This is a genomic window from Sphingomonas sp. 8AM (assembly GCF_902506455.1).
Classification (GTDB): domain Bacteria; phylum Pseudomonadota; class Alphaproteobacteria; order Sphingomonadales; family Sphingomonadaceae; genus Sphingomonas.
The window spans coordinates 3,272,310-3,328,022 of record NZ_LR733844.1; the positions used below are offsets into that span (position 1 = coordinate 3,272,310).

Genomic DNA, 55,713 nt, shown 5'->3' on the forward strand with positions numbered 1-55,713 from the left:
CGGTGCGCGGCGGCCGGCGCGGTGGGGTGCGCCGTCTGGCTATGCGGTGACGGGCGCGATGGTCGCCGGCGTGACGGCGGCGGGGAGTGCGCTGGTCCATGTCATCGACCTCGGCAACGTCGCCTTGCTGTATCTGTTGCCGGTGATGGCAGCGGCGAGCCTCTATGGCCTACGCACCGGGTTGTTCGCGGGGCTCGCCTCGACGCTGGCCTACAACTTCTTCTTCCTGCCGCCGGTGGGCACGCTGAGCATCAACAATCCCGAGAATGTCATTTCGGTGGTGGTGCTGCTCGGCATCGCGTTCGCGACGAGCCAGTTGACCGCGCGGGTGCGCGCGCAGGCCGATCTCGCCGCGGCCAGCGCGCGTACCAACGCCACGCTCGCCGGGTTCCTGCGGCAGATCGCGGCGATCAACGACGCCGATCAGGCGGCGCGGATGATCTGCGACGACGTGCGGCGGCTGCTCGACGTGCATGTCGTGTTGCTCGGGGCGGCGGCGGGCGGGGCGCTGGAGGTGTTGGCGGCGAGCGACCCAGGCTATCGACTGGACGCGATGGACAATGCCGCCGCCAATTGGGCGTTCGACACCGGCAATGCGGCGGGCAAGGGATCGGGGACGCTCGCCGCGTCCGAATGGTTGTTCCAGCCGCTGAGGGCGGGCGCGCGGACCCTGGGGGTGTTGGGGGTGGCGAACGACGGGGGCACCAATCCGGTGCGTGCCGATCAATTGCCGCTGCTCAGCAGTTTGCTCGACCAGTCGGCGCTGGTGCTGGAGCGGCTGCGCCTGCAGGCGGAGATGCGCGATCTCGACGTGGTGCGGACGCGCGACCGGCTGCGCGCGGCGTTGCTGTCGTCGGTGAGCCACGATCTGCGCACACCGCTGACCGCGGTGATCGCCGCCGCCGACCAGCTCGATCACGGCGCAACGCCGGAGCTGATCGGGACGATCAAGGGCGAATCGGCGCGGCTCAACCGGTTCGTCGCCAATCTGCTCGACATGGCGCGGGTCGAGGCCGGCGCGATCCGGCTCAACGTCGAGGCGATCGACCTGAGCGATGCGGTGACCGGCGCGGCGCATGATGCGCGGCGCGCGCTGGAGGGACATGGCGTGCGGCTCGACGTGCCGCCCGACCTGCCGCTGGTGCGCGCCGACCCGCAATTGCTCCACCATTGCCTGCTCAACCTGCTCGACAATGCCGGGCGGTACGGCGATCCGGGCAGCGAGATCGTGATCGAGGGGCGGCACCGGTTCGGCGAGTTGCGACTGGCGGTGCTCGATCATGGGCCGGGGCTGCCGCCGGGGCGCGAGGCGGAGGTGTTCGAGACCTTTACGCGGCTGGAGGGGTCGGACCGCGCGATCGGCGGGACCGGGCTGGGACTGGCGATCGTCAAGGCGTTTGCGGAGGCGATGGGGATGATGGTCGAGGCGAGCAATCGTGGCGACGGGGGCGGCGCGTCGTTCGCCCTGGTGTTTCCGGCGGCGCTGATCGTCCGCGACGCCGCGATCGAGGGTCTGTCCTGATGCCTGCCAAGGTCCTTGTCGTCGACGACGAACCCGCGATCCGGCGGCTCCTGCGCAACACGCTGGAGCGCGCCGGCTACGAGGTGGTCGAGGCGGGGAACGCCAGGGACGCGTTGCAGCAGGCGGCGGCCGAGCATCCGGCGGCGATCCTGCTCGATCTCGGGCTGCCCGATCGCGACGGGCTGAGCCTGATCCCGCTGCTCCATGCCGGTGGCGAGGTGGTGATCCTCGTGGTTTCGGCGCGCGACGCGGTCGACGAGAAAGTCGCCGCACTCGACCTCGGCGCGGATGACTTCGTCGGCAAGCCGTTCGATACCGAGGAATTGCTGGCGCGGCTGCGCGTGGCGTTGCGGCATCGCGGGCCGGCGGTCGCGGCGCAGAAGGTGGTGACGCGCGGCGACCTCGACATCGATCTCGATCGCAGGATCGTGCGGCGCGGCGGCGAGGACGTGCATCTGACCCGCAAGGAGCATGACGTGCTCGCGGTGCTCGTCCGCCATATCGGGCGGATCGTGACGCACGACCGGCTGCTCGCGGCGTGCTGGGGCGGGGACGAGGATGCGCGAATCGAATATCTGCGGATCGTGATCCGCAACCTGCGCCAGAAGCTGGAAACGCCGGCGCCGGTCGGCAGCGTGATCGCCAACGAACTCGGGGTCGGCTATCGGCTGCGCGGTGACGGCGCGATTTGACCCGCACGCGCCAAGCGCCGATGGACGGTCGCGGCGCGGTCGGCGTCCTTGCCACGGGGATTGATGGTGTCGCGACGCGGCGAGACGAAGATCGGCTATATCAGCGGCCCCGTCGATGCGCGGGTGGTGCACGACAGCTGGCGCACCGGCACGCCGCTCGGCTATTTCGGCACCAGCTACCTCCTGCAATTCTACGAGATCGCCGCCGAGCTGGGCGTCGAGCTGATCGTGACCACCAGCGCCGCGCAGCCGCGCTACGACGACGTGCGTCCGGGCGTGCACATCATGAACCGTCCGCGGCGCGCCGCGGCCGGGCTACGCTACCATCTGCATGAGATCGCGTGGTTGTGGGGGCGGGTGCGCGAGACGGCTGCGAGCGGGGCGCGGATCATCGTGCTCACCGATGCGATGTTCCATTGGTGGGCGCTGCTGCCGTGGCGGTGGCGCGGTGTCCGCTTCGTCAACGCGCTGCACTGCGCGATCCTGCGCCCCGCTGCACGCGAGCCGCTGATCCGGCGGGTGATCGCGCGATTGCTGGCGTGGTGCCATTACCGCTTCGCCGACCCGACGCTCGCCGCCTCGCCGCTGATCGTCGCGCAGGTGAAGGCGCTGTCGGGCGGACGGATCGACGCGACGCTGTTCCTGCCGACCTATGCGCCGGCGCAATTCGCCGCGATCGCACCGCCCGCCGCGATGCCGCAGGGCGACTTCCATGTCGTGTTCGCGGGCCGTGTCGAACACAACAAGGGCGTGTTCGACATGCTTGAGGCTTGCCGCCGTCTGCACGCGGAAGGCGGGCGGCGGATCGTCTTCCATATCTGTGGCGAGGGTACCGCCAGCCCGGCGTTACAGGATGCGGTGCGCGCGGCGGACATGGAGGAGCTGTTCCTGCTGCACGGCTTTTGCGACCGCGCCGCGCTGACGCAGCGTTTGTCTGAAAGCGACGCGGTGGTGGTGCCAACGCGCAGCGACTTCGAGGAGGGGTTCGCGATGATCGTCGCGGAGGGCGTGATCGCGCGGCGGCCGGTGGTGACGTCACGGGTCTGTCCCGCGCTCGAACTCGTGCACGATGCGGCGGTCGAGGTCGCGCCCGACGATGTCGCGGGCTATGCGGCGGCGTTGCGCGCGCTGGCGAGCGACGCGACGTTGTACGCGCGAAAGGTGGCGGCGACCGCCGGGTTGCGCGCGGCGTTTTTCGACGAGACCAATGGCTATGGTGCCAAGCTGCGGGTGGTGTTGCGGCGACTGATCGGTTGAGCGGAACGCCGGGAGCGGTGACCGGTTGGTTCGGAATGGACGACGGTGAACCACAGGCGAGCGTGATCCGCGCGTTGCGGGCGCGGATGGAGGCGGCGGCTGGCGCGCTCGACTTTGAGGAAGCACGGCGGCTGCGTGACCGGATCAGCCTGTTGCAGGGCGGCGCTTCGGTGGCGGAAGCGGCGGCGGCGGAAGGTCTCAAGCGGCAGCAGCCGGGCGCGATGGGGCTGGGTACCAGCCGGCAGCAGGTGGTCCCGCCGGTAGGATGGAAACCCCCGCCCAAGCCGGATCTGATGACGCGGGGGAAGCGATAGATCGTAGGGGTATGACGTCAAGATTATCCTCGTCATTGCGAGCGAAGCGAAGCAATCCAGGGCCGGACCAGGACGCCCTGGATTGCTTCGCTATGCTCGCAATGACGGATTGGTCGGGTCGGGCTTGATGCAGCCGGGCGATGACCGCCTTTCTTTGTCGTCGGCCAGAAGAGAGAAGCGGGATCCCGGATTCAGTCCGGGATGACGGCTTGCTCAGGTCAGCGCCTCTCGCAAGCTGGCGATCAGCGCGGCGTCGGTCCGGGCGTGCGCGGCGAACACCAGCCCAACATCGCGGGTCGCATCGAAATCCTCCAGTTGGACGCGCGCGACGCCATCGGCGTGGAAGCTGTCCGGCATTACCGTGATCCCCAGCCGCGCGCGGACGTGCGACAGTGCGCGGTCGTCGCTGGTCGTGCGCGCCGGGAAGAACGGGCGGACGCCGCGTGCGGTGAAGAAGCGGCTGGTCTCCGACAGCATCTCGCAATGGCGGCGGACGATCATCGGTTCGTGCGCGATCTCCTCGGCGCGCAGGGAGGCGCGCGCGGCGAGCGGGTGCGTCGCGCCGATCGCCAGCGCATAGCCCTCGGTAAGCAGATGCCGCCCCTCGCTGCGTTCGTCGCCGTCGCGCAGGATCGTCAGCGCGGCGTCAATCCGACCGCGCGCGAGCCGCGCGCGCAGATCGCGCTCGTTGCCTTCGACCAGCTCGACGCGATCGCCGCTACGCGCCGCCAGCCAGCGCTCGATCCAGTGGCGCGGGATCGTGGTCAGCACGCCCAGCCGCAGCAGCGGAGCAGAGGCGGCGCCGGTCACCGCACGCTCGGCGGCGGCGAACCCGCTTTCGATCGCGCGCGCGTGGGCGAGCAGCCCGGCGCCGGCCTCGGTAAGGGCGACCCGGCGATTGGTACGGTTGAAGAGCGTGCGGCCGAGCGACGCCTCCAGCCGCGCGATCCCGACGGACAAGGTCGGTTGCGCGACGTTGCAGGCGGCGGCGGCGCGCGAGAAGTTGCCGGCGTCGACCACGGCGAGGAAATAGCGCAAGTGATAGCGGTCGATCATAGACGGCATCTATATCCAGCTTCGGCGCATTTCAATTTTGCGGGGTGGTGGCGACGCTCTAGGATGCCGCGCAACGACGCATAGGAGAGAGCGATGGACCTCGATTTCGGTCTGGGCGAGATGGCGGACACGATCCGCGAGACGGTGCAGCGCTTTGCGGCCGACCGGATCGCGCCGATCGCCGCACAGGTCGATGCCGAGGATCGCTTCGCGCGCGAGCTGTGGCCGGAGATGGGCGCGCTCGGGCTGCACGGGATTACCGTCGAGGAAGCCGATGGCGGGCTGGGGCTCGGCTATCTGGAGCATGTGATCGCGTGCGAGGAGGTCAGCCGCGCCTCGGCGGCGATCGGGCTCAGCTATGGCGCGCATTCCAACCTGTGTGTCAACCAGATCCGGCGCTGGGGCTCGGCCGGGCAGAAGGCGAAATATCTGCCGCAGCTGATCTCGGGCGAGCATGTCGGCAGCCTCGCGATGTCGGAGGCGGGCGCGGGATCGGACGTCGTCTCGATGAAGCTGCGCGCGACGAAGGTCGACGGCGGATGGCGGCTGAACGGGACCAAGTTCTGGATCACCAACGCAGCCTATGCCGATACGCTGGTCGTCTATGCCAAGACCGATGTTGAGGCCGGGTCGAAGGGGATCACCGCCTTCCTGATCGAGAAGGGCTTCGCGGGCTTCTCGATCGGGCAGAAGATCGACAAACTGGGGATGCGCGGCTCGCCGACCGCCGAATTGGTGTTCGACGATTGCTTCGTTGCCGACGAACAGGTGATGGGGCCGCTGAACGGTGGCGTGAAGGTGCTGATGTCGGGGCTCGATTACGAGCGGGTCGTGCTGTCGGGCATCCAGCTTGGCATCATGCAGGCGTGTATCGATACGGTGCTGCCCTATGTCCGCGAGCGCAAGCAGTTCGGGCGCGCGATCGGCGAGTTCCAGCTGATGCAGGCGAAGGTCGCCGACATGTATGTCGCGCTCAATTCGGCGCGTGCCTATGTCTATGCGGTGGCGAAGGCGTGTGACGCGGGGCGGACGACGCGCTTCGATGCGGCGGGGTGCATCCTGCTCGCCTCGGAGAGCGCGGTGAAGGTCGCGGGCGAGGCGATCCAGGCGCTGGGCGGCGCGGGCTATACGAAGGACTGGCCGGTCGAGCGCTATTGGCGCGACGCCAAGTTGCTCGACATCGGCGCGGGGACCAACGAGGTGCGGCGGATGCTGATCGGGCGCGAGTTGATCGGGCACGACGCACCGAGGGCGCAATGATCGCGATCCGTTCGCTGGTCGACGCGGGGTCGGAGACGTTCGCGGCAAATGACGCGCACAACCGCGCGCTGGTGGCGGGGTTGCGGGAGAAAGCGGCGGCGAGCGCGCTGGGCGGGTCGGAGCAGCACCGCGCGCGGCATGTCGCGCGCGGCAAGCTGCTGCCGCGCGAGCGCGTCGACCGGTTGCTCGATCCCGGCGCGCCGTTTCTGGAGATCGGCGCGCTGGCGGCGAACGGTATGTATGACGATGCCGCGCCGGGGGCGGGGATGATCGCGGGCGTCGGGCGGGTGTCTGGGCGCGAGTGTATGATCGTCGCCAATGACCCGACCGTAAAGGGTGGCGCGTACTTCCCGATGACGGTGAAGAAGCACCTGCGCGCGCAGGAGATCGCGCGCGAGAACCGGCTGCCGTGCCTGTATCTGGTCGACAGCGGCGGCGCGAACCTGCCGCATCAGGCCGAGGTGTTCCCCGACCGCGAGCATTTCGGGCGGATCTTCTTCAATCAGGCGCAGATGTCGGCCGAGGGGATCGCGCAGATCGCGTGCGTGATGGGGAGCTGCACCGCGGGTGGCGCTTACGTCCCGGCGATGTCCGACGAGAGCGTGATCGTGCGCGATCAGGGGACGATCTTCCTCGCCGGGCCGCCGCTGGTGAAGGCGGCGACCGGCGAGGTGATCTCCGCCGAGGAGCTGGGCGGGGCGGAGACGCATGCGCGCCGCTCGGGGGTGGTGGATCATGTCGCGGAGAATGACGAACATGCGCTGCTGATCGTGCGCGATATCGTCGCGACCTTGGGGAAGGCGCGGACTCCGGATGTGGCGCTGGCCGAGCCGCGCGCGCCGTTGCTCGATGCGGAGGAGCTGTACGGGATCGTGCCGCAGGACGTGCGCGCGCCCTATGACGTGCGCGAGGTGATCGGGCGCGTCGTCGACGGCTCCGAGTTTCACGAGTTCAAGGCGCTGTACGGTACGACGCTGGTGTGCGGCTTCGCGCATATCTGGGGGATGCCGGTCGCGATCCTCGCCAATAACGGCGTGTTGTTTAGCGAGTCGGCGCTGAAGGGCGCGCATTTCATCGAGCTGGCGTGCCAGCGGCGTATCCCCTTGCTGTTCCTCCAGAATATCTCCGGCTTCATGGTCGGCGGGAAATATGAGGCGGAGGGGATCGCCAAGAACGGGGCGAAGCTGGTGACGGCGGTTGCGACGGCCTCGGTGCCGAAGATCACCGTCCTGATCGGTGGCAGCTTCGGCGCGGGCAATTACGGGATGTGCGGGCGCGCTTACTCGCCGCGGTTCCTGTTCAGCTGGCCGAATGCGCGCATCTCGGTGATGGGCGGCGAGCAGGCGGCGAGCGTGCTGGCGACCGTCCACCGCGACGCGGAGACGTGGAGCGCGGAAGATGCGGAGCGCTTCAAGGCGCCGATCCGGCAAAAGTATGAGGACGAGGGCAATCCTTATTATGCGACCGCGCGGCTGTGGGACGACGGGATCATCGATCCGGTGCAGACCCGCGATGTGCTGGGGTTGGCCTTTGCCGCGACGCTGAACGCGCCGGTGCCCGAGCGGGCGCAGTTCGGCCTGTTCCGGATGTGATCGAAGGGAGACAATGATGATCCTGCTGATGCTGTTGGCGCAGACCACGCCCGTCGCCCCGATCGTGAAGGGCACCGCCCTGCCGCCGTCGGGGACCGAGGAGGCGCAGGTGATGGTGCCGGTCGACGCGCTGCTGCGCGCGATCGAGACGAACGACCGCGCCGCCGCGCTCGCCGCGACGCTGCCGGAGGGCACGATCACCGCGACGCGTACCGCGCCGGACGGCGCGCCGCAGCGGCGGACGCTGCGCTGGGCCGAGTGGGCGGCGCAACTCACCCCCGAGCAAGGTCTCGTCGAGAAGCAGGGCGTTCCGGCGATCGAGATCGACGACAATGCGGCGATGGTGTGGGCGCCCTATACGGTCACCGTCTCCGGCAAGCCGGTGCAATGCGGCTATAACCTGTTCGACGTGGTGCGCGGGGCGACGGGATGGAAGATCCTGAACGTCACCTATTCGGCGCGTACCGAGGGCTGTACATCATGATCGGATCGCTGCTGATCGCCAATCGCGGCGAGATCGCGCGGCGGATCATTCGCACGGCGCGCACGCTGGGAATTCGCACGATCGCGGTCCACTCCGATGTCGATGCCGAGATGCCGTTCGTGCGCGAGGCCGATGCGGCGGTGTGTATCGGCAGCGCGGCGGCGGCGGACAGCTATCTGCGGCAGGACCGCCTGCTCGATGCGGCGCGCGCTACGGGCGCGGAGGCGATCCACTCCGGCTATGGCTTCCTGTCCGAGAATGCCGAGTTCGCGGAGGCGGTGGTCGCGGCCGGGCTGGTGTGGGTCGGCGCGCCGCCCGCGGCGATCCGCGCGATGGGGCTGAAGGACGCCGCCAAGGCGCGGATGATCGCGGCGGGGGTGCCGGTGACGCCGGGCTATCTGGGCGCGGATCAGGCGCCCGACCGGCTGCAGGCCGAGGCGGATGCGATCGGCTATCCGGTGCTCATCAAGGCGGTCGCGGGCGGCGGCGGCAAGGGGATGCGGCAGGTCGACGCGCCGGGCGACTTCGCCGAGGCGCTGGCGAGTTGCCAACGCGAGGCGGCGGCGTCGTTTGGCGATGCGCGCGTGCTGATCGAGAAATACATCCTGTCGCCGCGTCATATCGAGGTGCAGGTGTTCGGCGACATGCACGGGCAGGTGGTGCATCTGTTCGAGCGCGACTGCTCGCTCCAGCGGCGGCACCAGAAGGTGATCGAGGAAGCGCCTGCGCCGGGGATGGATGCGGCGACGCGCGCGTCGGTGTGCGAGGCGGCGGTGCGCGCGGCCAGGGCGGTCGATTATGTCGGGGCGGGGACGATCGAGTTCATCGCCGATGCGTCGGAGGGGCTCCGCGCCGATCGCATCTGGTTCATGGAAATGAACACGCGGTTGCAGGTCGAGCATCCCGTCACCGAGGCGATCACCGGGCAGGATCTGGTCGAGTGGCAGTTGCGCGTCGCCAGCGGTGAGCCGTTGCCGAAGGCGCAGGACGAATTGGCGATCAATGGCTGGGCGATGGAGGCGCGGCTCTATGCCGAGAACCCCTCGACCGGCTTCCTGCCGTCGACGGGGCCATTGGAGCGGCTGCGCTTCCCGACGGGGGTGCGCGTCGACAGCGGGGTCGAGGAGGGTGGGGCGGTGACGCCGTTCTATGACCCGATGATCGCCAAGCTGATCGTGCATGGCGCGACGCGCGCGCAGGCGGCGCAGCGGCTGGCGACGGCGGCGGCGGGCACGCAGGTTTGGCCGGTGCGGACCAACGCCGCATTTCTGGCGCGGGCGGCGGCGCACCCCGACTTCGTGGCGGGGCGCGTCGATACCGGGTTTATCGCGCGCCACGCCGAGACGTTGATCCCGTCGGCAGAGCCGTCGCAGGCGGTGGTCGCGGCGGCGGCGGGGGCGTTGTTGCCTGCGGCGGGTGATACGCCATGGACTGCGTTGCGTGGGTTCCGCACCAATGCCGCGCCGGCGATGCAGGTGGCCGTCGAGGTGGCCGGGCAGCCCTATGTGGCGGAGCCCGCGCCGTTGCCGGGCGCCGAGGTCGCGGACGGCGTGCTGTTCGCGGGCGGCGAGGCGTGGCCGTTCGGGGCTCGGCGCGCGGATCAGCTCGGCGGCGCGAGCGAGGGCGATGGTGCGCTGCTCGCGCCCATGCCGGGGCGTGTGATCGCGGTGCCGGTCGCGCAGGGCCAGCGGGTGTCGCGCGGCGAGCGGTTACTGGTGCTGGAAGCGATGAAGATGGAGCAGGCGTTGCTCGCGCCGTTCGACGGCGTCGTCGCCGAGCTGAAGGTCGGCGAGGGCGCGCAGGTAACCGAGGGCATGTTGCTGGCGCGGATCAGCGCGGGAGACGAATGATGGCCGGCCGTCATTATGACGAGTGGCAGGTCGGCGACCGGATCGTTCACGAGATCCGCCGCACCGTGACCGAGACCGACAATCTGCTGTTCACGACGATGACGCACAATCCGCAGCCGCTCCACCTCGATGCCGAGGCCGCGAAGGCGAGCGAGTTCGGGCAGATCCTCGTCAACGGCACCTTCACCTTCGCGTTGATGGTCGGGCTGTCGGTCGGCGATACGACGCTCGGGACGCTGGTCGCCAACCTCGGCTATGACAAACTGGTGATGCCGAAGCCGGTGTTCCTCGGCGACACGCTGCGTGCCGAGACCGAAGTGCATGAGTTGAAGGACAGCCGCTCGCGCCCGGAGGCGGGGATCGTCACCTTCATGCACCGTCTGCGCAACCAGCGTGATGAAGTGGTGTGCCAGTGCCTGCGCACCGCGTTGCTCAAGCGACGCGCGGCATGAGGTTGCGCTCGCTGCTGTTCGTGCCGGGCGACCGGCCCGAGCGGTTCGACAAGGCCGCGGCGAGCGGAGCGGATGCGCTGATCCTCGATCTGGAGGATGCGGTCGCGCCTGCGGCCAAGGCGACAGCGCGCGCGGCGGTGGCGGCGCGGCTGCGGGCGGCGCGCGGTGACGTGGCGGAGTTCGTGCGGGTCAATCCGCTCGGGACGGCGCTGTTGGAGGAGGATCTGGCGGCGCTTGCCGGGGTGTCGCCGGATGCGATCGTGCTGCCGAAGGCTGAGGGGGGGGCGAGCGTTCTCGATCTCTCTGCGCGGCTGGCAGCGGCGGGGATCGTCGCGCCGGTGCTGCCGATCGCGACCGAGACACCGGCGGCGATCTTTCAGCTTGGCAGCTATGCGGGCTGTAGCGTGCCGCTCGCCGGGCTGACGTGGGGGGCGGAGGATTTGCCCGCGGCGATCGGGGCGGCGACCAGCCGTGAGGAAGATGGCCGGTTTACGGCGCCTTATGAGATGGCGCGGTCGCTGGCCTTGTTCGCTGCCCATGCCGCGGGGGTGGCGGCGATCGAGACGGTTTATCCGGCGTTTCGCGATGAGGCGGGGCTGGCGCGCTATGCGGCGCGAGCGGCGCGTGACGGGTTCACGGGGATGATGGCGATCCACCCGGCGCAGGTCGCGACGATCAACGCTGCCTTTACGCCGACCGCGGAGCAGGTCGCGCACGCGCGGGCAGTGGTCGCGGCGTTCGAGGCGGCACCGGGAGCGGGGGTGTTGCAGCTCGATGGCAGGATGATCGACGCGCCGCATCTGGTGCAGGCGCGGCGGGTGTTGGAGCGGGTGTAAGTTCACGCTTCCGTCGTCGCCCCGGACCTGATCCGGGGCCCCGCTTCTTTCTCGCGGGAAGGGAAGAAGAAGCGGGATCCCGGATCAAGTCCGGGATGACGGGATAGGCACGGAACCGCGCGCTATTCTCCCGCGCTCTGCCGCCATGCAGGATGATGATCTTTCCAGGGCCCGCCATCGCGCGGTGCCGAGCGGGCGGCTGGCGCGGCTCGGCGGGTTCGGGCGGCTGGCGGGCGGTGTCGCGGGCGGGATGCTCGCCGAGGGCGCGCGGCGGCTGGCGGCGGGCGAGCGGCCCAAGGTCGGCGACCTGATCCTCACCCCCGGCAATGCCGCGCGCGTCGCGGATCGGCTGTCGCACCTGCGCGGCGCGGCGATGAAGCTGGGGCAGATGATCTCGATGGACGCGGGCGACGTGCTGCCACCCGAGTTGCAGACGATCCTCGCGCAGCTTCGCAATCAGGCCTACCGGATGCCCCCGCAACAGCTCGACCGCGTGCTGCGCGAGGAATGGGGCGCGGACTGGCGGCGGCGGTTCCGGCATTTCGAGGCGTCACCGGTCGCCGCCGCGTCGATCGGGCAGGTGCATCGCGCGACCTTGCCCGACGGGCGGGTGCTGGCGATCAAGGTGCAATATCCGGGTGTCGCCGACAGTATCGGCGCGGATGTCGACAATGTTGCGACGCTGCTGCGTGTTTCGGGGCTGTTGCCGGCGACGCTCGATCTCAAGCCGCTGCTGGCGGAGGCCAAGCGGCAGCTGGCCGAGGAAGCCGATTACGTCCGCGAGGGCGCGGAGCTGCGCGCCTATCGCGAGCGGCTGGCGGGGGATGCGCGCTATGTCGTGCCGGCGCTGGAGGAAGCGCTGACCACCAGGCGGGTGCTGGCGATGGAGTTCGTCGCCGGGCGGCCGATCGAGGCGCTCGCCGAGGCGTCGCAGGACGAGCGCGACGTGGCGATGACGTCGCTGATCACGTTGGTGCTGCGCGAATTGTTCGAATTCGGCGTGATGCAGACCGATCCGAACTTCGCGAATTACCGCTGGCAGCCGGAAACGGGCGCGCTGGTGCTGCTCGACTTCGGCGCGGCACGGCGCGTGCCCGAGGAGACCGCGGCGGGGTATCGGCGGCTGATCGAAGCGGGGCTGGCGCGCGACCGCGACGCGATCCGCGAGACAGCGGTTGCGGTCGGGTTCCTCGGTTCGGCGGCGGCGGCGGCGCATCGCCCGGCGATCGACCGGATCATCGCGGCGATCGACGACGCGCTCAACCGGCCGGGCGCGTTCGACTTCGGCGACCGCGCGTTCGTCCCAGTGGTGCGCGAGGAGGCCAAGGCGATGATCGCTGACCGGACGACGTGGCACGTTCCGCATGTCGAGACGCTGTTCGTCCAGCGCAAGGTGAGCGGCACGGCGTTGCTCGCGGCGCGGCTGAAGGCGCGGGTCGATGTGCGCGGGCTGGCGGCGGCGGCGGTCGCGTAGATCCGACGTTTAACTCGTCACCCCGGACTTGATCCGGGGTCCCGCTTTACGTCGCGACCGTCGGGAAGAAGCGGGGCCCCGGATCAGGTCCGGGGCGACGGTGACAGGGTGGGTCCGGGACGACAACGGTTCAGACCGTCGCCTTCGTCCGTCCCGCCTCGACCGCCGCGTCGCTTGCCAGACGGTCGGCACGTTCGTTTTCGGGGTGGCCGGCGTGGCCCTTGACCCATTTCCAGTCGACCCGGTGTGGCCGTGCCGCCTCGAGCAGCGCCTGCCAGAGGTCGGCGTTCTTGACCGGCTTCTTGTCGGCGGTCTTCCAGCCGTTCTTCTGCCAGCCGTGGATCCACTTGGTCAGCCCGTCCATGACGTAGCGGCTGTCGGTCGACAAAGTCACGCGGCACGGGCGGGTCAGCGCGTTCAGCCCCTGAATCGCGGCGGTCAGCTCCATGCGGTTGTTGGTGGTGAGCGGCTCGCCGCCGGCCAGCTCCTTCTCGTGCTTGCCGGCGCGGATCACCGCGCCCCAGCCGCCGGGGCCGGGATTCCCCTTGCACGCGCCGTCGGTGAACAGCTCGACCTGCGTCAGCTCGGTCATGCGAACGCCGCCGGATGGGCTTCGTACCAGTCGAGCCGGCGGAGATAGGCGAGCGGGTCCTTGCGCATCACCAACGCGTCGGCGGGCGTATGCAGCCAGTCCCACGCGCGGCTGAGCAAGAAGCGGATGCACGCGCCGCGCGCCAGCAGCGGCAGCGCGGTGCGCTCGGCATCGCTGAGCCCGAACGCGGCGGTATAGCCGGTCAGCAACGCGGCGCCGACCGCGGCATCGGGGTTCTCGCCGCGGGCGTCGAAGGTCCATGCCGAATGCATTACCGCGACGTCATAGGCGCGGACGTCGGTGCAGGCGAAGTAGAAGTCGATCAGCCCGGTGACGGCGTCACCGTGCATCAGCACGTTGTCCGGGAACAGGTCGGCGTGGATCGCGCTGACCGGCAGGTCGAGCGGCCATGCCTGCTCGACGCCGCGCAGTGCGGTGTCGATGCGGTCGAACAGGCCGGGCTGGATCGTGTCGAGGTCGCGCCCGCATTTCTCCAGCAGCGGTCGCCATGTCGCGATGCCCATCGAGTTGACGCGCGTCTGGCGGAAGTCGGCGAGCGCGGCGTGCATGTCGCCCATCGCGGTCGCCGCCGAATGCGCCTGTGCCGGGGTCGGGTGCGACACCGACACGCCGGTCAGGAAGCGGATCAGGCAGGCCGGGCGTCCCTCCAGCGTCTGGATCACCGCGCCGTCGCGGTCGGGGATCGCCGGCGGCACCGCCACTGCGCGCGCGGCGAGATGATCGAGCAGCGCCATGAAAAACGGCAGATCGTCCGCCGCGACGCGCTTTTCATAGAGCGTCAGGATGAAGCGCGCCGTCGTGGTGTCGACGAGGTAGTTGGAATTCTCCACCCCCTCGGCGATGCCCTTGACGGAGACCAGTTCGCCGACGTCGTAGCGGCGAAGGAAGGCAGCGAGCGCCTCGGCGGAGACGTGCGTGTAGACAGCCATCATGCGTGCGTCAGGCGGCGGCGTCGAGCCCGCGCGGCAGCTTGAACGCGATCGTCTCGCGCGTCGTCTCCTCCTCGCGCTCGGTCACGTCGAAGCGGGCCGCCAGCCGGTCGACCAGCTCGCGCACCAGCAATTCGGGAGCAGAGGCACCGGCGGTGATCCCCAGCGTGCCGACGCCGTCGAGGAACGCCCAGTCGAGGTCGCTGGCGCGCTGGATCAGCGCGGCGCGGATTCCCTGCCGCTCGGCGACCTCGACCAGCCGCACCGAATTCGACGAATTGGGCGCGCCGATCACCAGCACCGCGTCGCATGCGTCGGCGATCGCCTTGACTGCTGCCTGCCGGTTCGAGGTGGCGTAGCAGATGTCCTCGCCGCGCGGCGCCTGGATCGCGGGGAAGCGGCGGTGGATCGCGGCGACGATCGCCGCGGTATCGTCGACCGACAACGTCGTCTGCGTCAGGAACGACAGGTTTTGCGGATCGGGGACAACCAAGGTGTCGACGTCCTCAACCGTCTCGATCAGCGACATGGCGCCCTCGGGCACCTGCCCGAACGTGCCGATCACTTCCGGGTGGCCGGCGTGACCGATGAAGAGGATGTGGCGGCCGGAGTCGACCAGCCGTTCGGCCTGACGATGCACCTTCGAGACGAGCGGGCAGGTCGCGTCGAGATAGTCGAGCCCGCGGTTCTGCGCCTCGGCGGGCACGGACTTGGGCACGCCGTGCGCGGAGAACACCACCGGCGCGCCATCGGGCACCTCCGTCAGTTCCTCGACGAACACCGCGCCCTTCGCCTTCAGCGAGTCGACCACGAACTTGTTGTGGACGATCTCGTGCCGGACATAGACCGGCGCGCCATGCTTCTCGATCGCCAGCTCGACGATGCGGATCGCGCGGTCCACGCCGGCGCAGAAGCCGCGCGGCGCGGCGATCAGCAATTCCAGCGGGCGGCGGGTGGCGGCGGCGGGGTCGGTGACGGGATCGGCCATGCCGGCGGCTCTACGCGAATGCTTGCTCCGGCGATAGACGCTTCCTATGCTGGCGACGACCCGGGGCCGTTTCGCGGCGCCGTTTCACTTGTGCCCATTGCCCGGGATTGTGTTTGTGAACGCTCGCCAAATCGCCGCTCCGCTGATCCTCCTGCTCGTGGGTGGATGCGCGAAGAGCGGGGAGATCGATGTTTCCGGCGGGGGTGCCGGCATCACCGCGGTGCGCAGCGCCTGCCCGACGGTCGGCGTGCCCGCGGGCACCGGCGACGTGACGTTGTTCGATCCGTCGAACAGCCGGGCCGCCAGCGCGATCGACGTGGTCGCGACGATCAGCAACGTGCGGTCGACCTGCGACGATCAGGGCGCCGACGTCACGACGCGCGTCACCTTCGACGTCCGTGCGCGTCGCACCCGTACCGATGGCGCGCGTGACGTGACCTTGCCCTATTTCATCGTCGTCACCCGCGGTGGCAGCCAGGTGGTCGCCAAGCGAGTGTCGCAGGTCGGGCTTCATTTCGATGCGGGGCAAGGCGTCAGCAGCACCAGCGCCGAGGCGAACAGCGCGGTGGCGCGCAGCGCCGCGACGTTGCCGCAGGACGTCCGCGACCGGCTGACGCGGCGTCGCAAGGCGGGTGACGATGATGCAGCGGTGGATCCGCTCGCCGATCCGAAGGTGCGTTCGGCGGTGGCCTCGGCATCGTTCGAGGCGTTGGTCGGCTTCCAGCTCACGCAGGACCAGCTCCGCTACAATGCGACGCGCTGACCCGAAACGGTGAATATTTCAGCAACCGTCTTCGAATGTTTCGGGCGCTCAATCTTTAGGCAAGATTCGGCTGCGTAAGAGCGTCCGGCCGATGTCGCGGTGACTCGGTCAGAGGAATTTGGACGTGACCAGCGTGTCTCCCATTGCCGGCACATCGTCGATCCTGCGATCGATGCAGGCTGCGCGCGCGGCGGCAGCGCCCGAGTCGCCGGTCGCTGCCACGCCGGTCGCGCCGATCAAGCGCGAGGAGCCGGTCGCCGCCTCGACCGGCAGCCTGATCCGCACTGCCGGCGAGCATCTCGATCAATTCGATCGTGTCATGGAGAAGCTGCGCGCCAATATGGCACCGGGCGCGGTCACCTATGGCCGTACCTCGTCGGTCGGGCAGACCGGGCAGATCGTCGACCGGCTCGGTTGACGCGCCGCCGGGACTTGCCCCGGCGCTGCGCTTCGCTACGGAACGAAGCGTGACCGAGGACGACCGCCTGATCTCGCCCGCGCGCCGTGTCGAGGATGTCGACGCCGCGCTGCGCCCCAAGACGCTCGGCGATTTCGTCGGGCAAAAGGCCGCCCGCGAAAACCTGCGCGTATTCATCGAGGCGGCGAAGGGGCGGGGCGACGCGCTCGACCACGTGCTGTTCTTCGGACCGCCGGGTCTCGGCAAGACGACGCTGGCGCAGATCGTCGCGCGCGAAATGGGGGTCGGCTTTCGCGCGACCTCCGGTCCGGTGATCGCCAAGTCGGGTGATCTTGCCGCCCTGCTGACCAATCTCGAGGACGGCGACGTGCTGTTCATCGACGAGATCCACCGTCTGCAACCCGCGGTCGAGGAGGTGCTCTATCCCGCGATGGAGGATCGCGCGCTCGACCTGATGATCGGTGAGGGGCCGTCGGCGCGCAGCGTGCGGATCGACCTGCCACGCTTTACCCTGGTCGGCGCGACGACGCGGCAGGGGTTGCTGACCACACCGCTGCGCGACCGGTTCGGGATTCCGGTGCGGCTGCAATTCTATACCGTCGAGGAGCTGGAGCGCGTGGTGTCGCGCGCGGCGCAGTTGCTCGACCTCGGTATCGCGCGGGACGGGGCGATGGAGATCGCGCGCCGCGCACGGGGGACACCGCGGATCGCCGGGCGGCTGCTGCGCCGCGTGCGCGATTTCGCGACGGTCGCCGGCGCGCCGATGGTCGATGCGCCGGTCGCCGATCGCGCGCTCAACCGGCTGGAAGTCGACAAGCTCGGCCTTGATGCGATGGATCGCCGCTATCTGATGATGATCGCGGACATCTACCGCGGCGGCCCGGTCGGGGTCGAAACGCTCGCCGCCGGGCTGAGCGAGCCGCGCGACACGATCGAGGAAGTGATCGAACCCTATCTGATCCAGCTCGGGCTGGTCGCACGCACCGCGCGCGGGCGCGTGCTCAATGCGGGCGGGTGGAAGCACCTTGGCCTCAACCCGCCGGCCGGATCGCAGGACGGGCTGTTCGACTAGGGCGGATCGACGGTCGGGGGGCAGGCCTCATTTCAAGCCCTCACCGGAAGAGATCGTTGCGAAAGGTCGGGACCGTGCCCTTTCCAAGCCGTACCCCGGCGAAGGCCGGGTCCGGTTGGAGAGATAGTTCAGCTAGTCGCAATCGCCTCCCAACCGGGCCTCGACCTTCGCCGGGGTACAAGAAGGCGGGTTTAGCAACCTTCCCCTTCGGGGGAGGGCTTGGGCGCTTTGATCTAAGGACGGCGCGGGTAGCGTGCGGCGAACTCGCGGTCGGACATGACGAGATAGCGGACGGTGTCGACCAGCGCCCAGATGCCGGTGACGATCAACCCGAAGAAGGTGAGCGTCAGGACGAGCATCACGATCGCCGAGGCGGTGCGCCCGAGATAAAAGCGGTGGACGCCGAGCGTGCCGAGCAGGAAGGCGAGCGCCGCCGCCACATATTTGTTGCGATCGTTGTGCGGCACGGCGCTGGCGGCGAGCGGCGGCGGTGCGCTCGCCAGCGGGAAGATGTTGAGCGCACGGCCGCCCGACGTCTCGAAGTCGACCGGCTGGCCGATCGCCGGTTCACCGCGCTGCGCCCAATCCTCGGGCAGGAAGGTGTAGCGCTGCCCGTCATCGCCCGCCACCAGGCCGTGACCGCTGCGCGCGTCGACGCCCAGTACCTGCCCACGCATCACATTCCCCTTCTCGCTGCGCGCCGTCTCAACATCGTGCCGGGGTTTAGGCAAGGATCGCGATGCGCGCACGCGGACAAAAATATTTTGTTGCGTGGCACCCAAGCCACAGGTCTGATAGCCCCTCCCCCATGCCCGTGTCCGCCGCCCGCTCCGCTCGCGAAATCCTCGTCAATCTGCACGACGTGATGGCCGCGCGCTCGAACGCCCAGGCCAAGCTCAATTCGGTCGTCGAGATCATCGGCGAGGCGCTGGATAGCGAGGTCTGCTCGATCTATCTGTTGCGTGAGGGGGTGCTGGAGCTGTTCGCGACGCGCGGGCTCGATCCGGCGGCGGTGCACGTCACCAAACTGGCGCTGGGTGAGGGGCTGGTCGGCACGATCGCGCAACATAACGAGGTGCTCAACCTCGACGAGGCCGCCAGCCACCCCGATTTCGCCTACAAGCCCGAGACTGGCGAGGATCGCTACCACAGCTTCGCAGGGGTGCCGATCATCCGGCGCGAGCGCGCGGTCGGGGTGCTGGCGGTGCAGCATGCCGACCCCCGCCGCTACGAGGATGTCGAGATCGAGGCGCTGCAGACGGTGGCGATGGTGCTGAGCGAATTGATCGCCAATGCCGGGCTGATCGACCAGGCGGGCCCGCGCGACCGGCCGCAATCGACCGCCCCGACGCGCATCGCCGGGCAGAAGCTGGTCGACGGCATGGCGGTGGGCTGCGCGGTCTTCCACCAGCCGCGCATCCATATCGAGCACACGGTCGCCGAGGACACCGAGGCCGAGCGCCACCGCGTCTATGCCGCCTTCGACAAGATGCGCGAGCAGATCGACCGGATCGCACGCGAGGCGGAGTTCGGCGTCGGTGACGAGCATCAGGAGGTGATCGCCACCTACAAGATGTTCGCCTATGACGAGGGCTGGGCACGGCGCATCAACGAGGCGATCGACAGCGGGCTGACGGCGGAGGCGGCAATCGAACGCGTCCAGCAGCGCACCCGCCAACGGATGCGCGAGATCGACGACCCGCTGCTTGCCGACCGGATGCACGATCTGGAGGATTTGTCGAACCGCCTGCTGCGGATCGTCTCCGGCCAGATGGGGACTGCGGCGCAGATGGGGTTGCGGCAGGATACGATCCTGATTGCACGCAACCTCGGCCCGGCCGAACTGCTCGAATATGACCGTCGCCGGCTGAAGGGCGTGGTGCTGGAGGAGGGGTCGCTGACCGCACACGTCACGATCGTCGCGCGCGCGATGGGCGTGCCGGTGCTCGGGCGCGTCCGCGACGTGCGGCGACTGATTGCGGAGGGCGACCTGCTGTTGCTCGACGTCACTGAGGGCACGCTGACCGTCCGTCCGACCAGCGGGATGGAGGAGGCGTTCGAGGCCAAGCTGGCCGCGCGGCAGAAACGCAAGGCGGCCTATGCCGCGTTGCGCGACGTCGCGCCGGAAACGAAGGACGGCTATCGCCTGACGGTGATGGTCAACGCCGGGCTGCGCGACGATGTCGCGGCGCTCGACGTGACCGGCGCCGACGGAATCGGGCTGTTCCGTACCGAATTCCAGTTTCTGGTCTCGGCGACGCTGCCGCAGCGCGAACGCCAGCAGCGTCTGTATCGCGAGGTGCTGGACGCCGCAGGCGCGCGTCCGGTGATCTTCCGCACCGTCGACATCGGCGGTGACAAGGCCCTGCCGTACCTGATCCACGCCGAGGATGAGGAAAACCCGGCGATGGGCTGGCGCGCGCTGCGGCTGGCGCTGGAACGCGACGGGCTGATGAAGGCGCAGGCGCGCGCGTTGCTGGAGGCGGCGGCCGGGCGGACGCTCAACGTCATGTTCCCGATGGTGTCCGAGGCGTGGGAGTTCGACGAGGCGCGCGCGCTGTTCGAAAAGCAGCGCGATTTCCTCGCCTCGCGTAACAAGCGGTTGCCGCTCGAGGTCAATTACGGTGCGATGCTCGAAGTACCGGCGCTCGCGTATCAGCTCGACCTGCTGCTGCCCTCGGTCGATTTCCTGTCGATCGGCACCAACGACCTGACGCAGTTTCTGTTTGCCGCCGATCGCGCCAACCCCAAGCTCGCCGAACGCTACGACTGGTTGTCGCCTTCGATCCTGCGCTTCCTGCGCCGCGTTGTGGTGCCTGCGACGCACGCCGGCGTGCCGGTCGGGGTGTGCGGCGAGATGGGCGGGCGGCCGCTGGAGGCGATGGCGCTGATCGGGATCGGGATCGACCGGCTGTCGATCACGCCGGCGGCGGTCGGCCCGGTGAAGGCGATGATCCGCTCGCTCGATCGCGGCGCACTGGTCGCGTTCATGGAGGAGTTGCTGTCGCGCCCGCCGCGCGATGTGCGTGGTGCGCTGGCACGCTGGGCGGCGGAACAGGGCGTCGAACTGGCATAGCGACAGGACGGACTGAGCCAGCGTCTGGCGGCACGGTGTGTTGACACGTCCGTGACGCTTTGAAAGACGATAGGGACGCATCGCGGTTAACGCAGGGGTCGGAGACAGGAATGAGCGAAGGCGAGCATCCGGCGCAGGCGACGTCGCCGAGCGGCGCTCCGCAGTCCGGCACGGTCGGGGCCCGGCTGCGCGCCGCTCGTGAGGCGCAGGGATTGTCAGTGGCCGAGGTGGCGGCGCGGACGCGGGTGACGCAGCGCTTCCTTGAGGCGCTGGAGGACGACCGACTCGATCTGCTGCCCTCGCCGACCTACGCGTCCGGGTTTGCCCGCGCCTATGCGCGCGCGGTCGGGCTCGATCAGGCCGAGATCGGACGTGGTATCCGCGGCGAGCTGGCGCGCGGCGCGATGCCGATCCGGCAGCATCATATCGAGGAAATCGCCGATCCGTCGCGCGGGCCGTCACGCGGAACGGTGATCGTCGCGGCGGGTGTCGCGCTGGCGGTGCTGATCCTCGGCGTGCTGTGGCTGTCGACGGGCATGTTCCGCGGCACGCAGGAGTCGCCGGAGGCGGCGGCGAGCCCGACGACGGTGGCGCGCAGTGCGCCGGTGCCGCCGCCCAGTCCGACCCCGGCGACGGGCAAGGTGGTGCTGACCGCGAAGAACGAGGTGTGGATGCGCGTCTACGACGGCGCGAACAAGACGTTGTTCACGGGCACGTTGCAACCCGGGCAGACCTTCGAGGTGCCCGCCGGCACCGACCGGCCGATGCTCAACATCGGGCGGCCCGATCAGCTGGAGGTGACGGTCGACGGCCGTGCGCTCCCGCCGCTCGGTGACGGCAAGCGCGCGATGAAGGACGTCGGCGTCAGCGCAGAGGCATTGGCGGCGCGATCCGCCGCCGTGGCGGCACCGGCGGCGACGCCGGGCGGCGGCACGAGCCCTGCGCCGACCGCGGGCAACACGGGGGTGCCGTCCGCCTTTCAGGCGACCACTGGACAGTGAGGTTCGGCGTTTGCCTGCTTCAGGCTGGCGACAGCTGTGATATCACAGACTTTTATCCGGTGCCGATGCATCGGGGGACGAGAAGATGACCAAGTTTCTAGCCGGCGCGGCGATCGCGCTTACCCTGGCCAGCCCGGCGCTGGCCCAGCGTGACGCGCCGGTCACCGCCCGCGTCGACAAGCTGGAGAGCGAAATGCGCGCGGTGCAGCGCAAGGTGTTCCCGGGCGGCGCGGGCATGATGGTGGAGCCGCAGATCGCGCCGAGCGCGCCGGCGCCGGTCGAGGCGGCAGGTGTGCCCGCATCGGGCGCGATCACCGATCTCACCGCGCGTGTCACCTCGCTCGAACAGCAGCTGGCGTCGATGACCGGGCAGATCGAGCAGAACGAATTCAAGCTGCGCCAGCTGGAAGGCCAGTTCGCCGACTACCGCAAGGCGACCGACGCGAAGCTCGCAGCCCCGCCGGCGGCGACGCCGGTCGCGCCGGTCGGCGGTCCCGATGTCACGGTGCCGGAGGCCCCCGAGCCGGCCGACAGGCCCGCCAGCACGGCCAGTGTCGCCAAGCCGAACAGCGGGGACGCGGCGGAGGACGGCTACCTCTACGGCTACCGGTTGTGGGAGGCGAAGCGCTATGGTGACGCGGTGACGGCGCTCAAGAAGGTCGTTGCCGACTTTCCCAAGCATCGCCGTGCCAGCTATGCACAGAATCTGATCGGCCGGGCCTATCTCGATGACGGCAAGCCCAGCCTCGCCTCGATCGCTTTCTACGACAATTACAAGAAGTTTCCGGATGGCGAGCGCGCACCGGACAGCCTGTTCTATCTCGGCAGCGCGCTGGTCAAGCTCGACAAGGCGGCGGATGCCTGCAAGGTCTATGGCGAGTTGAGCGACGTCTATGGTGCGACGATCTCCGCCAAGATGAAGGCCGACATCGTCAAGGCCCGCGCTACCGCCAAGTGCAAGTGAGGTGACGCTGCGTCCGCTGCCGGAGGCGGCGGTCGCGCGGTTCCGCGGCGATGTCGAGCGGCTGGTCGCGCAGGCGCGCGGAGCAGCGGTATCCGGCGAGCCGCGGCTGGCGTTGGCGGTCTCCGGCGGCGCCGACAGTATGGCGATGCTGCGACTGGCAGCCGCAGGGTTGGCGGGGCGGATCACGGTCGCGACCTTCGATCACCGGCTGCGCGCCGGGTCGGGCGGAGAGGCGGCGCTGGTCGGCAGCGTCTGCGCCGCGCTGGCGATCCCGCATCAAACGCTCACGCCGTTCGCGCCGATCACCGGCAACAGCGTGCAGATGCGCGCGCGGACCGCACGGTACGCGGCACTGGGCACGTGGGCGCGGGGTGAGGGCGCGGGGTTCCTGCTTACCGCGCATCATGCCGACGACCAGGCCGAAACGCTGCTGATGCGACTCCAGCGCGCGTCCGGACTGTCCGGACTGGCGGGCATTCGGGCCGTGCGGTTCGATGCCGATGGCGTGGTGCTGCGCCCCTTGCTCGATTGGCGACGTGCCGAGTTGCGCGCGTTGGCGAGCGAAAGTGCGACGCCGTTCGTCGACGATCCGTCGAACGACGATCCGCGGCACGACCGGACGCGGATCCGTGCCCTGCTCGCCGCGACGCCGGCGCTCGATCCGGTCGCGCTGGCGGCGTCGGCGGGTTTTCTCGCCGAGGCGGAAGAGGTGCTCGTCCAATCCGCCGAACGGCTGTGGGCGGAGCGCTGGCGTGGTCCGGACAGTGGCCTGCCGGTTGCCGGCGAGCCGCGCGATCTTCGCCGCCGGCTCGTACGTCGCGCGCTGGCCGAAACCCGCATGCGACTCGGGATCGGGCGCCCGTCGTTCGATGCCGATTCGGCCAACGTCGAGGCGTTGCTCGACGCGCTGGCGGCGGGGCGGGCGGCGACACATGGCGGCGTCATGGTGCGTAGCACCTCGAGAGGCTGGGTCTTTTGCGCGGCACCACCGCGTCGATCACTCTAACCGACGTTGTTCCATTGCCATTAACCCGTCCGGGCCTACATTGTACGCGACGGAAAGGTAGCCGATGAACGACAACGACAGGCAGCCCGGAAACGGCGGCAATGACAATGGTGGCTCGGGCGGTCCGAACCCGTGGATGAAGAGCCTGCTGATCTGGGTCGGCGTGCTGCTTTCGCTCGCGGTGGTGGTGACGCTGTTCGACGGCCGGACGAGTTCGGCGCAGGGCAATACGATCGCTTACTCCACCTTCCTCGACAAGGTCGACGAAGGCACGGTGAAGAGCGTCAACGTCAGCCGCGACATGATCTCGGGCAGCTTCTCCAGCGGTGACAAGTTCCGCACCTATCCGGTGCAGGATTCGGGGCTGATGGACCGGCTGCGCAAGTCGGGGGTCGAGGTTGCGGGCAAGCCCGAGGAAGGGCCGTCGATCTGGATGGTGCTGCTGTATCAGTCGCTGCCGTTCCTGCTGTTCCTGGGCATCGCGTTTTTCGTGTTGCGCCAGATGCAGAAGGGTGGCGGCGCGGGCGGCGCGATGGGCTTCGGCAAGAGCCGCGCCAAGGTGCTGACGCAGAAGGAGGGCAAGGTAACCTTCAACGACGTCGCCGGCATCGATGAGGCACGCGAGGAACTGGTCGAGATCGTCGACTTCCTCAAGGACCCGACCAAGTTCGCGCGGCTCGGCGGCAAGATCCCGAAGGGTGCGTTGCTGGTCGGCTCGCCGGGCACCGGCAAGACGCTGCTGGCGCGCGCGATTGCGGGCGAGGCGGGCGTGCCGTTCTTCACCATCTCGGGTTCGGACTTCGTCGAGATGTTCGTGGGCGTCGGTGCGAGCCGCGTCCGCGACATGTTCGAACAGGCCAAGAAGAGCGCGCCGTGCATCGTCTTCATCGACGAAATCGACGCGGTCGGCCGTCATCGTGGCGCCGGGCTCGGCAATGGCAATGACGAGCGCGAGCAGACGCTCAACCAGCTGCTGGTCGAGATGGACGGCTTCGAGGCAAACGAGGGCATCATCATCGTCGCGGCGACCAACCGCCCCGACGTGCTCGACCCTGCGCTGCTGCGGCCGGGCCGTTTCGACCGGCAGGTCGTGGTGCCGCGTCCGGACATTGATGGCCGCGTCAAGATCCTCGAAGTGCATATGAAGAAGGTGCCGCTGGCGCCCGACGTCGATGCGCGGACGATCGCGCGCGGCACGCCGGGTTTCTCGGGCGCCGATCTCGCCAATCTCGTCAACGAGGCGGCGCTGATGGCGGCGCGCAAGGGCAAGCGGCTGGTCGCGAACGCCGAGTTCGAAGAGGCCAAGGACAAGGTCATGATGGGCGCCGAGCGTCGCAGCATGGTCATGACCGAGGACGAGAAGCGGATGACCGCCTATCACGAGGCGGGCCATGCGATCGTCGCGCTGCATGAGCCGGCGTCGGACCCGATCCACAAGGCGACGATCATCCCGCGCGGGCGTGCGCTGGGCATGGTCATGCGGCTGCCGGAGCGTGACAGCTACAGCTATCATCGTGACAAGATGTACGCGAACCTCGCGGTGGCGATGGGCGGGCGGATCGCCGAGGAAGTGATCTTCGGCTATGACAAGGTGTCGAGCGGCGCGAGCGGCGACATCCAGTACGCCACCGGTCTGGCGCGCGACATGGTCACGAAGTGGGGCATGTCGGACAAGGTTGGTCCGGTCGAATATGCACAGCCCGAAGGCGAGAGCTTCCTCGGCTATTCGTCGAGCCAGCCGGTGCGGATGTCGAATGCCACGGCGCAGCTGATCGACGACGAGATCAAGGCGATCGTCGAGGGCGGTCTGCACCGCGCCAAGCAGGTGCTCACCGACCATCTCGACCAGCTGCACACGCTGGCGGGGGCGCTGCTCGAATATGAGACGCTCAGCGGTGACGAGATCAAGCGCTTGATCGCGGGTGAGGAACTCGATCGTCGCGACCAGGGGCCAAAGACGCCTTCAATGCCGGCGGTGGGAACGTCGATTCCAAAGACCAAGCGGCCATCGGGGCCGTTCGGCAATCCGTCGCCTGCCGGGGCGTGATGCCTCGGTAGCGATGTGGGTGATGAAGGAGGCGGCCTGCGGGTCGCCTCTTTTTTTGTGCGCCGCTTGGCCTCGTCGTTGCGAGCGTAGTGAAGCAATCCAGAGCCGGATCAGAACGCCCTGGATTGCTTCGCTGCGCTCGCAATGACGGCGGAGGTTGCGTCGGGTGCCCATACCGCCGTTGGTGGTCGTCCGCTCGCCTACCTCACCCGTCGCTCCGGACATGATCCGCGGCCGGCTCCTTCCTGGCAACGGACGTAAGAAGAAGTGGAGTCCCGGATCAAGTCCGGGATGACGATCGAGATTTGCGCTATTCTCCCGCGCCGGCGACGATCGCATTCCATCCCGCTTCGTCGATGACCATGATCCCCAGCTCGGCGGCCTTGGTCGCTTTCGACCCCGCGCCGGGCCCGGCGACGAGCAGGTCGGTCTTCTTCGACACCGACCCTGCGACATGCGCGCCGAGCCGCTCGGCCTGCGCCTTCGCCTCGTCACGGCTGAGCGTCTCGAGCTTGCCGGTGAACACCACCGTCTTGCCCGTGACTTCCGAGCCGCGCGTCTCGACTACGAACGGCGGCGGCGTCACCTCGGCGAGCAAATCGATCCAGACTGCCTGATTGTGCGGCTCGTGGAAGAAGTCGGCGAGTGCATGACCGACTGCCGCGCCGACATTCTCGACGCCGATTAACTCCGCAATCGCCTTGTCGAGGCGGTTGCGGTGCCGCTCGGGGGTTTCGCCGATCACCGCCGGCAGCGCTTCGCGCAGCGCGATGACCTCGCGCGCCTTCTCGGCGAGCGCGGGCAGGGTGACGTAGCGCTTGAGCAGATCGCGGGCGGTGACGATTCCGACGTGGCGGATGCCGAGCCCGAACAGCAGCCGCGCCGCGTCGGGGGTGCGCCGCGCCTCGATCGCGTCGAGCAAGGCGTCGACCGAGCGCGCCTGCCAGCCCTCGCGCCCGACCAGCTCGTCGCGGTGCGCGGCGAGGCGGAAGATGTCGGCGGGCTCCTTGATCCAGCCGAGATCGGTCAGTTCGACCAGCGTCTTTTCGCCGAGCCCGTCGATGTCGAGCGCGCCGCGGCTGACAAAATGCTTGAGCCGTTCCAGCCGCTGCGCCGGGCACACCAGCCCGCCGGTGCAGCGCACATCGACCTCACCCTCTTCGGCGACCGCCTCGCTGCGGCAGATCGGGCAGTGATCGGGGAAGGCGAACGGCGGCAGCTCGGCGGTGCGCGGCAGCACCGCGACGATCTGCGGGATCACGTCACCGGCGCGTTGCAGGATCACCCGGTCGCCCTCGCGCGCGTCGAGCCGCGCGATCTCGTCGCGGTTGTGGAGCGTGGCGTTGGTGACGACGACGCCGCCGACCGTAACCGGGGTGAGCCGCGCCACCGGGGTCAGCTTGCCGGTGCGGCCGACTTGGATATCGATCCGCTCCAGCGTGGTCTGCGCCTGTTCTGCGGGAAATTTGTGCGCGATCGCCCAGCGCGGGGCGCGGCCGACGCTGCCCATCCGCTCCTGCCAGTCCAGCCGGTCGAGCTTGTAGACGACGCCGTCGATGTCGAACGGCAGATCGGCGCGCTGTGCCTCGATCGCGCGGTAGACGGCCAGCGCGCCCGCGGCATCATCGCAGCGCCTAAACGCATCGGCGATCGGGAAGCCCCACGCGCGGAGCGCCGCGACGACCGCCGCTTGCGTGTCGCCGGGGATCGCGCTCGCCTCGCCCCAGCCGTGCGCGAGAAACCGCAACGGCCGGGCGCGCGTGACGTCCGGATCCTTCTGGCGAAGCGAGCCGGCCGCGGCGTTGCGCGGATTGGCGAACTGGCGCGCCTCCTTGCCGCTGGCGTCGGCCTCTTCGGCCAGCCGGCGGTTAAGCGCTGCGAACGCCGCCTTTTCCATATAGACCTCGCCGCGCACCTCGAGGACGTCGGGCGCGGCGGCGGGGAGCGCCGCGGGAATGTCGGCGATCGTGCGGACGTTAGCGGTCACGTCCTCGCCGACCGCGCCGTCGCCGCGGGTGAGCGCCTGCACCAGCCGGCGATCCTCGTAGCGTAGCGAGCAGGACAGGCCGTCGATCTTCGGCTCGGCGGTGAGCGCAACCGGCTCCTCGGCGGCCAGCCGCAGGAAGCGGCGGACGCGCGTGACGAACTCCGTCACCTCCTCGTCAGAGAAAGCGTTGTCGAGGCTCATCATCGGGCGGGCGTGCGCCACCTTGGCGAGATGCGCGGCGGGCGCCGCGCCGACCTGCCGGCTCGGCGAATCGTCGCGGGCCAGTGCGGGGAAAGCCTGTTCGATCGCGCGGTTGCGCCGGACGAGCGCGTCATAGGCCGCGTCGCTGATCTCCGGTGCGTCCTCGGTATGATAGCGCCGGTTGTGGTGGGCGATCTCGGTGGCCAGCCGCGCCAGCTCGGCAGCGGCGGCGGTGTCGTTCTCGGGCAGCGGCGCGTCGGTCATCGCACCGGGTTAGAAAACCCGCGCGGCAGCGTCCATCACTTCACGCGGCGGCGAGCTTCTCCGCGGTCGCGTCGGCGAGGCTGGTGCCGTCGAGGATGCGCGCCGTTTCGTCGCGTACGCGCATCATCGCCAGCCGAATCGCGCATTCGGCCTCGCTCTTGCAATCCTTGCACGGGCGATAGGCGGTGCGGCTGACGCAGGGAACGAGCGCGAGCGGCCCCTCGATCACGCGGATCACCTCGCCGAGCGAGATCAGATGCGCGGGCCGCGACAGGACGTAACCGCCCATCTTGCCGCGATAGCTGTGCAGCAGCCCGGCATCGCGCAGGTCGGCAAGGATCAACTCGAGGAATTTGCGGGGAACATTTGCCTCGGCCGCGATGCGCGTCATCGGCGTCGGCGGCGCGCCGGCCGGGCCGGTGGCCAGAAACAGCATCGATCGCAGGGCGTAACGGGAGCGCTGAGTGAGCATAGCCCACTATATACAGGGATATTGTGGCGGGCAAATGGCCGTTCGCCCCTTTTCCAAACGCTTCTGGTGTCCTATATCGCTCGTCGTCGGGTTCTACCCGGCTATGGCGATAAACTGCGGCGTAAAATAGATGCAGCGGACCCGGGGGCAGTACCCGGCGGCTCCACCATAAGTGGTGGTGTTTCTGGACACCGTTTCTGACGGGGCCGAACCAGGATCGACGTGTGTTGAAAGGCGCTGTTTTCGCTCGGAATGGGACCACCGCAACGGCCCATTACACAAGTGCCAACGATAACGAAGCACTCGCGATTGCGGCGTAACTGAGGGCCTAACGGCCTGACGTTACACCAAGATAGCGCGGTTGGACCCCACCGGGCAACAGAAGGGGATTCCAGCGGTACGGGGAGCACCGGGCAACAGAAGCTCCCCACTTACCTTATTTCTAGCGGCAGAACCGTCCCGGGTCAGTCGTTGCCGAGCAAAGATGATTTGCGCGGGATCGTTTCTTCGTTCGGCTGCCCTTTGTCGAGCTGATCCGAAGGGCGGCGCGCGTCCCCGTCCTGCTGATGCTCGGTCGAGAGATTGGGGCGCTTGGTCTCGGTGGTCGGGCGGATTGCGTCATCGGACATCGCATCGTCTCCTCTACGTTGACCAACGGATCGCATCATGCGGCCGTTCCCGCTGCCCGGTGGGATCGATCAAGCGGGATGAGAGCTGGCGGCGCCTTTCCTTCATCGTCCGAATTGGATCCGGAACCCCGACTTTCTCCGACGAAGAAAGAAGCGGGATCCCGGATCAAGTCCGGGATGACGGGGAGTGAGGCTGATCGGGGGAGGGCGGCACCTAGCCGTCGATGCTGCCGCCCAGCGCGGCATGGACGAGGCCACCGTCGACCGCGATCGTCTCGCCGACGACATAGTCCCCGGCGCGGCTGGCGAGATAGATGGCGGTGCCGGCCATGTCCTCGTCAGTGCCGATCCGCCGCGCCGGGATCGCCCTGGCCACCGCCTCGCCATGGTCGCGCGCGGCACGGTTCATCTCACTGGCGAAGGCACCCGGCGCGATCGAGGTGACGTTGATGCCGTCACGTATCAGCCGCGCCGCCAGCCGCTTGGTCAGATAGATCAGCGCCGACTTCGAAGCGTGATAGCTGTACGTCTCCCACGGATTGAGCCGCAGCCCGTCGATCGAGGTGATATTGATGACCTTGGCCGGGCGCTGCGCGCTCGCACCGGCCTTGAGTAGCGCGTGAAGCGACTGCGTCAGGAAAAACGGCGATTTGACGTTGAGGTCCATGACCTTGTCCCAGCCTGCCTCCGGAAAGTCCTCGAACGCTACGCCCCAGGCCGCGCCGGCATTGTTAACGAGGATGTCGAGTCGTTCCTCACGCTTGGCCAGCGCGGCGGCGAGCGCGCGACAGCCGTCGACGGTGGAGATATCCTGCGGGAGCGCGATGCAATTCTCGCCAAGCTCGGCAGCGGTTTCCGCACAGGCCTCGGCCTTGCGGCTTGAGACGTAGACGCGCGCGCCCTGCGCGACGAAGCCGGCCGCGATCATCTTGCCGATCCCGCGGCTGCCGCCGGTGACCAGCGCGACGCGACCGTCGAGCCGGAACAGCTTGCTGAAATCCATCGGTGGCCTTCTCCCTTATTCCCCGCGCTTCAACGTCTCGCGGGCGATGATCAATTGCTGGATCTGGCTGGTGCCTTCGTAGATCCGGAACAGCCGCACGTCGCGGTACAGCCGCTCGACGCCGTAATCGGCGATATAGCCCGCCCCGCCGAGGATCTGCACGGCGCGGTCGGCAACGCGGCCGACCATCTCGCTGGCGAAATATTTGGCGGCGGCGCTCTCCAGAATCACGTCGTCGCCGGCATCCTTCCTGACGGCGGTGTCGAGCACCAGCGCACGAGCGGCGAGCGCCTCGGTCTTCGAATCGGCGATCATCGCCTGGATCAGCTGATGCTCGGCGATCGGCTTGCCGAACTGGCGGCGACTGGTGGCGTATGCGACTGCATCGGCGATCAGTCGCTCGGCGACCCCGACGCACACCGCGGCGATGTGCAGCCGTCCGCGATCGAGCACCTGCATCGCGATGCGGAAGCCATCGCCTTCCGCGCCGAGCCGGTTGGCGAGCGGCACCGGCACCTCATCGAACATGACATCCGCGACCTTCGCGCCTTTCTGACCCATCTTCTTCTCGGGCGTGCCGATCGTCACGCCGGGCAAGTCGCGCGGTACGAGGAACGCCGACACGCCGCGGCCGCCCTTTTCCTCACCGGTGCGCGCCATGACCGTGAACAGGTCGGCGCGGTCGGCGTTGGTGATGTAGCGCTTGGTGCCGCTCAGGCGGTAGACGTCGCCATTGCGGATCGCGCGGGTGGCAACGCTGCCTGAATCGCTGCCGACGTCGGGCTCGGTCAGCGCGAAGCTGGTGATGATGTCGCCGCTGGCGATCTTCGGCAGCCAGACCTCCTTCTGCTCGGCCGAACCCGCGATCACCAGCCCCTGGCTGCCAATGCCGACGTTGGTGCCGAACGCCGAGCGGAACGCGGGCGTGGTGCGGCCGAATTCGATCGCGACGCGCGCTTCCTCGGACATGGTCAGCCCGAGACCCCCATACTCGGGAGCGATCGACAGTCCGAACAAGCCAAGCGCGCGCATTTCATCGACGATCGCTTCGGGCACCGCGTCGTCGGCTTCGACCTGTGCCTCCAGCGGGCGCAGGCGATCCGCCACGAAGCGGCGCACGGTCGCGATCAGGGCATCGAACGTCTCGGTATCAAGCGCCATGGTGGCTGCCTCACCCTCTCCGCAGGGAAGGCGACGGCTTAGGCAGGATCGATCGGAGCGGCAAGCAGGAAGCGGTACCTTCCATTCGAAAGGCTCGGGCTCTCCATTGGTCGAAAGCCCATACTGCAGGAACGAAAACAGGGATCGGGGGCGTGGCGACTCGCCGCAGCGGCCCGGCTCCCGCGGATTTTAACCTCCCGGTCATACTCAAGGGCAGCATCGCTGACGTGATTTCGCGGACAATGTTCGGTTCGTCGTCAGTCATCTTCGGTTCATCCGAAAAGGTTCCCGCTGCATTTGTTGATTAGGATCTTTCTGGTTAGCCGACTTTCATCAGTCCTGTTGACCGGGGGGTCCTCCGTGAACCTCAAGCTTTGGACAGCGCAGTTTGCGCTGGTGTTTTCGTGCGTCCTGACGACAACTGCGCCGGCGCAGGCGCGGTATCTGCAATGCGTGCCGTTTGCGCGCGAAGTCTCGGGTATCGACATCCGCGGCAACGCCAATACCTGGTGGGGCCAGGCCGCGGGCCGCTACGATCGCGGCACCGCTCCGCAGGTCGGCGCCGTGATGGCGTTCAAGTCGACGCGCGCGATGCCGGTCGGGCATGTCGCAATGGTCAGCCGCATCGTCAGCGACCGCGAGGTGCTGCTGACCCACGCCAATTGGTCGCGTCGCGGCGGTATCGAGCGTGACGTCCGCGCGGTCGACGTGTCGGCGGCCGGCGACTGGAGCGAGGTGCGGGTGTGGTTCGCCGGTGTCGGGGATCTCGGGACCAGCACCTACCCACTGGCCGGGTTCATCTATGCCGGCAAGGCACCGGCGCCGGTCGAGGACGAGGCGACGCTCGCGCCGCTAACGATCGCGACCGCAGCAACGGTGCCAGTCTCCGGCATGCTCCCCGCCGCGCACTAAGATAACATCAGGCGGGGCGGAAGGTCATCGCCACGCCGTTCATGCAGAAGCGTTTTCCGGTGGGGCGGGGCCCATCGTCGAAAACGTGCCCGAGGTGCCCGCCGCACCGGCTGCAATGCACTTCAGTCCGCGCCATCCCCAGCGTCGAATCGCGATGGTAGCCGACCGCGCCGGGCAGCGGCGCCGTGAAGCTGGGCCAGCCGGTCCCGCTCTCGAACTTGGTCTTGGACGAGAACAGCGACTGGGTGCAGCCCTTGCAGGCGAATGTGCCGGCACGATGCTCGCCGTTCAACGGGCTGCTGTACGGACGCTCGGTGCCTTCCTGACGCAGCACGTCATAGGCCGCCGGGCCAAGCTGCGCCCGCCACTGTGCGTCGGTGCGCGTGACCGGAAACCGCTCCGCGGCGTCCGCGGTGCGCGATCCGCAGGCGAGCAGGGTGGTGGCAAGAAATCCGCCGCCGGCAGCGGCCAGAAAGCGGCGACGATTCACGGCATTGTTCATCAGTAGGATATGGGGATGGCCGCGGCGATCGCCAGTGGGCGGGAAGCAGTTGTCTGCGGACCCGGCTGACGGAACGTTGAGACTTTGTGGCGGTGCGTGCTACGCCGCCAGCATGTCCGCCGACGAGAACCCCGCCACCCTGATCGCCACCCTTGCTACCCGTGCCCGGGCGGCGGCCCGCTCGCTTGCCGGCATGAGCGACGAGCACAAGGCGCAGGCGTTGCGTGCCGCGGCGCAGGCGCTGCAGGCGGGGGCTGCCGATATCCTCGCCGCCAATGCACGCGATGTCGAGCGCGGGGGTCGCAACGGTTTGTCCGATGCGATGCTCGACCGGCTGCGGCTCGACGCGGCCCGGATCGACGGCGTGGCCGCCGCGGTCGCAACGGTCGCGGCGCTCGACGATCCGGTGGGGCAGGTGATCGACACCCGCCATCGTCCCAACGGCCTCGCGCTCAGCCGCGTCCGGGTGCCGATCGGCGTGATCGGGATCATCTACGAAAGCCGCCCGAACGTGACCGCCGACGCCGCCGCCCTGTGCGTGCGTTCGGGCAATGCGGTCATCCTGCGCGGCGGGTCGGAGGCGGTGGAAAGCAATCGCGCGATCCATGCCGCCTTCGCGCGCGGACTGGCGGAGGCGGGAGCGCCGGTCGACGCGGTCCAGCTCGTCCCGACCACCGATCGCGCGGCGGTCGGCGCGATGCTCGCCGCCGCGGGGGCGATCGACCTCATCATCCCGCGCGGGGGACGCAGTCTGGTCGAGCGGGTGCAGAACGAGGCACGCGTCCCGGTGCTCGCGCATCTCGACGGGATCAATCACGTCTTCGTCGATCGTTCTGCGGATCGCGACATGGCGACCCGGATCGTGCTCGACGCCAAGATGCGCCGCACCGGCATTTGCGGCGCGATGGAGACGTTGCTGATCGACCGCGACTGGCCGCACGCCGCCGCGCTCATCGCCGCGCTGGCCGAATGCGGCTGCACCGTGCGCGGCGACGAAGCGGCCCGCGCGCTGGTGCCGTCGATCGACGTCGCGGACGCGGCCGACTGGGACACCGAATATCTCGATGCGATCGCCTCCGTCGCGATCGTCGCCGGGGTGGAGGGGGCGCTGGCGCATATTGCCGCGCATGGATCGCATCATACCGATGCGATCGTCGCGGCGGACGCGGCGGTGGCGGAGCATTTCCTGCGCGAGGCCGATTCGGCGATCGTGCTCTGGAACGCCTCGACTCAATTTGCCGATGGCGGGGAGTTCGGGCTGGGCGCGGAGATCGGGATCGCGACCGGTCGGCTCCACGCGCGTGGCCCGGTCGCGCTCGAAGGGCTGACCACCTACAAGTGGCTGGGGCGCGGCACCGGGCAGATCCGGGGTTGACGATCCGGCGCATCGGGCTGCTCGGCGGGTCGTTCAATCCTGCGCATCGCGGCCATCGCCATGTCACGCTGGAGGCGATCCGCTTGCTGGGACTGGACGAGGCATGGTGGCTGGTATCGCCGGGCAATCCGCTGAAGCCGCGCGCGGGCATGGCGCCGCTGGCCGCGCGGCTCGGCTCGGCGCGCGCGATGGCGCGGCGTGCGCCGATCCGCGCGACCGATCTGGAGGCGCGGCTGCGCACCCGCTATACCGTGGACACGCTGCGGACGATCGTGCGGCGCTATCCACGAAATCGCTTCATCTGGATCATGGGCGCGGACAATCTGGCGCAGTTTCATGCGTGGCGGCAGTGGCGGATGATCGCGCGCACGATGCCGATTGCGGTTTTGACCAGACCCGGCTATGACGACGATGCCCTCGCGGCTCCCGCGATGGGCTGGCTGCGGCGCTATCGGCGGCCCGCGCGCCAGGCGACGAACTGGGCCGAGTGGAGTGTGCCAGCCCTGGTGCTGCTACGGTTCCGCCCCGACCGGACATCCGCGACGCAATTGCGCGCCGTCGATCCCGACTGGCATGTTCGCTTCGCCGACCCGATATCCAAGACTGCAATCCCCGCCGCATCGTTGCGGCAACCCCAGGAGTAACCTTGCCCGCCACCGAACCCGCCCGCCGCTCGCCCGCTTCGACGGATGTCGAGGCGCTGCATCGTCTGGTCCTGCAATCGCTGGACGACGATCAGGCGGTGGACACGATTTCGATCCCGCTCGCGGGCAAGTCGTCGATCGCCGATTACATGGTCATCGCCAGCGGGCGCTCGACCCGACAGGTGGCGTCGATGGCGCAGAAGCTGTCGGAGCGGATCAAGGGCGAGACCGGCCGTCCCGCCCGGATCGAGGGGCTGCCCAATGCCGATTGGGTGCTGATCGACGGCGGCGACGTGATCGTCCACCTGTTCCGCCCCGAAGTGCGCAGCTTCTACAATCTGGAGCGCATGTGGTCGTTCGGCGATGCGCCTGCGCCGGGCGTTGCGCCGAACTGAGGTTCGATCGGCGGTTGCCGAACACCTGTCCAGTCCGGGGCGGCTTCGCTCGTCGTCATCCCGAACCTGATCCGGGATCCCGCTGCTTGCTTCGGTCGCCGAGAAGAAGCGGGCACCCGATCAAGGCCGGAGCCACGGCTGAAGGAGGAGTTTCGACCGGCTTCAAGGTTCGGCCTTTGCCATAGAGGCGCATATGCTGCTGCACATCGTCGCGCGAGGGCGGATCGGGCGATCACCCGAGGCTGACCTTGTCGATCGTTATCTGAAGCGGATCGTCTGGCCGACTCGTGTGAGCGAGCTGCCGGATCGTGGCGGACGCGAGCCCGAGCGGCCGGCGCACGGTCGCCGTATCCTGCTCGACGAGAAGGGCGAGGTGCTGGGCTCGACCGCGTTTGCCGAGCGGATCGGTCGCTGGCGCGACGATGGCGTGCGTGAGGCACGCTTCCTGATCGGCGCGGCGGACGGCTTTTCCGATGCCGAGCGCGGTGAGGCGGACATGCTGCTGTCATTTGGCCGCGCGACCTGGCCGCACCTGCTCGCGCGTGCGATGCTGGCCGAGCAATTGTTTCGCGCGACAAGCATCCTGGCCAATCACCCCTATCATCGCGAAGGATGATGCCGTGGCGGGCGTCATGGCTGGCGATCGCTTTTCTCGCGGCGGGTGGGGACGCCGCGCCGGCCGCGGCACCGCCCGTCGCCGCCGCCAACCGTCGCGCGCACAGGCTTGAGGAACGCGCCGACCGGATCGCCGATCCGGCGCGCCGCGCGCAGCTGCGCGAGGCGGCGGTCGAGGCGCGGGTCACGGCGGCGGAGGCTGACCTCGCCGTGTTGCAGGCGCAGGCGGCGGTGATCGACGGCCGGCTCGCTCTGCAACGGCGGTTGCTCGCCGCACGTGAGGCGCCGGTCACGCGGTTGCTTGCAACGCTGACCGCGCTGGCACGGCGGCCGGCGATCGTGACGCTGGCGCATCCGGGCAGCGTCGCGGATCTCGTCCATGCCCGCGTGGTGTCGGCGGCGATCCTGCCGGTGCTGCGCGCGCGCTCCGCGGAATTGCGCCGCGCAATCGCGCATGGCCGGGTGATGCAGGCACATGCGGCACTGGCGCAGCGCCGGCTGCGTGCCGGGCGCGCGCGGCTGGTCGAGGCGCGCGAGCAGCTCGCGGCGGTGACCGGCGGCGATGACGAGCGTGCGCTGGCGATGGAGGAGGCGGTGCGCGACACCGCCGAGCGCCTGACCGCGATCGGCAGCGAGCAGGCGGTGCTCGCCGATCTCATGGCGCTGCCGCTTCCCTCGATCCCGCGCGGGCTGCCGCCGCCGGCGGAGGCGGCCTATCGGTTGCCGGTGCGGGGACGGCTGGTGACCGGGATGGGGGAGGTGTCGGGCAATGGCGTCCGGGCGCGCGGGCTGACGCTGGCGGTGCCCGCCGCGTCGGCGATCGTCGCGCCTGCGGGCGGGCGGGTCCGCTTCGCCGGACCGTTCCGAAGCTTCGGTCGGATCGTGATCGTCGATCATGGCGCGGGCTGGACGTCGCTGATCGCCGGGCTCGGCGCGGTGGCGGTGGAAAGCGGCGCGAGCGTCGCGGCCGGGGCGCCGCTGGGCGCCGCACCGAACGTGGATGGCGCGCGCGTCACGGTCGAGCTGCGCCGTCGCGGGCGCCCGGTCGACATCGCCCAGCTGATCGGGTGAGGACTGCGCCGCTCAGCCGTCATTCAGCCGCGCGGGCGCTTTGATCGTCCCGGCAATTCCGCTACACCGCGGGATCGTCCATCCGCAGGAACAGTTTCGCCCGTCATGAAGTCAAAGCTGCTCCCGGCCGTCGCGCTGGTCACTGCCATCGCCACCGTGCCGGTCGCCACCGGGGCGATGGCCGCGTCGGACACCGCCACCTATCGCCAGCTCGACAAGTTTCTCGACGTCTACAATCGCGTGAAGGCCGATTACGTCGACAAGGTCACCGACGATCAGCTGATGAAGGGCGCGATCGACGGGATGCTCGCCGCGCTCGACCCGCATAGCAGCTATGTCGACGCCTCCGACTTCGACAATCTGCGTATCCAGACCGAGGGCAATTACGGCGGGCTGGGCCTGACCGTCTCGATGGAGGATGGCGCAGTCAAGGTGATCGCACCGCAGGAGGATACGCCCGCCGGGCGCGCGGGGATCAAGTCCGGCGACTTCATCACGCATATCGACGGCAAGCTGATCTACGGCGGTACGCTCGACGAGGCGACTGCGCAGATGCGCGGCAAGCCTGGCACCAAGGTGACGCTGACGCTGATCCGTTCCGGCCGCGACAAGCCGATCGTGGTGACGCTGGTGCGCGAGGTGATCGTGCAGCGCCCGGTCAAATGGGAGGTGAAGGGCGATGTCGGCTATATCAACATCAACACCTTCTCCGAACAGACCGGCGCCGACACGCGCGCCGCGATCATGGCGATCGACAAGTCGCTCGGGCATCGCCCGCTCGGCTATGTCGTCGACCTGCGCGAGAATGGCGGCGGGCTGCTGACACAGGCGATCGAGGTGTCGGACGCCTTCCTCGACCGCGGCGAGATCGTCAGCCAGCGCGGGCGCGAGAAGGACGATATCGAGCGGTATTTCGCGCGACCGGGCGACGATGCGCACGGGTTGCCGATCATCGTGCTGACCGATTCGGGTACCGCCTCGGCCAGCGAGATCGTTGCCGGCGCGCTTCAGGATCATCACCGCGCGCTGGTGATGGGCGAGCGGACGTTCGGCAAGGGCTCGGTGCAGACCTTGCTCCAGCTCGGACCGCGCACCGCGCTGCGGCTGACCACCGCGCGTTACTTCACGCCGTCGGGGCGGAGCGTGCAGGAAGGCGGGATCGAGCCCGACATCCGCGTGCCGCAGATTTCCGATCCCGATTACAAATCGCGTCCGGTGTTCCGCGAGGCCGATCTGCGCCGGCATCTGATTAATGAGATCAAGTCACCCGACAATGCCGTGCTTGAAGAGGATGTGAAGGACGATCCGCGCTTCGCGACTTCGCCCGACGCGCTCAAGAAACAGGGGATCGCGGACTTCCAGCTCTGGTACGCGCTCAAGACGATCGCGCGGCTGGGCGGCGCGACGCAGGTCGCGGCGGTGACGCAGGCGATGACGGTCAAGCCGACCGCCGCCGCCACGACGACGCCGGTGACGAAGTAATGGCGACCGGCCTGCGCAACGCGCGCCTGCTCGCGCTGCTGATCCCGGCGGCGCTGCTGGGCGGGGCGTGGGCGTTCCAGCTGATCGGCGGACTTTACCCGTGCGAGATGTGCCATTGGCAGCGCTGGCCGCATTATGGCGCGCTCGCGATGGCGGTGCTCGCGTTCGTGACCGGCGGGCCGCGGGTCAAGGCGACGCTGGTCGCCGGAGCCGCGGCGCTGATCGCGGTGTCGGGGCTGATCGGCGTCTTCCACGCCGGGGTGGAATATCACTGGTGGCAGGGGATCACCGCCTGCACGCAGACCACCAACCTGTCCGGCCTGTCGACCGATCAGGCATTGAAGGACCTGCTCGCCGCTCCCATCGTCCGGTGCGACGCACCGCAATGGTCGCTGCTCGGCGTGTCGCTGGCGGGGTGGAATGCGGTTGTGTCGCTCGTCGGCGCGGGGTTGATCGCGGCGCAACTGAGGAGGCGTGGATGACCTGGAAGCCTGGTGACCGTCCGCATCCGTCCGCTTCGATGATCCGCGTCGATCAGGCTGGCGAGTTCGGAGCGATCCGCATCTATGCGGGGCAGCTGGCGATCATGGGACAGCGCTCGCCGATGGCGCGCAAGATTTCCGCGATGGCCTTGCAGGAGGAGAAGCACCGCGCATTCTTCGACCGCATGATCGTCGAGCGGGGCGTGCGGCCGACGCTGTTCCAGCCGTTCTGGGACGTCGCCGGCTTCGCGCTTGGCGCGGTGACCGCCGCGATCGGACCCGAGGCGGCGATGGCGTGCACCGCCGCGGTCGAGACCGAGATCGACAAACATTATGAGGAGCAGCTGGTCGCGCTGGGCGACAGCGATCCCGAGCTGTCCGAGGCGATCCGCGAGTTCCAGGCCGAGGAACTGGAGCACCGCGACACCGCGCTCGCTCATGGCGCCGAAAACGCGCCTGCCTATCCGTTGCTGTCGACGGCGATCCGGCTCGGCTGCCGTGTCGCGATCGCCACCGCCAAACGAATCTGAGAGGATCTATGCCGCTGCGTCGTCTTTCCCCCATGCTGCTCACGCTCGCTGCGTTGCCGGCAGCGGCGCAGAGCGGGCCTCCCACCACCGCCGCGCGGGTGTCGCGCTCCACGCCGGCTGAGGGCGTGTCGCGCAGTGCGCCGGTAAACGGCGTGATCGTTCTCTACGGCAATGAACGTTGCCCGACCGACAACGCCGGCAATGAGGTGGTCGTCTGCACCCGCCGTCCGGCCGAGGAGCAGTTCCGCATTCCGAAGGAATTGCGCAATTTCGAGGTGACGCCCGAGAATGAGAATTGGGCGGCGCGCGAACAGGCGAACCGTGACGTCGGGACGGTCGGGGTCGGAAGCTGTTCGACGGTCGGCGCAGCGAGTGCGACCGGCTGCATCACGCAGAATGCGACACGCTGGAAGAAGGAGCGTCGCGCCGCGACGAAGCAGGACACGCCGGAGCTGTGACTCACCGTCATTCCGGACTTGATCCGGGATCCCGCTTCTTACTTCGATAGACAAGAGCGGCGGGGCTCCGGATCACATCCGGGGCGACGAAGGGGAGATCAGCCCTTCGCCTTCATCCCTTTGACGCGGTGCCAGATGTAGAAAGCGATCGCGGCGACCAGCACGACGCCGATCGCGGCATCGGCGCGGTGGAAAAAGGCCTTGAGCCGCGGATCGCTGTTCCACTTGTCACCCAGCGTCATGCCGATCCACGCTAGCAGCAGGCAGAACGGCCACGAACCAATGAACGTGTAGAGGTGGAACGGGATCAGCTTCATCCGCGCGACCCCGGCGGGGAAAGCGATGAAGGTGCGGATCACCGGCAGCATCCGCCCGATCAGGATTGCCCACGCCCCCCAGCGATTGAAGAAGCGATCGGCGAGGTCCAGCTCGCCCGGCCCGAGCAGCACGTAGCGCCCGAACTTCTCCGCCATCGGCCGCCCGCCGCGCCGCCCGATCTCATAGGCGACGATCGAGCCGAGGTTGCACCCCAGCGCGCCTGCAGTCGCAGCGAGGAACAGGTTCAGCTCCCCGGTCGACACCAGATAGCCAGCGAACGGCATGATGATCTCGCTGGGCAGCGGGATGCACGCGCTCTCGATCGCCATCAGCAGCGCGATACCCCAGTAACCCCCGGCAGAAATGACGGCGATGGCAAAGCCCGCGAGGGCGGCAAGGATCTTCTCGACCATGTTCTGCGCTTGCGGCACTGCGGCGAGAAAGGGAAGCCGGAATCCGGGAACCGTTGCGGGACAGCAATGGTTCGTCGCGGATGACAGACCTGACCCTCAACGACGGCCGCACCATGCCACAGCTCGGCCTTGGCACCTACCAGATCCCCGACGCGCAGGTCGCATCGGTCGTGCGCGCCGGGCTCGATCTCGGCTTCCGGCTCGTCGATACCGCCGCGCTCTACCACAATGAGCGCGGCGTGGGCGAAGGGCTCGGGCACGACGATGTCTGGGTGACCACCAAATTGTGGCACGATCAGCATGGCGATGCGGCGGCGGCGCTCGATGCCAGTCTGGCGTTGCTCGGGCGGGAGTCTGTCGATCTGTACCTGATCCACTGGCCGCATCCTGCCGGCGGACGGTTCGTCGATGCGTGGCAGGCGCTGATCGAGCTGCGCGAGCGCGGGCTGGCGCGGGCGATCGGCGTGTCGAATTTCCTGCCCGAGCATCTCGACGCGATCATCGACGCCACCGGGGTGGTGCCGGCGGTCAACCAGATCGAACTGCATCCGACCTTCCAGCAGCGCGACGTGCAGGAGGCCAATCGCGCGCATGGAATCGTGACGCAGAGCTGGAGCCCGCTCGGGCAAGGCGCGACGCTGAAGGACGAGCGGATCGTGCGGATCGCCGCTGACGTGGGCGCGACTCCAGCACAGGTGATCATTGCCTGGCATCTGGCGAAGGGCTTGTCGGTGATCCCGAAGGCAGGCGATCTGGAGCATCTCGGCAGTAACTGGGGTGCGCAGGAGGTCCGGTTATCGGACGAGCAGATCGCGGCGATCGACGCGATGGATGACCCCGATGGGCGTATGGGCCCTGATCCGCGGGAGCTGTGAGGGGGGCGGCCAGCACCGTCTCTCGTCATTGCGAGCGTAGCGAAGCAATCCAGGGTCGGATCAGGTCGCCCTGGATTGCTTCGCTACGCTCGCTATGACGACATCTCAGGACAGCGCCGCTTGCGCCAGCTTCAGGTCCTCGACGAAGCGCGCGAACTCCGTGGTGCGCGCGTCCTCGTCGGGCAGGCGCAGCAAATAGCTGGGATGCACCGTGATCCATGCCGCGCCGCCGTCCGGCAGGCGTTGTTCCCGGCCACGTTCGCGGCCGATCGTCATGACCTTGCCGAACAGGCTGCGCGCCGCGGTCGCGCCCAGCGCTACCGTCACCTTCGGACGCAGCAGCAATTGCTCCTGCTCGATCCACCAGCGACACGCCTCGATCTCGCCCGCGTCCGGCTTGGCGTGGATGCGGCGCTTGCCGCGCGGCTCAAACTTGAAGTGCTTGACCGCGTTGGTGACATAGGTCTGCTCGCGGGTAATCCCGGCCGCGGCGAGGGCGCGGTTGAACACCTGACCGGCCGGTCCGACGAACGGATGGCCGGCGAGATCCTCCTGATCGCCGGGCTGCTCACCGACGAACATCATCGGCGCCGACACCGGGCCTTCGCCGAACACGGTCTGCGTCGCGTGCTTGTGGAGGTGGCAGCGCGTGCACGCGGCGGCTTCGTTGCGCAGCGCTTCCCAGGCGAGTTCAGCATTGCCGCCGATTTCCACGCGGTCGCGGGCCCGTTCGATCATTCCGCTCTCCCGTGCCTGCGCGCTGGCCAGCAATTGTGGGACCAGCGCGGTTTCCGGCATGTTCTTCCAGTATTTACGCGGCATCTCTTTGAGCATCGCGTTCACCTTGACGCGCGCCGGGTTGAAGATGCTGGCGTAATAGGTCTTCCACACTTCCTCGACCGGATCGCCCTCCGGCGCCTCGCCGCGCACTGCGGCCGGCCCTTCGCTCAACCGCGTGCCGTCCCAGTGGATCGAGACCTCGGGGGTGAGGATCGACCAGCGCATCGAGGCGAAGCGGTTGACGAAGAAGGCGGCGTTGGCGCGGACGATGTGATGCTCGGGCTCGAACCACGCGACATAGCGGTCGCCGTCATCGTCACTTACGCTGCGGAAGCGGACGAAGGCGCGCATCTTGTGGATGTCACGCCGCACCGCCTTGGCCAAACCTTCGAGCCGGCGGACGAGCGGGTCGGCATGGTCCTCGACCAGCCGCGGCATGTCGCGCAGCCGCCACAACAGGGTGTACAGCAGCGCGAACCGCTCGGGATCGTGATGAAGAATCGCGTCGCCGGCCAGCGCGATGAACGCACGCGACACGCGCAGCGGCGAGGCGGTGGCGGGCGGCGATCCGGAGGGCGCCGCCGCGGTCGCGAACAGATCCTCCGCCGCAGGGCCGACCTGCCAGACGACGCGGTCCGGCGGCACGTCGGCGGCGATCAGCGCGCGCGCCGCCTCCCGCCATGCGTCCATGTCATCGGGCGCGGGAAGGGTGGCGACACGCATCGGCCGTGATTACTCGCGCTCGTCGCCGCCGGGCGGATTGTCGCGCGCCAGTTCCAGCTCGGCAGGCTTGCGCTCCTCATAGGTGTCGGCGAGCCGTTCCTCGGTCGCATCGTCGAGCTTCTCCTCGGCGGCGGGGAACATCTCTTCCTCTTCCTCGTCGATGTGATGCTCGTAGCGGTGGCGCATGTGCGCGAACTTCTGCTCCCACGCATCGGAGCCGAACTCCATGTCGAGCAACTCGCCGATCAGATCGTCGACTTCCTTATGCTCCGCGACCGAGTGGCGGGCGTCGTCGCGCAGGTCGGGGCGGCCGAGCATCGTCGCATAAAGCGATTCCTCCTCTGCGGCGGCATGGCTCTGGACTTCCAGCCGGAATGCCTCGAACAGCTCGCGGCGTTCGGCACTGTCGCCCTTCCGGGCGTCGAGCCGCTCGAGCATATCGCGCTGCTTATCGTGGTCGCGCTTGAGGTCCGCGTAGATGTCTGCCTGCGCCATATCGATCTCCTTCGAGGCCGAAGCGCATGAGGCAGCGCACCGTTTCACCCGCGATTCATTCTCACGCGCCGAACAATTCCAGCTGCTGGCGAGCCGGGCGCGGCGCGACGAGCGGCTTGAGCTCGGCGCGGTCGGTGAGCGTCACCGGACGCCAGTCCTCAGCGACGATGAACGGGCGGATGCGCGCGATCGATACGGTGAGCCGCGCGACGTCATCAAGCCGCAGACGCCGCCAGCGGCGCGCGGCGAGGATACTCTTGACCGCCTTGGTGCCCAGACCGGGCACGCGCCACAGCAACTCGCGCGGCGCGCGGTTCACGTCGACCGGGAATTGGTCGCGAAACTTGAGCGCCCAGGCGAGCTTGGGATCAATATCGAGCGGCAACATGCCGGTCGCGTCGTCGGTGGCGGCCACCACTTCGCCAGGCTGAAAGCCGTAAAAGCGCATCAACCAGTCCGACTGGTACAAACGGTGCTCGCGCATCAGCGGTGGACGCTGCAACGGGAGCACGCTCGACGCATCCGGGATCGGGCTGAACGCCGAATAATAAACGCGGCGCAGCCCAAAACGATCGTAGAGCGTCGACGCCTTGGTGACGATGTCGCCGTCGGTCGCGGCGTCGGCGCCGACGATCATCTGCGTCGACTGACCGGCAGGGGCGAAGCGCGGCGCGGACTTGTACTTGGTGCGCGCCTCGGCGGTATCGACGATCGCCGCTTTCATCTCGCCCATTGCGCCCTCGATACGGGCATTGTCCTTTTCGGGCGCGAGCCGCTTCAGGCCGCCAACGGTGGGCAGCTCGACGTTGATCGACACGCGATCGGCGTAGAGCCCGGCCTGATGTACCAGCTCCGGATCGGCGTCGGGGATCGTCTTGAGGTGGATATAGCCGCGGAAATGGTGATCCTCGCGCAGGCTGCGCGCAACCTCGACCATTTGCTCCATCGTATAGTTCGAGGATTTGATGATCCCCGACGACAGGAAGAGTCCCTCGATATAATTGCGGCGGTAGAAAGAGAGGGTGAGGTTGACGACCTCCTGCGCGGTGAAGCGCGCGCGGCGGACGTTCGAGCTCTTGCGGTTGATGCAATAATGGCAGTCGAAGATGCAGCTGTTGGTCAGCAGGATCTTGAGCAACGAGATGCAGCGACCGTCGGGGGCATAGGCGTGGCAGATGCCCATGCCCTCGGTCGAGCCGATCCCCTTGCCATCCGCCGAGTTGCGCTTCGCCGTTCCCGACGAGGCGCAGGACGCGTCATATTTCGCCGCATCCGCAAGGATTTCCAGCTTCTGTCGGACATCCAGTTGCGCCATGTGTTCGATGTATGTTCGACAAGGCGGCTTGTCGAGGGCGCATCGCTTTGCCATGGATCAGCCCCGTGCAGAAGCTGATCGACCGGCTCGGCCCCAATGGCCCGTACCTCGCGCTGGCGCTGACGTGCCTGCTTGGCTGGGGGTTCAAGGCGCATTGCGGGGCGGCGTGGGGCGGCTCCGAGCAGTATATTACCGGCTGCTACAGCGATGCGGTGCCGTTCTGGGGCTTGCGTGGGGTCGCTGCGGGACAGGTGCCGTACTTCGGGGCACGGATGGAATATCCGGTGCTGACCGGCGCGCTGATCTGGATCGAGGGGCTGGTGGCGCGCGTGATCGGCGGGCGTGGCGCGGATGCGGCGGATTTCCTGAACGCGGTGACGCTGGGCAATGCGATCCTGGCGTTCGTGGTGCTGGAGTTCATGCGGAGCGCCGGGGTTGGCGGAAGGCGGCAATATGCGTGGGGGCTCGCGCCGCCGCTGGTGCTGTATCTCGGACATAATTGGGACTTGCTGGCGGTGACGTTCGCGGTTGCGGCGGTGCTCGCGGCGCGGCGCGGCGCCGCGCGGAAGGCGACGGCGCTGGCGGCGCTTGGTGGGGCGGCGAAGCTGTTTCCGGTGCTGATGCTGCCGCTGTTCGGGTCGGGGGCGCTCTTCCGATCCGGTTGGGGCTGGGCAGAGCGGATCGTGGCGGCGGCGGTGCTGATCGCTACCGCCGTGGCGGCATGGGGCGTCGTCAATCTGCCCGTAGCAGCGCTTGCATTCGAGAACTGGCGCGAGTTTTACGCCTTCTCCAGCGAACGAAGCGGGACGGCGGCGAGCGTCTGGGAGTTGATGACGCAATTCGGCTGGTGGGCAACGGACATCCCGACGCGCAATTTCTGGTCGTTCGTGCTGTTCGCAGGCGGCGCCGCGACGATCGTCGCGGTCGGCTGGCGCAAGCATGGCGAGCGGCCGTGGCTGCTGTTCATGCCGGTGCTGGCGTGGTTCCTGCTGACCAACAAGGTCTATTCACCGCAGTTCGATCTTTGGCTGTGGCCGATGATCGTGCTGACGGGCACGCGGGTGCGGGCGATGGCGCTGTTCCTGCTCGGCGACCTGCTCGCCTATTTCGCGGAATTCTGGTTGTTCGCGGGGATGGAGGGGGCGGGGCCATCGGCGACGCAGTCGGATATCCTCGCCGCCGCGATCGTGCGCGGGGTGGCGATGCTTTGGCTGATCCATGGCGCGGTGCATGACGATGCGCCGGCCTGGACGCTCATTCCGCAGCCAGCAACTCCGCGGCCTGAAGATCGACCGACACCAGCCGGCTGACGCCCTTCTCGATCATGGTGACGCCGAACAGGCGGTGCATCCGGCTCATCGTCACGGCATTGTGCGTGACGATCAGATAGCGGGTGTCGGTTTCACGGGCCATGCGATCGAGCAGGTCGCAGAAGCGCTCGATATTGGCGTCGTCGAGCGGCGCGTCGACCTCGTCGAGGACGCAGATCGGCGCAGGGTTGGTCAGGAACAGCCCGAAGATCAGCGCGATCGCGGTCAGCGCCTGCTCACCGCCCGACAACAGGGTCAGCGATTGCAGCCGCTTGCCGGGTGGTTGCGCCATGATCTCCAGCCCGGCCTCGAGCGGGTCATCGGAGTCGACCAGCGCGAGATGCGCCTGCCCGCCGTCGAACAGGGTGGTGAACAGCCGCCGGAAATGGCCATCGACCGCTTCGAAGGCGGCGAGCAACCGCTGGCGACCCTCGCGGTTGAGCGTGCCAATCGAGCCACGCAGCCGGTTGACCGCCTGACCCAGCTCCTCGCGCTCGGCGGCGGTCGAAGTGCCGGCGGCTTCCAGCTCGGCGAGTTCCTGCTCGGCGACCAGATTGACCGGGCCGAGCCGCTCGCGGTCCATGACCAGCCGCTCGTGGGCCGCGGACTCGTCCGCCGGGCTGGCGACCGAGTCGCTCTCGAACCCGACGTGCGACGGCAGGGTCGGGGCGGGGCATTCGAAGCGCTCGCCGGCCACGCGCCCCATCTCGACACGGCGCAACTCATGGCCTTCGAGTCGCGCAATCGCACCCGCCCGCCGTTCGCGCGCCTGCGCCAGCGTCTCGGCGGCGCGGGTCAGCGCGGCATCCGCAACGCGCAATCCGACGTCCGACTCGCGCTCGGCTTCCTGGGTCGCATCGGCGGCGGCGCGCGCGGCGGCGTGCTGCGCCTCCAGCGTTCCAATTTCGTCGGCGACCGCAGCCGGGCGCCCCGCCAACTCGGCCAGTTCACCATCAAGCGCGGCCGCGCGTTCCGTCAGTTCGCTCACGCGCCGCGCCGCCTCGCCAGCGCGGGCTCGCCAGCCGAGCGCCTCGTCACTCGCGCCAGCCGCCCGGGCACGCGCTTCGTCGAGCATCCGGTCCTGCGTGCTGCGATCGGCGCGGGCCAGCGCGACATGCGCCCGCGCCGCCTCCGCCTCGGCGCGCAGCCGGGCAGTGGCCGCCGCGGCGGTGGCGCCATCGGGGAGTGCGGCGACCATCTCGGCGGCGTGGGTCTGCTCGGCATCGGCCTCGCCCGCTTCGGCGGTGACGCGTGCGGCGCGCGCGGCAAGGTCCGCCTGCTGCGCCGCCAGCCGCTCGATCAGCGCGGTGGCGCGATCCTCGTCGCGTTGCGCGGCGCGCGCTGCCGCCTCGGCCTCGGTGACCAGAACCCGCGACGATTGCGCCGCGGCGCGTGCGCGAGCAATGCGTTCGTCGAGCTTCGTGCGACGGGTGGTGGTACGCTCGACGGCATCCCCGGCCGCAGGGCGCTCCGCTTCCAGCGCGATGATCCGGTTGAGCCGCTGCAACCGCTCTGCCGCCGCAACCCCGCCGATATCGCTGACATAGCCGTCCCAGCGGCGGACGTGCCCGGCGCGGGTGACGAGTCGCTGTCCGACGTGGAGGACCTGACCCGAGTCCGCCTCGACCAGAAACACCTGTGACAGCCGGCGATCCAGCGCGGACGGCGCGGTGACGCGCGCGGCGAGTGGCAGCGTGCCGACCGGTGCGGGCGGGTCGGTCGGGCCCGACGCGGCGCCCGTCCAGTCGGCAAGCGCGGTTTCCAGCTCGTCGCCGAGCACGGCCGCCAGCGCGCGCTCGAAGCCCGGCTGGGCGCTGACTGCGTCGATCAGCCGGTCACCGTCACGCGCGGTCGACTGGCGCAGCGCCGCCAGTTCGCCGTCCAGCGCGGCAAGTGCCGCGATCGCCGCGGCGCGGCTCGCTTCGGCGGGATCGCGTTCCTCGCGTGCCTCGGCCTCGCTCGCCTCGGCCCAGGCCAGCGCCGCAGCGGCCTTGTCGGCCTGTTCGCGCGCGACGGCGAGCGCCGCCTGTGCCGCTTCCCGCTGCTTTTCCAGGGCGGCTGGATCGTCGAGCGCCTCGATCGCCGTGGCGAGTTGCACCGCCTCGCGCCGCGCGCGCTCGTAGCGCGCGGCCGCCGCCGCCTGCGCGGCCAGCGCGACGCGGCGTTCGGCAGCTTCGGCGGCCTCGGCGGACATGGCTTGCGCCAGTGCGACCTCGGCATCGCGCGCGCGGCGCTCGGCCTCGGTGAGCGCCGCGTCAAGCGCCGGAAGCGCGGCCGCACCCGCGGCGATCCGGCGCTTCAGTGCCTCACGCTCGTCCGCCAGCCGCGCCGTCGCCGCGGCGGCGTCATGCGCAAGCGCATCCTCCCGCGCGCGATCCTCATCGATCCGCGCGCGGGCGACGCGCGTGTCTGACAGGCGGCGTTCCAGCCCAAGGCGCTGTTCGCGAAGCCGGGTGAGCTGGTGCGCGAGGTCGGCAGCCGCATCGCGCGCGGCGAGCGCTGCGTCGCGTGCGGCGACATGGCGTTCGGCGGCGGCTTGCTGTTCGACCTGCGCGGTGGCGGCGTCGGCGGTTGCCGAGACGAGCGCTGCGTCGGCGGCATCTGCTTCGGCCTTGGCCCCGGTCGCGGCAGCGGCGGCGTCGCGCCAGCGCGCGAAGATCATCCGCGCTTCTGCCAGACGGATTTGCTCGGAGAGCAAGCGGTAGCGTTCGGCGGCGCGCGCCTGTCGCCTGAGCGCCGTGATCCGCGTCGTCTGGTCGGCGAGCAATTCGTCGAGCCGCGCGAGATTGGCCTCGGTGGCGCGCAGCCGCGTCTCGGCATCCTTGCGGCGGACGTGGAGCCCGGCGATGCCGGCGGCTTCCTCCAGCATCGCGCGGCGCTCGACCGGGCGGGCGGCGATGACCGCGCCGATGCGGTTCTGGCTGACGAGCGCGGGCGAGTGCGCGCCCGTTGCGGCATCGGCGAACAGCAACTGCACATCCCGCGCGCGAACATCGCGGCCGTCGATGCGATAGGCGGAGCCCGCACCGCGCTCGATCCGGCGAACGATCTCGCTTTCCTCCGGACCGTCGGGGCCGTCGTGCTCGGCGAGCAGCGCGACCTCGGCGAAGTCGCGCGGCGGCCGCGAGGCAGTGCCCGCGAAGATCACGTCCTCCATGCCAGCGCCCCGCATCGAACGGGCGCTGTTTTCGCCCATCGTCCAGCGGAGTGCTTCGAGGAGATTCGATTTGCCGCAGCCGTTCGGTCCGACGACGCCGGTCAGCCCCGGCTCGACGCGCAGGTCGGCCGGGTCGACGAAGCTCTTGAAGCCGGTGAGACGGAGGCGCTTTATCCGCATCGCGTCGGGCGATCATCTTCGTCATTCCCGCGAAGGCGGGAATCCAGAACCTCTGACCTCCGGGCAAGAAGTGAAACGTCCGCGCGTCTGGATTCCCGCTTGCGCGGGAATGACGGAAGAGTGCGGCGGGGCGACAAAGATGGCGCAGGCCGGGCGCGTCCGGCACCCGCCCGCGACAGGCGTCCGTGGCGACGGACGCCCGCCGGCATCACGCGCCTGCGTTCTTCAGCGCCGTCTCGACCTGCGCCCAGGTGACCCCGTCGACCTTCGCGCCGTTCAGGATGAAGGTCGGGGTTCCGGTGACGCCGTTCTTGTCGGTGCCGTCCTGCATCATCCTGGTGAGTTGATCGATCGCCTTGGCGTCGGTCAGGCAGGCGCGCGCCTGCGCCTCGGGCACGCCGCGCTGCTTGATGAACTCCAGATAGCCCATCTTCTCGGCCCAGGCGGTCGCGACCTGCGCCGGCGCGGCGTTCTGCGTCTGTTGCAGGAACGCCTGATCCTGCGCGATCTTCATCTGCGTATCGAGGAACTTGGGCTGATCGATATACATCTGCTCAAGGATCGGGAAGAACGGCTGCGGTCCGGCACAACGCCCCAGCAACGCCGCGGCGAGATCGGGCGGGCCGTGGACGAGGAAGTCGCGGAATTCATACGAGACCTTGCCGCTCTTGACGTAATTGTCCTCGAGCGGTCGCATCCCGGTCTGACCAAACGCGCCACAGGTCGGGCAGGTGCGCGAGCCATATTCGACCAATTTCAGCTCGGCATCGGGATTGCCGACGACATAGCCGCCCGCCGGAGTCGCGGACACGACCTGCGTCCAGTCCTGCCCGGCCGGGGCCGCGACCGCCTTCACCGAACCGGCGGGGGCGCTCGGCGTGCTGCTGTTGCCGCCGCCGCCCGCGCCGCTGCCGCAGCCGGCAAGCAGCGACACCGCTGCCAGCAAGGGGATTGCCATACGCATCATCGTGTCACTCCGTCGCTCATTTCGCACCTGCCGCGCGCAATTGCGGCTGCAACTGCGCCCAGCCGACATTCTGGATCAGCCGCCCGTTGATCTCGAACGCGGGCGTGCCCTGGACCTTGGACGTACCCTCCGACACCGCGAGCGTCTTCTTCACGGCGGCATCGGTGGCGAAGCAGGCGCTGATCGCGGCCGACGATGCGCCCGCGTCGCGCGCGATCGTGGTCAGCCCGGCGCCTTCGGCGATCGCGGAGAGCTGCGCCAGTTGCGGCCAGCTCGCGATCCGGTCGCGGTTGCCCTGCGCCCAGTCGCTGGCACGATCGAGCCATTGTTCCTGTTTCTGGAAGAGCGCGGCGTGAACGCGCGGGAACGCGGCCGCGCCTGAACAGCGTGCCAGCGTCGCCGCGGCGAGGTCGATCCCGTCATGAACCTGGTTGCGGTATTCGACGCTGGTCGAGCCCGAGCGGACCATCGTACCGAGCGCGGCTTCGGACTCCTGCGTGAAATGCGCGCAATGCGGGCAGGTGTAGCTGACATATTCGACCAGCTTCACACGCGCCTTGGGGTTGCCGATCAGATAGCTGCCGTTCGCCACCGGGGTTGCGACCGCGGTCCACGGGCGCGGCGCGGAGGCGGCAGTGAGCGCGATGGCGGCGAGCAGGGGGAGGAGGAAGCGGGTCATCGGACCTTCGGCAAGACGGGGCGGGGGGCGGCGACGCCGGAGGCGAGCGCCTCCAGCACCGCCTTCAGCTCGGGATCGGCGATCGTGCGCAGGCTCTGCCCCATTTCGGGCGGGGCGGGCACGAGCGATGGCGGGGTGCGGCGCTCGGGGCGGCGGGTGACCTCGCCATGCCGGATCGCGACGCGCACCACAGCGGCATAGCCGAAGAAGCGGTTCACGCGCTCGATAATCTCGGCCGTCAAATGGCTCATCATTGCAGCATGGGCGCCGCGCACCGTCAGCGTCAACACGCCGTCCTGCTTCTTTCCGGCGGGAAAGCGGATCGATTCCGGGGTGCTGGCCGCCGCGAGTCGCTCGCCGACGATCTCCGGCCAGCGCGTGACGATCGCGGATTGCACGAAGCCGAAGCGGCGGAAGGCCGCACCGCCGACCGCGGGCAACAGCTCCGCGACCTGCCGCGAGCGATTGGAGCGCGGGGATTCGGAAGGGGGATCGCCGGCGCGCTTGCTCATTCCCCAGCCCATGCCATAGCCGGGGCATGGACGCCAAGCACCGGATCGATATCGCTGGTCCGTTGCTCGACTGGTATGACCGGCACCGCCGCGATCTGCCGTGGCGGTCGAAGCCCGGTGAGATCGCCGATCCGTATCGCGTGTGGCTGAGCGAGGTGATGCTCCAGCAAACGACCGTGGCGACGGTGCGGCCGCGCTTCACCGAATGGACGCAGCGCTGGCCGACCTTCGCCGACCTTGCCGCCGCCGACGAGGGCGAGGTGATGGCGGCGTGGGCGGGGCTCGGCTATTACGCGCGGGCGCGCAATCTGCTGGCGGCGGCGCGGACGATCGCGGCGGTGCATGGCGGTCAGTTGCCCGATACAGAGGCTGCGTTGCGGGCGCTGCCGGGGTTCGGGGACTATACCGCCGCGGCGGTGGCGGCGATCGCGTTCGGGCGACGCGCGGTGGTGGTCGACGCCAATGTCGAGCGCGTCGTCGCGCGGCTGTTCGCGATTGACACGCCTTTGCCGGCCGCGCGCAAGGCGATCCGGGCGGCGGCGGATACCATCATCCCGGACGCGCGCGCGGGCGATTTTGCGCAGGCGATGATGGACCTTGGCTCGGCAATCTGTACGTCACGACGGCCGCGCTGCCTGCTCTGCCCGCTAAACCATGCGTGCGCGGCGCAGGCAGCGGGTACGCCCGAGGCTTATCCGGTCAAGAAGCCGAAAGCAGTGCGCCCACATCGGCATGGTACGCTCTTCTGGTTGCAGCGCGGCGACTCGGTGCTGCTGGAGCGGCGGCCTGACAAGGGGCTGCTCGGCGGGATGCGTGCGTTGCCGACCGGGCCGTGGCGCGATGCGCCGCCGCTGTTCGCCGACGCGCCGGTCGAGGCCGCCTGGCGCGTGCTCGACGAACCGGTGACCCACGGCTTCACGCATTTCACGATCGACCTGACGATTGCGGTGGCGCACACGGAGGCAGCGAGCAACAGAGGCGAGTGGTGGCCGATTGCACGGCTCGACGAAGCGGGATTGCCGACGGTGTTCGCGAAAGCGGCAGATGTGGTGAGGAGACGGGCATGACGACCAAGTGGTGGGCGATTAAGTCGGTGAGGGCAGCGGGACTGGGCGCGGCTTTGCTGGCGACGGTCGCGGCATCGGCGCAGCAGCCGCAAATGCGCGCGCCCGCCCCGCAGGCCGCGCAACGTGCGCCCGATGCCGCCGCGGCGGCGACGCTGTTGCCCGCGACCAAGGCGCTGTATGACGGCTACATCGCTGCAGGAAAGATGCCCGGGATCGTCGGCGCGTTCGGGCTGGGCGAATTGCCGACAGTGTTCGTCAGCGCGGGCAATATCTCGCTTGATCCCGGCGCGGCGGCGGCCGGTCCCGACTCGCTGTGGCGCGTCTATTCGATGACCAAGCCGATCACCGGCATGGCGGCGATGCTGCTGGTCGAGGACGGCAAGCTGTCGCTCGACGATCCGCTGTCGAAATACTTCCCGGCGTTCCTGAAGATGCGCGTGCTGACCAGCCCCGACAACTCGCTGGAGACGCGTGCCGCGGCCAAGCCGATCACGATCCGCGAGCTGATGACGCATACCTCGGGGATCGGTTACCAGATCAACGCCAAGGGGCCGCTGTTGAAGGAGTTCGAGCGGCTGGGGCTGGTGCCGGCGACGGTCAACGCGCAGATCGAGGCGCAGGCGCGGCGCACCCGCCCGGCGTCGCTTGCCGCGTTCGCGGATCGCGTCGCACAGGCGCCGTTGATCGCTGAGCCGGGGACGACCTGGCATTATTCGATGGGGCTCGACGTGCTCGCGGCGGTGGTCGAGAAGGCCAGCGGCATGTCGTTCGAGCGCTTCGTCCAGACGCGGCTGCTCGATCCGCTCAGGATGAACTCGACCTATTGGCAGGTGCCGCGACGCGACGTCGGCCGGTTCGCGAGCAATTACGCTTTCGTCGGCGAGAACCTGACGCCGCTCGATCCGGCGGCGCGCTCGCCGTGGCTTGAGCCGCCGAGCTTTCCTTATGGCGGCGCGGGGCTGGTGAGCAGCGCACGCGATTACGACCGCTTCCTCCACATGCTGCAGAATTACGGGATGCTGGAGGGCACGCGCGTGATGAAGGAGCAGACCGCGCGGCTGGCGATGTCGAACCTGATGCCAGCCGGCGTCTTCTTCGACAATGACGGGCAGCAGCGTGGGTTCGGCGCGGGCGGCGTGGTGTATCTGAACGACGATCCGAACGGCGCGTCGAAGGGCAGCTATGGCTGGGCGGGCGCGGCGGGGACGCTGGCGCTGGTCGATCCGGCCAAGCGCTTCCGCAGCACGATCATGGTCAATTACTTCCCGGCTGAGAAGTGGCCGCTGGGCAAGGAAACCTATGCCGCGCTCCGGCGCGACGCGGCGCGGCTGCATGGAGGACAATGGTGAGCGTACGCGCGGTGATCGAGACAGGCTTTACCGGTGGCACGCTGGATCGGGCGGATGCGCTGCGCCACGATCCACCGGCTGTCGCCGCGTTGCTGACCCACCCGTCGTCACGATTGCTGCGGCTCGACGCGTTCGAGCCGGTGGTGGCGGACGATGGCGCGTTGTCATGGGGTACGATTGCGGAGGCGCCGGACGGGGCCGAGTTCGTGTTGCTCGGGCTGGCGGACGACTGCGCGCATTTTGCGGCAGTGATCCCCGGCGACGCGCCGCCGCCGCCGTACCGATCGCCGACGTTGTTCGCGCTGCTCGAGCGGTTGCGCGGCGGTGAGGCGGCCACCTTCGCGGCGGCGCGCGCGCTGATCGACTGGCATGCGCGTCATCCGTTCTGCGCGCGCTGCGGCCATGCAACGGCGCCATTCCGCGCCGGGTGGGGACGCAATTGCCCGAACTGCAAGGCCGAGCATTTCCCGCGCGTCGACCCGGTCGTGATCATGATCGCCGAACATGACGGGCGCGCGCTGATCGGCCGGCAGGCGGCGTGGCCGGCGGGGCGTTATTCGGCGCTGGCGGGATTTCTGGAGCCGGGCGAGTCGATCGAGGAGGCGGTGGCGCGCGAGATCGCCGAGGAAGCCGGGGTGCGGGTCGGCAAGGTGCGCTATGTCGCCAGCCAGCCGTGGCCGTTCCCGTCGCAGTTGATGATCGCCTGCGTCGCCGAGGCGGAGGACGATGCAGTCACGCTCGACACCAACGAGTTGGAGGATGCGCGCTGGGTGACCCGCGACGAGGTGCGCGCGGCGCTGGCGGGGGAGGCGGGCGCCTTCGGTGCGCCGCCGCCGTATGCGATCGCGCATTCGTTGTTGCGGGCGTGGATGGAGGAATAGGTCTCGCCGTCATTGCGAGCGTAGCGAAGCAATCCAGGGCGTCCTGATTCGGCCCTGATTGCTTCGCTGCGCTGGCAATGACGAGCCGATCCGGCTGCGACCTTCCGTCATTCCCGCGAAGGCGGGAATCCAGAACCTCTGACGCCTGTGGCCTTTACGAGAACCTGCGCGTCTGGATCCCCGCCTTCGCGGGGATGACGGGTGGGGTGAGCCGTCATCCACTTGCGTCGTCCCGGGCTTGACCCGGGACCCCGCTTCTTCTTCGCGCGGCCGGTAAGAAGCGGGCCACGGATCAAGTCCGGGGCGACGGAGAGAGGTTACGCCTTAAACATCCAGATTCGCGACGCTCAGCGCATTCTCCTGGATGAACTCGCGACGTGGCTCGACGACGTCGCCCATCAGGCGCGTGAAGATCTCGTCCGCAACGTCGGCCTGCTCGATCGCCACCTTGAGCATCGTGCGGTTCGACGGATCGAGCGTGGTTTCCCACAGCTGCTCGGCGTTCATCTCGCCGAGACCCTTGTAGCGCTGGATCGCCAGCCCCTTACGCCCCGACGCGAGGATCGCCTCAAGCAATTGCGACGGACGTGCCACCAGCGACTCGCCACGGCCGACCGAGACGGTTTCCTCGCCTTCCTCGTCGGTGGCGACCGCATCGACCGGCGTCTCGACCGTCGCGGTCTTCACCGGCACCAGCTTGGCGGCATGCGCGAAGGTCTCGGCCTGTTCGGCAGCCAGCGTGTGGAGCTTGCGCGCCTCTGCCGAGCCGAGGAAGGCCGCCTCGACGATATGGTGATCGGTCACGCCGCGCCACAGCCGCTCGAAGTGGATGCCGCCGTCCTC

Annotated in this window: 54 protein-coding genes and 1 other RNA gene (2 of these 55 running past the window's edge); 35 read left to right on the forward strand and 20 right to left on the reverse strand. The window is 68.8% G+C overall.

Going from position 1 to position 55,713, the window contains the following annotated elements; genetic code table 11:
- The 4 genes from BACI71_RS15420 to BACI71_RS15435 form a co-directional block, all read left to right on the forward strand.
- Positions 1-1,522 carry the 3' portion of a sensor histidine kinase gene (locus BACI71_RS15420; protein ID WP_159760099.1) on the forward strand. The gene continues 1,148 nt to the left of window position 1, outside the view, so only the last 1,522 of its 2,670 coding nucleotides appear in the window; the start codon falls outside the window, past its left edge; the stop codon is at positions 1,520-1,522.
- Positions 1,522-2,214 (forward strand): response regulator transcription factor, encoded by a 693-nt coding sequence (locus tag BACI71_RS15425; RefSeq protein WP_159760101.1) that lies wholly within the window; start codon positions 1,522-1,524, stop codon positions 2,212-2,214. The genes BACI71_RS15420 and BACI71_RS15425 overlap by 1 nt, the downstream gene beginning before the upstream one ends.
- A gap of 63 nt (positions 2,215-2,277) precedes the next feature.
- Complete coding sequence (locus BACI71_RS15430) at positions 2,278-3,471, forward strand: glycosyltransferase family 4 protein (RefSeq protein WP_159760103.1); 1,194 nt, start codon at positions 2,278-2,280, stop codon at positions 3,469-3,471.
- 35 nt (positions 3,472-3,506) lie between these two features.
- On the forward strand, positions 3,507-3,785 hold the full coding sequence (locus BACI71_RS15435) for a UvrB/UvrC motif-containing protein (RefSeq protein WP_159761263.1): 279 nt from the start codon (positions 3,507-3,509) through the stop codon (positions 3,783-3,785).
- Between the two features lie 213 nt (positions 3,786-3,998).
- Here BACI71_RS15435 and BACI71_RS15440 read toward each other — a convergent pair whose 3' ends face one another.
- The gene (locus BACI71_RS15440; RefSeq protein WP_159760105.1) at positions 3,999-4,841 is read right to left on the reverse strand and encodes a LysR family transcriptional regulator; all 843 of its coding nucleotides are present in this window, start codon (positions 4,839-4,841) and stop codon (positions 3,999-4,001) included.
- 93 nt (positions 4,842-4,934) lie between these two features.
- On the opposite strand from BACI71_RS15440, the gene BACI71_RS15445 reads away from it, so the two are divergent.
- From BACI71_RS15445 to BACI71_RS15475, 7 genes are all read left to right on the forward strand, one after another.
- Positions 4,935-6,101: an acyl-CoA dehydrogenase family protein gene (locus tag BACI71_RS15445; protein WP_159760107.1), complete on the forward strand. Its 1,167-nt coding sequence runs from the start codon at positions 4,935-4,937 to the stop codon at positions 6,099-6,101.
- Positions 6,098-7,693, forward strand: coding sequence for a carboxyl transferase domain-containing protein (locus tag BACI71_RS15450; RefSeq protein ID WP_159760109.1), 1,596 nt, complete (start codon positions 6,098-6,100; stop codon positions 7,691-7,693). Before BACI71_RS15445 ends, BACI71_RS15450 begins: the two co-directional genes overlap by 4 nt.
- Positions 7,694-7,709: 16 nt before the next feature.
- On the forward strand, positions 7,710-8,177 hold the full coding sequence (locus BACI71_RS15455) for a hypothetical protein (RefSeq protein ID WP_159760111.1): 468 nt from the start codon (positions 7,710-7,712) through the stop codon (positions 8,175-8,177).
- Positions 8,174-10,027, forward strand: a complete 1,854-nt coding sequence (locus BACI71_RS15460; protein ID WP_159760113.1) for an acetyl/propionyl/methylcrotonyl-CoA carboxylase subunit alpha — start codon at positions 8,174-8,176, stop codon at positions 10,025-10,027. The genes BACI71_RS15455 and BACI71_RS15460 overlap by 4 nt, the downstream gene beginning before the upstream one ends.
- Entirely contained in the window at positions 10,027-10,479 is a 453-nt protein-coding gene (locus tag BACI71_RS15465; protein ID WP_159760115.1) for a MaoC family dehydratase, read from the forward strand. The genes BACI71_RS15460 and BACI71_RS15465 overlap by 1 nt, the downstream gene beginning before the upstream one ends.
- Positions 10,476-11,315 carry an HpcH/HpaI aldolase/citrate lyase family protein gene (locus tag BACI71_RS15470; RefSeq protein ID WP_159760117.1) on the forward strand — a complete coding sequence of 280 codons (840 nt, stop codon included), beginning with the start codon at positions 10,476-10,478 and terminating at the stop codon, positions 11,313-11,315. The genes BACI71_RS15465 and BACI71_RS15470 overlap by 4 nt, the downstream gene beginning before the upstream one ends.
- Positions 11,316-11,460: 145 nt before the next feature.
- A complete protein-coding gene (locus tag BACI71_RS15475) occupies positions 11,461-12,789 on the forward strand; it encodes an ABC1 kinase family protein (RefSeq protein WP_159760119.1) in 1,329 nt (442 codons plus the stop codon).
- 130 nt (positions 12,790-12,919) lie between these two features.
- On the opposite strand, the gene rnhA is transcribed toward BACI71_RS15475, so the two are convergent.
- From rnhA to ispH, 3 genes are read right to left on the reverse strand one after another with little or no spacing between them, the layout of a single operon-like run.
- Positions 12,920-13,381, reverse strand: coding sequence for a ribonuclease HI (gene rnhA, locus BACI71_RS15480; RefSeq protein ID WP_159760121.1), 462 nt, complete (start codon positions 13,379-13,381; stop codon positions 12,920-12,922).
- Entirely contained in the window at positions 13,378-14,331 is a 954-nt protein-coding gene (gene thrB / locus BACI71_RS15485) for a homoserine kinase (protein ID WP_159761265.1), read from the reverse strand. Before thrB ends, rnhA begins: the two co-directional genes overlap by 4 nt.
- A 10-nt stretch (positions 14,332-14,341) precedes the next feature.
- Positions 14,342-15,319, reverse strand: coding sequence for a 4-hydroxy-3-methylbut-2-enyl diphosphate reductase (gene ispH, locus BACI71_RS15490; RefSeq protein ID WP_159760123.1), 978 nt, complete (start codon positions 15,317-15,319; stop codon positions 14,342-14,344).
- A 106-nt stretch (positions 15,320-15,425) separates the two neighbouring features.
- Here ispH and BACI71_RS15495 point away from each other — a divergent pair, with 106 nt between their 5' ends.
- The 3 genes from BACI71_RS15495 to ruvB all read left to right on the forward strand — a co-directional run bounded on the left by BACI71_RS15495 (position 15,426) and on the right by ruvB (position 17,572).
- On the forward strand, positions 15,426-16,082 hold the full coding sequence (locus BACI71_RS15495) for a hypothetical protein (protein ID WP_443018511.1): 657 nt from the start codon (positions 15,426-15,428) through the stop codon (positions 16,080-16,082).
- A gap of 124 nt (positions 16,083-16,206) precedes the next feature.
- Positions 16,207-16,500 (forward strand): hypothetical protein, encoded by a 294-nt coding sequence (locus BACI71_RS15500; protein WP_159760125.1) that lies wholly within the window; start codon positions 16,207-16,209, stop codon positions 16,498-16,500.
- Positions 16,501-16,549: 49 nt separating this feature from the next.
- Positions 16,550-17,572, forward strand: coding sequence for a Holliday junction branch migration DNA helicase RuvB (gene ruvB / locus BACI71_RS15505; RefSeq protein WP_159760127.1), 1,023 nt, complete (start codon positions 16,550-16,552; stop codon positions 17,570-17,572).
- Positions 17,573-17,805: 233 nt separating this feature from the next.
- On the opposite strand, the gene BACI71_RS15510 is transcribed toward ruvB, so the two are convergent.
- Positions 17,806-18,249: a TM2 domain-containing protein gene (locus BACI71_RS15510; protein WP_159760129.1), complete on the reverse strand. Its 444-nt coding sequence runs from the start codon at positions 18,247-18,249 to the stop codon at positions 17,806-17,808.
- Positions 18,250-18,380: 131 nt separating this feature from the next.
- Here BACI71_RS15510 and ptsP point away from each other — a divergent pair, with 131 nt between their 5' ends.
- From ptsP to ftsH, 5 genes are all read left to right on the forward strand, one after another.
- Positions 18,381-20,648, forward strand: coding sequence for a phosphoenolpyruvate--protein phosphotransferase (ptsP, locus tag BACI71_RS15515; RefSeq protein WP_159760131.1), 2,268 nt, complete (start codon positions 18,381-18,383; stop codon positions 20,646-20,648).
- 110 nt (positions 20,649-20,758) lie between these two features.
- Positions 20,759-21,649 (forward strand): helix-turn-helix domain-containing protein, encoded by an 891-nt coding sequence (locus BACI71_RS15520; RefSeq protein ID WP_159760133.1) that lies wholly within the window; start codon positions 20,759-20,761, stop codon positions 21,647-21,649.
- Positions 21,650-21,734: 85 nt separating this feature from the next.
- The gene (locus tag BACI71_RS15525) at positions 21,735-22,613 is read left to right on the forward strand and encodes a tetratricopeptide repeat protein (protein WP_159760135.1); all 879 of its coding nucleotides are present in this window, start codon (positions 21,735-21,737) and stop codon (positions 22,611-22,613) included.
- A 1-nt stretch (position 22,614) separates the two neighbouring features.
- Complete coding sequence (gene tilS / locus BACI71_RS15530) at positions 22,615-23,619, forward strand: tRNA lysidine(34) synthetase TilS (RefSeq protein WP_159760137.1); 1,005 nt, start codon at positions 22,615-22,617, stop codon at positions 23,617-23,619.
- A gap of 64 nt (positions 23,620-23,683) precedes the next feature.
- Positions 23,684-25,666, forward strand: a complete 1,983-nt coding sequence (gene ftsH / locus BACI71_RS15535; RefSeq protein WP_159760139.1) for an ATP-dependent zinc metalloprotease FtsH — start codon at positions 23,684-23,686, stop codon at positions 25,664-25,666.
- Positions 25,667-25,976: 310 nt separating this feature from the next.
- Here the strand turns inward: ftsH and ligA are convergent, their stop codons facing one another.
- Together ligA and BACI71_RS15545 are read right to left on the reverse strand one after the other, a co-directional pair.
- The gene (gene ligA, locus BACI71_RS15540) at positions 25,977-28,118 is read right to left on the reverse strand and encodes an NAD-dependent DNA ligase LigA (RefSeq protein ID WP_159760141.1); all 2,142 of its coding nucleotides are present in this window, start codon (positions 28,116-28,118) and stop codon (positions 25,977-25,979) included.
- A gap of 40 nt (positions 28,119-28,158) precedes the next feature.
- Entirely contained in the window at positions 28,159-28,590 is a 432-nt protein-coding gene (locus tag BACI71_RS15545; protein WP_159760143.1) for an RrF2 family transcriptional regulator, read from the reverse strand.
- 45 nt (positions 28,591-28,635) lie between these two features.
- On the opposite strand from BACI71_RS15545, the gene ssrA reads away from it, so the two are divergent.
- Positions 28,636-28,983: a transfer-messenger RNA gene (gene ssrA, locus BACI71_RS15550) on the forward strand.
- Between the two features lie 71 nt (positions 28,984-29,054).
- On the opposite strand, the gene BACI71_RS15555 is transcribed toward ssrA, so the two are convergent.
- From BACI71_RS15555 to BACI71_RS15565, 3 genes are all read right to left on the reverse strand, one after another.
- Positions 29,055-29,219, reverse strand: a complete 165-nt coding sequence (locus BACI71_RS15555) for a hypothetical protein (protein WP_201297392.1) — start codon at positions 29,217-29,219, stop codon at positions 29,055-29,057.
- 214 nt (positions 29,220-29,433) lie between these two features.
- Positions 29,434-30,222, reverse strand: a complete 789-nt coding sequence (locus BACI71_RS15560) for an SDR family oxidoreductase (protein WP_159760145.1) — start codon at positions 30,220-30,222, stop codon at positions 29,434-29,436.
- 15 nt (positions 30,223-30,237) lie between these two features.
- Positions 30,238-31,383, reverse strand: a complete 1,146-nt coding sequence (locus tag BACI71_RS15565) for an acyl-CoA dehydrogenase family protein (RefSeq protein WP_159760147.1) — start codon at positions 31,381-31,383, stop codon at positions 30,238-30,240.
- 360 nt (positions 31,384-31,743) lie between these two features.
- Between BACI71_RS15565 and BACI71_RS15570 the strand changes: the two genes are divergently transcribed.
- A complete protein-coding gene (locus tag BACI71_RS15570; protein ID WP_159760149.1) occupies positions 31,744-32,295 on the forward strand; it encodes a CHAP domain-containing protein in 552 nt (183 codons plus the stop codon).
- A 7-nt stretch (positions 32,296-32,302) separates the two neighbouring features.
- Here BACI71_RS15570 and msrB read toward each other — a convergent pair whose 3' ends face one another.
- Positions 32,303-32,797, reverse strand: a complete 495-nt coding sequence (gene msrB, locus BACI71_RS15575; RefSeq protein ID WP_159760151.1) for a peptide-methionine (R)-S-oxide reductase MsrB — start codon at positions 32,795-32,797, stop codon at positions 32,303-32,305.
- Positions 32,798-32,909: 112 nt separating this feature from the next.
- Here msrB and BACI71_RS15580 point away from each other — a divergent pair, with 112 nt between their 5' ends.
- The 9 genes from BACI71_RS15580 to BACI71_RS15620 all read left to right on the forward strand — a co-directional run bounded on the left by BACI71_RS15580 (position 32,910) and on the right by BACI71_RS15620 (position 39,849).
- Positions 32,910-34,172, forward strand: a complete 1,263-nt coding sequence (locus BACI71_RS15580; protein WP_159760153.1) for a glutamate-5-semialdehyde dehydrogenase — start codon at positions 32,910-32,912, stop codon at positions 34,170-34,172.
- A gap of 2 nt (positions 34,173-34,174) precedes the next feature.
- Positions 34,175-34,816: a nicotinate-nucleotide adenylyltransferase gene (locus BACI71_RS15585; protein WP_159761268.1), complete on the forward strand. Its 642-nt coding sequence runs from the start codon at positions 34,175-34,177 to the stop codon at positions 34,814-34,816.
- 2 nt (positions 34,817-34,818) lie between these two features.
- A complete protein-coding gene (gene rsfS, locus BACI71_RS15590; protein WP_159760155.1) occupies positions 34,819-35,211 on the forward strand; it encodes a ribosome silencing factor in 393 nt (130 codons plus the stop codon).
- Positions 35,212-35,404: 193 nt separating this feature from the next.
- Complete coding sequence (locus BACI71_RS15595; protein WP_159760157.1) at positions 35,405-35,827, forward strand: 23S rRNA (pseudouridine(1915)-N(3))-methyltransferase RlmH; 423 nt, start codon at positions 35,405-35,407, stop codon at positions 35,825-35,827.
- Positions 35,827-36,897 carry a murein hydrolase activator EnvC family protein gene (locus BACI71_RS15600; protein ID WP_159760159.1) on the forward strand — a complete coding sequence of 357 codons (1,071 nt, stop codon included), beginning with the start codon at positions 35,827-35,829 and terminating at the stop codon, positions 36,895-36,897. The genes BACI71_RS15595 and BACI71_RS15600 overlap by 1 nt, the downstream gene beginning before the upstream one ends.
- A gap of 105 nt (positions 36,898-37,002) precedes the next feature.
- A complete protein-coding gene (locus BACI71_RS15605; RefSeq protein WP_159760161.1) occupies positions 37,003-38,379 on the forward strand; it encodes a S41 family peptidase in 1,377 nt (458 codons plus the stop codon).
- Positions 38,379-38,861, forward strand: coding sequence for a disulfide bond formation protein B (locus tag BACI71_RS15610; protein ID WP_159760163.1), 483 nt, complete (start codon positions 38,379-38,381; stop codon positions 38,859-38,861). Before BACI71_RS15605 ends, BACI71_RS15610 begins: the two co-directional genes overlap by 1 nt.
- Entirely contained in the window at positions 38,858-39,391 is a 534-nt protein-coding gene (locus BACI71_RS15615; RefSeq protein ID WP_159760165.1) for a demethoxyubiquinone hydroxylase family protein, read from the forward strand. Before BACI71_RS15610 ends, BACI71_RS15615 begins: the two co-directional genes overlap by 4 nt.
- Before the next feature lie 8 nt (positions 39,392-39,399).
- The gene (locus BACI71_RS15620; protein WP_236553009.1) at positions 39,400-39,849 is read left to right on the forward strand and encodes a hypothetical protein; all 450 of its coding nucleotides are present in this window, start codon (positions 39,400-39,402) and stop codon (positions 39,847-39,849) included.
- 98 nt (positions 39,850-39,947) lie between these two features.
- On the opposite strand, the gene BACI71_RS15625 is transcribed toward BACI71_RS15620, so the two are convergent.
- Entirely contained in the window at positions 39,948-40,580 is a 633-nt protein-coding gene (locus BACI71_RS15625) for a DedA family protein (protein WP_028966160.1), read from the reverse strand.
- A gap of 80 nt (positions 40,581-40,660) precedes the next feature.
- Here BACI71_RS15625 and BACI71_RS15630 point away from each other — a divergent pair, with 80 nt between their 5' ends.
- Positions 40,661-41,455 (forward strand): aldo/keto reductase, encoded by a 795-nt coding sequence (locus BACI71_RS15630; protein WP_159760167.1) that lies wholly within the window; start codon positions 40,661-40,663, stop codon positions 41,453-41,455.
- 105 nt (positions 41,456-41,560) lie between these two features.
- On the opposite strand, the gene BACI71_RS15635 is transcribed toward BACI71_RS15630, so the two are convergent.
- The 3 genes from BACI71_RS15635 to BACI71_RS15645 form a co-directional block, all read right to left on the reverse strand.
- Positions 41,561-42,958, reverse strand: a complete 1,398-nt coding sequence (locus BACI71_RS15635; RefSeq protein ID WP_159760169.1) for a UdgX family uracil-DNA binding protein — start codon at positions 42,956-42,958, stop codon at positions 41,561-41,563.
- 9 nt (positions 42,959-42,967) lie between these two features.
- A complete protein-coding gene (locus BACI71_RS15640; protein WP_159760171.1) occupies positions 42,968-43,453 on the reverse strand; it encodes a hemerythrin domain-containing protein in 486 nt (161 codons plus the stop codon).
- Between the two features lie 61 nt (positions 43,454-43,514).
- Positions 43,515-44,768, reverse strand: a complete 1,254-nt coding sequence (locus tag BACI71_RS15645) for a putative DNA modification/repair radical SAM protein (protein WP_159760173.1) — start codon at positions 44,766-44,768, stop codon at positions 43,515-43,517.
- A 65-nt stretch (positions 44,769-44,833) separates the two neighbouring features.
- Between BACI71_RS15645 and BACI71_RS15650 the strand changes: the two genes are divergently transcribed.
- Complete coding sequence (locus BACI71_RS15650) at positions 44,834-46,078, forward strand: hypothetical protein (protein ID WP_236553011.1); 1,245 nt, start codon at positions 44,834-44,836, stop codon at positions 46,076-46,078.
- Here BACI71_RS15650 and BACI71_RS15655 read toward each other — a convergent pair.
- The 4 genes from BACI71_RS15655 to BACI71_RS15670 form a co-directional block, all read right to left on the reverse strand.
- Entirely contained in the window at positions 46,023-49,415 is a 3,393-nt protein-coding gene (locus BACI71_RS15655) for a chromosome segregation SMC family protein (RefSeq protein WP_159760175.1), read from the reverse strand. The genes BACI71_RS15650 and BACI71_RS15655 overlap by 56 nt on opposite strands.
- A gap of 208 nt (positions 49,416-49,623) precedes the next feature.
- Positions 49,624-50,382: a thioredoxin domain-containing protein gene (locus tag BACI71_RS15660; RefSeq protein WP_236553012.1), complete on the reverse strand. Its 759-nt coding sequence runs from the start codon at positions 50,380-50,382 to the stop codon at positions 49,624-49,626.
- Positions 50,383-50,398: 16 nt separating this feature from the next.
- On the reverse strand, positions 50,399-51,061 hold the full coding sequence (locus BACI71_RS15665) for a thioredoxin domain-containing protein (protein ID WP_159760177.1): 663 nt from the start codon (positions 51,059-51,061) through the stop codon (positions 50,399-50,401).
- Entirely contained in the window at positions 51,058-51,573 is a 516-nt protein-coding gene (locus BACI71_RS15670; protein WP_236553013.1) for a DUF721 domain-containing protein, read from the reverse strand. The genes BACI71_RS15665 and BACI71_RS15670 overlap by 4 nt, the downstream gene beginning before the upstream one ends.
- A gap of 26 nt (positions 51,574-51,599) precedes the next feature.
- On the opposite strand from BACI71_RS15670, the gene mutY reads away from it, so the two are divergent.
- The 3 genes from mutY to nudC are packed head-to-tail and all read left to right on the forward strand — an operon-like array spanning position 51,600 to position 54,870.
- Positions 51,600-52,640: an A/G-specific adenine glycosylase gene (gene mutY, locus BACI71_RS15675; protein ID WP_159760181.1), complete on the forward strand. Its 1,041-nt coding sequence runs from the start codon at positions 51,600-51,602 to the stop codon at positions 52,638-52,640.
- Positions 52,637-53,989, forward strand: a complete 1,353-nt coding sequence (locus tag BACI71_RS15680) for a serine hydrolase domain-containing protein (protein ID WP_201297393.1) — start codon at positions 52,637-52,639, stop codon at positions 53,987-53,989. Before mutY ends, BACI71_RS15680 begins: the two co-directional genes overlap by 4 nt.
- Before the next feature lie 11 nt (positions 53,990-54,000).
- On the forward strand, positions 54,001-54,870 hold the full coding sequence (nudC, locus tag BACI71_RS15685; RefSeq protein WP_159761278.1) for an NAD(+) diphosphatase: 870 nt from the start codon (positions 54,001-54,003) through the stop codon (positions 54,868-54,870).
- Between the two features lie 324 nt (positions 54,871-55,194).
- On the opposite strand, the gene gyrB is transcribed toward nudC, so the two are convergent.
- Positions 55,195-55,713, reverse strand: partial view of a DNA topoisomerase (ATP-hydrolyzing) subunit B gene (gene gyrB, locus BACI71_RS15690; protein ID WP_159760183.1) — the 3' end only. Its footprint extends 1,974 nt past the window's final position; the window shows 519 of its 2,493 coding nt (coding positions 1,975-2,493); its start codon lies off the right edge, out of view; it ends in the stop codon at positions 55,195-55,197.

Excerpts from the sequence above, each read along its gene's own strand:
- BACI71_RS15425 (WP_159760101.1), top strand. The coding sequence starts at position 1,522 with ATGCCTGCCAAGGTCCTTGTCGTCGACGACGAACCCGCGATCCGGCGG.
- BACI71_RS15430 (WP_159760103.1), top strand. The coding sequence starts at position 2,278 with ATGGTGTCGCGACGCGGCGAGACGAAGATCGGCTATATCAGCGGCCCC.
- BACI71_RS15435 (WP_159761263.1), top strand. The coding sequence starts at position 3,507 with ATGGACGACGGTGAACCACAGGCGAGCGTGATCCGCGCGTTGCGGGCG.
- BACI71_RS15440 (WP_159760105.1), bottom strand. The coding sequence starts at position 4,841 with ATGATCGACCGCTATCACTTGCGCTATTTCCTCGCCGTGGTCGACGCC.
- BACI71_RS15445 (WP_159760107.1), top strand. The coding sequence starts at position 4,935 with ATGGACCTCGATTTCGGTCTGGGCGAGATGGCGGACACGATCCGCGAG.
- BACI71_RS15450 (WP_159760109.1), top strand. The coding sequence starts at position 6,098 with ATGATCGCGATCCGTTCGCTGGTCGACGCGGGGTCGGAGACGTTCGCG.
- BACI71_RS15455 (WP_159760111.1), top strand. The coding sequence starts at position 7,710 with ATGATCCTGCTGATGCTGTTGGCGCAGACCACGCCCGTCGCCCCGATC.
- BACI71_RS15460 (WP_159760113.1), top strand. The coding sequence starts at position 8,174 with ATGATCGGATCGCTGCTGATCGCCAATCGCGGCGAGATCGCGCGGCGG.
- BACI71_RS15465 (WP_159760115.1), top strand. The coding sequence starts at position 10,027 with ATGGCCGGCCGTCATTATGACGAGTGGCAGGTCGGCGACCGGATCGTT.
- BACI71_RS15470 (WP_159760117.1), top strand. The coding sequence starts at position 10,476 with ATGAGGTTGCGCTCGCTGCTGTTCGTGCCGGGCGACCGGCCCGAGCGG.
- BACI71_RS15475 (WP_159760119.1), top strand. The coding sequence starts at position 11,461 with ATGCAGGATGATGATCTTTCCAGGGCCCGCCATCGCGCGGTGCCGAGC.
- rnhA (WP_159760121.1), bottom strand. The coding sequence starts at position 13,381 with ATGACCGAGCTGACGCAGGTCGAGCTGTTCACCGACGGCGCGTGCAAG.
- thrB (WP_159761265.1), bottom strand. The coding sequence starts at position 14,331 with ATGGCTGTCTACACGCACGTCTCCGCCGAGGCGCTCGCTGCCTTCCTT.
- ispH (WP_159760123.1), bottom strand. The coding sequence starts at position 15,319 with ATGGCCGATCCCGTCACCGACCCCGCCGCCGCCACCCGCCGCCCGCTG.
- BACI71_RS15510 (WP_159760129.1), bottom strand. The coding sequence starts at position 18,249 with ATGCGTGGGCAGGTACTGGGCGTCGACGCGCGCAGCGGTCACGGCCTG.
- ptsP (WP_159760131.1), top strand. The coding sequence starts at position 18,381 with ATGCCCGTGTCCGCCGCCCGCTCCGCTCGCGAAATCCTCGTCAATCTG.
- BACI71_RS15520 (WP_159760133.1), top strand. The coding sequence starts at position 20,759 with ATGAGCGAAGGCGAGCATCCGGCGCAGGCGACGTCGCCGAGCGGCGCT.
- BACI71_RS15525 (WP_159760135.1), top strand. The coding sequence starts at position 21,735 with ATGACCAAGTTTCTAGCCGGCGCGGCGATCGCGCTTACCCTGGCCAGC.
- ftsH (WP_159760139.1), top strand. The coding sequence starts at position 23,684 with ATGAACGACAACGACAGGCAGCCCGGAAACGGCGGCAATGACAATGGT.
- ligA (WP_159760141.1), bottom strand. The coding sequence starts at position 28,118 with ATGACCGACGCGCCGCTGCCCGAGAACGACACCGCCGCCGCTGCCGAG.
- BACI71_RS15545 (WP_159760143.1), bottom strand. The coding sequence starts at position 28,590 with ATGCTCACTCAGCGCTCCCGTTACGCCCTGCGATCGATGCTGTTTCTG.
- BACI71_RS15555 (WP_201297392.1), bottom strand. The coding sequence starts at position 29,219 with ATGTCCGATGACGCAATCCGCCCGACCACCGAGACCAAGCGCCCCAAT.
- BACI71_RS15560 (WP_159760145.1), bottom strand. The coding sequence starts at position 30,222 with ATGGATTTCAGCAAGCTGTTCCGGCTCGACGGTCGCGTCGCGCTGGTC.
- BACI71_RS15565 (WP_159760147.1), bottom strand. The coding sequence starts at position 31,383 with ATGGCGCTTGATACCGAGACGTTCGATGCCCTGATCGCGACCGTGCGC.
- msrB (WP_159760151.1), bottom strand. The coding sequence starts at position 32,797 with ATGAACAATGCCGTGAATCGTCGCCGCTTTCTGGCCGCTGCCGGCGGC.
- BACI71_RS15580 (WP_159760153.1), top strand. The coding sequence starts at position 32,910 with ATGTCCGCCGACGAGAACCCCGCCACCCTGATCGCCACCCTTGCTACC.
- BACI71_RS15595 (WP_159760157.1), top strand. The coding sequence starts at position 35,405 with ATGCTGCTGCACATCGTCGCGCGAGGGCGGATCGGGCGATCACCCGAG.
- BACI71_RS15600 (WP_159760159.1), top strand. The coding sequence starts at position 35,827 with ATGCCGTGGCGGGCGTCATGGCTGGCGATCGCTTTTCTCGCGGCGGGT.
- BACI71_RS15605 (WP_159760161.1), top strand. The coding sequence starts at position 37,003 with ATGAAGTCAAAGCTGCTCCCGGCCGTCGCGCTGGTCACTGCCATCGCC.
- BACI71_RS15610 (WP_159760163.1), top strand. The coding sequence starts at position 38,379 with ATGGCGACCGGCCTGCGCAACGCGCGCCTGCTCGCGCTGCTGATCCCG.
- BACI71_RS15615 (WP_159760165.1), top strand. The coding sequence starts at position 38,858 with ATGACCTGGAAGCCTGGTGACCGTCCGCATCCGTCCGCTTCGATGATC.
- BACI71_RS15620 (WP_236553009.1), top strand. The coding sequence starts at position 39,400 with ATGCCGCTGCGTCGTCTTTCCCCCATGCTGCTCACGCTCGCTGCGTTG.
- BACI71_RS15625 (WP_028966160.1), bottom strand. The coding sequence starts at position 40,580 with ATGGTCGAGAAGATCCTTGCCGCCCTCGCGGGCTTTGCCATCGCCGTC.
- BACI71_RS15630 (WP_159760167.1), top strand. The coding sequence starts at position 40,661 with ATGACAGACCTGACCCTCAACGACGGCCGCACCATGCCACAGCTCGGC.
- BACI71_RS15635 (WP_159760169.1), bottom strand. The coding sequence starts at position 42,958 with ATGCGTGTCGCCACCCTTCCCGCGCCCGATGACATGGACGCATGGCGG.
- BACI71_RS15640 (WP_159760171.1), bottom strand. The coding sequence starts at position 43,453 with ATGGCGCAGGCAGACATCTACGCGGACCTCAAGCGCGACCACGATAAG.
- BACI71_RS15645 (WP_159760173.1), bottom strand. The coding sequence starts at position 44,768 with ATGGCGCAACTGGATGTCCGACAGAAGCTGGAAATCCTTGCGGATGCG.
- BACI71_RS15655 (WP_159760175.1), bottom strand. The coding sequence starts at position 49,415 with ATGCGGATAAAGCGCCTCCGTCTCACCGGCTTCAAGAGCTTCGTCGAC.
- BACI71_RS15660 (WP_236553012.1), bottom strand. The coding sequence starts at position 50,382 with ATGATGCGTATGGCAATCCCCTTGCTGGCAGCGGTGTCGCTGCTTGCC.
- BACI71_RS15665 (WP_159760177.1), bottom strand. The coding sequence starts at position 51,061 with ATGACCCGCTTCCTCCTCCCCCTGCTCGCCGCCATCGCGCTCACTGCC.
- BACI71_RS15670 (WP_236553013.1), bottom strand. The coding sequence starts at position 51,573 with ATGAGCAAGCGCGCCGGCGATCCCCCTTCCGAATCCCCGCGCTCCAAT.
- mutY (WP_159760181.1), top strand. The coding sequence starts at position 51,600 with ATGGACGCCAAGCACCGGATCGATATCGCTGGTCCGTTGCTCGACTGG.
- BACI71_RS15680 (WP_201297393.1), top strand. The coding sequence starts at position 52,637 with ATGACGACCAAGTGGTGGGCGATTAAGTCGGTGAGGGCAGCGGGACTG.